The organism is Candidatus Omnitrophota bacterium (assembly GCA_028717245.1).
GTDB lineage: Bacteria > Omnitrophota > Gorgyraeia > Gygaellales > Profunditerraquicolaceae > JAGUYA01.
The window spans coordinates 1-47858 of sequence record JAQUOD010000010.1; the positions used below are offsets into that span (position 1 = coordinate 1).

Below are 47858 nucleotides of genomic sequence, written 5' to 3' on the forward strand. Positions count from 1 at the left end.
AATATTCACAGTATGAACAAAAAGAAAAGTCCGTCCCAAAAGAAAAAGAACTACTATTAACAATAACATGAAAACCGGACATTCTTGCTTTGCTAGAAACAGGACATTTTTGCCTTGCAATAACACTGCTCATTAAAAATAGTTGCAAGTTTTAGAGATTCTGCTATACTAAAAAGTTACTTTAAGTGAGGCTGGCCGCTTTACGACGGATCAGGCCGAACTTACCCGCCAAAGTTCTGTGGCGGGTTTAATTCGCAGATACTAATATATTAGTTAAAGAAGCACTTATAATTTATGTCGCTTTTAGCGACATAAATTGTCTGCTCATTAAAGGAGGGAAATAGTTTGTCTACAGAATTAATCAAACAGTTATTAGAAGCAGGGGTGCATTTCGGGCATAAGACTTCGCGCTGGAATCCCAAGATGAAGAAGTTCATTTTCGGGCAGAGAAGCGGTATCTATATCATTGATCTGGAGAAAACTGCGGAATCCCTGAACAGGGCCAGGGATTTTGTTTTGGATATAGCCTCCAAAGGCGAAGCAGTCCTGTTTGTCGGGACAAAGAGGCAGGCGCAGGAAGCTGTTTATCAGGAGGCGATACGTTGCGGTATGTATTACGTCACTGAGCGTTGGCCCGGAGGCATGCTTACAAATCTAGCGACCATAAAAAAGAGCATAAACCGCCTGAAGGCAATAGAAAATATGAAGACAGACGGCACCTTCGCAAAACTGACTAAGAAAGAAGTAGCGCATTTAGAGAAGGAATTGAATAAGTTAAAAAAGAATTTCGCCGGTATTGTCCAGATGGAGCGGTTGCCCAAAGCGATATTTGTCGTAGATACGAAAAAAGAGGATACGGCGGTTAAAGAGGCAAAGAGGTTATCTATACCCGTAATAGGCCTGATTGATACTAACTCTGACCCGGATTTAGTTATGTATCCTATCCCGGGTAATGATGACGCCACTAAGTCTATCCGCATCATTACCAGCCTTATCGCCGATGGGATAATTGAAGGCCGTAAGAGGTTTTTATCTTATCTTGCTCAAGACGGCGTAGCGATAAAACCGGAAGAAAAAAAGGAAGAAGATATATCCTTAGTGTTTCCTGAAGAAGAAGTGAAGATAAAGGAGATCGAGGAAATCGTAGAGACAACCGAAACACCCGGGGAAGATGTAAAGTCTGCCAAAAAGGTGCGCGCTAAGCCGGTTCAGGAAGGAAAGGGCAGGCCGAGGAGAAAGGTAGAATAGATGAACCCCGCCCTTCCTAAAAATATTAGAACAGAAAACACAGGGAAGAGACGGGCATATATTAAAAGAAAGGAAGGGTGGGGTGAAGGTGTCTTTGGAACTGATTAAGGAATTGAGGAATAAGACCTGCTCGAGCGTAGCGGATTGTAAGCAGGCGCTGGTGGAGGCAAAGGGAGATATTGAAAAGGCAGTCCAGCTTTTGCGTAAACGCGGCCTTGAGATTGCCGCTAAAAAGCAAGAGCGCTTTGCCAAAGAAGGCAGGATTGAGTCATATGTGCATCATGGCAACAAAATCGGCGTATTATTAGAAGTGAACTGCGAGAGTGATTTTGTCGCGCGTAACAGCGAATTTTGCCAGTTTACCAAGGATATCGCCATGCAGATAGCGGCGTGCAGCCCTACCTATATTAAAAAAGAAGATATCCCCGCCCAGGTGGTGAAGAAAGAAAAGGATAAAGAGCGGTTCTATAAGGAGCATTGCCTGCTGGAGCAGGTTTTTATCAAAGACCAGGCTTTGGCCATAAAAGATTATTTAACCAGCCTCATCGCTAAGCTCGGCGAAAATATCGTTATCCGCAGGTTTATCCGCTATAAAATTGGCGAATGATAGCCAAACCCGTATATAAAAGAATAGTTTTGAAGTTAAGCGGCGAAGCGCTTCAGGGCAAAGAGAGCCACGGCATAGACCATTCTGTTTTAGTTTCTATTGCCGGCCAGATAAAAGAGATCAGGGATCTGCATGTAGATGTGGCTATTGTTTTAGGCGCAGGCAATATCTTCAGGGGCCAGGAGAATACTGCTTCGCGGGGCCTGGATATGGACAGGTCTGTAGCTGACTATATGGGGATGCTGGCGACGGTAATAAATGGGCTGGCGCTGCAGGACGTGCTAGAGAAGATGGATATGCCTACGCGCGTGATGACGGCCATAGAAATGCAGAGGATTGCCGAGCCCTATATCAGAAGAAGGGCGATCCGGCATTTAGAGAAAGGGCGCATTGTTATATTTGTTGCCGGCACCGGTAACCCCTATTTTACTACCGATACCACAGCAGCGCTTCGGGCCATGGAGATTAGTGCCGATGCCATATTAAAGGCGACCAAAGTGGACGGCGTTTATTCCGCTGACCCATTGAAAGTAAAAGATGCGAAAAAATTCGTTACTTTGAAATATATTGATGTCTTAAGAAAAAACCTGAAGGTTATGGATGCTACTGCCGTAAGCCTTTGTATGGATAATAAATTGCCTATCGTAGTATTCAACCTCAATAAAGAAGGTAATATCAGGCGCGTCGTCCTGGGCCAGAAGTTAGGCACCATTGTCAGATAATACCGGATTGACGAATCATCCGGCCTTTATTTCCGGGCCTAGAATAACCCAATCTGATTTATAAAAAAGGGGAGGGTAATCATGACCACGAGGGAAATCTTACATAATAGCGAAGAGAAAATGAAAAAGACCTTTGAGTCCGTGACGCGGGAATTTTCTGAAATAAGGACAGGCCGGGCAAGCCCTAGCCTTGTGGAGGGCCTGCACGTTGATTATTACGGGACACCAACCCTGCTTAAACAACTGGCTTCTATTTCCGTGCCGGATGCGCACCTGATTGTAATACAGCCATGGGATGTTACGGCGATAGGCGAGATTGAAAAAACGATATTAAAGTCTAATCTGGGAATTAATCCTTCCAATGACGGTAAGCTCATCCGGCTTTCTATACCTGCTCTTTCCAAAGAAAGGCGCCAGGAGCTGGCCAAGGTGATCAATAAAATGGCCGAAGAAGGGAAGATTTCCTTGCGCACAATAAGGAGAGAGTCTAAAGAAGCATTGGAGAAATTGGAAAAAGACAAGATTATCCCCGAGGATGATAAATTCAGGGGCATTGATGACCTGCAGAAATTAGTGGATAAATACATTGCTAAGGTTGACGAGCTTTTAAAGAATAAGGATAAAGAAATACTTGAGTTCTAAAAATATTAGTAATGTTTGAATGTTGAAATGTTTCAATGTTTTAATATTGAGACCTTAGAAATAAACTTTCTAACATTTTAACATTAAAACTTTTAAACAGAATAAATTTGGGCCTCTAGCTCATCCTCCACAAAACTTGGCGGATTTCGCTAGAGGGCACATAGATAAAAATCTGGGCCTCTAGCTCATCTGGTAGAGCAGCGGCTTTTTAAGCCGCGTGTGCCGAGTTCGAGTCTCGGGAGGCTCACTAAAATTGTTATAGCTTATAGCGTTGTAGCGAAGCGACGCGGACGTGGCGGAACTGGCATACGCGTATGGCTTAGGACCATATGGGGAAACCCTTGGGGGTTCAATTCCCTCCGTCCGCATAAAGTAAATTATCATAAACTTAAAGTGAAAAAATGCGGGAGTGGCTCAGTTGGTAGAGCGTAACCTTGCCAAGGTTAAAGTCGCGGGTTCGAACCCCGTCTCCCGCTCCATTATTTTTCGCTCTGCAACAAGTAGCTGCAGAATATAGTTAAAAGCTAATCTAACGATAGAAGGAGAGCAGTATGAATATTATGGATTTTTTGTCAAAGAAGGCGATATTGACCGATATAAAATCTACAAAAAAAGAAGAGATAATGAAAGAGCTGGTAGATGCCTTGATTAATGCCGGAGAAATTGAAAAGCGCTACCGCAATAAGCTCATCGATGCCCTGATGGCCAGAGAGTCTTTAGGTTCGACTGCCATCGGCCAGGGCGTGGCTATACCGCACGCGAAATCCGACTGCGTAGATAAGCTTGTAGCGGCTTTCGGCCTCTCTAAAAAAGGCGTTAATTTTGATTCCTTAGACGGAGAACCGGCATACATCTTCTTTTTATTAGTAGCCCCGCAGGATTCCGCCGGGCCGCACCTTAAGGCCCTGGCGCGGATATCGCGCCTATTAAAAGATAAGTATTTCCGTGATAGCCTGCGCGCTGCCACAGACGAAAAGGCGGTGATCAAGATAATTACCCAGGAAGATGAAAAAAAGGTTTAGCCTGAAAAATATAAAAGTAACCAAGGTTAAGGCGATATTTATGTGGCTCTATCCGGGTATAGGCATAAAACGCTGGATCGGCGTAAGCGCCTTTGGGATAGCCATGATCATTGTCGGCTCGCTTAGTTTACGCAGCGAAGAATTCTGGTTTGCTCAGATCCTGGATACGGTTGTAGTGCTATCAGGCATCATTATCCTGATTTTAGGCATTAAAAGGATGATGCATTCCTTTATCATGGCGGTTATACCTTCGACAAAGGATACGCAGCTGGTGGATATTTTATACCAGAGGCGGCACCTCGGCCGCGGGCCTAAGGTAGTTACGGTAGGCGGCGGCACAGGATTATCCGTACTCTTATCGGGCCTTAAAGAATACACCTCTAATATTACGGCCATAGTTACTGTTGCCGATTCCGGCGGCTCTTCGGGGCGCTTGAGGGAGCAGTTTGATATATTGCCTCCGGGAGATATACGTAACTGCCTGGTGGCCTTAGCCGATGCCTCGACATTAATGCGCGACTTGTTCCAGTTCCGTTTTGATAAGAGTTCGGAATTCTCCGGCCACAACTTCGGCAATCTTTTTATCACCGTAATGACCAGGCTGACGGGAGATTTTGAGAAGGCGATTAAAGAGACCAGCAAGGTTTTAGCTTTAAGGGGGCAGGTAATACCCTCTACGCTGGAGAATGTTACCCTGGTTGCCCGGCATAAGGACGGTTCGACTACTGAAGGAGAAGATAATATTCCCAAGGCGCACATACCCATAGAAAGGGTTTATCTAAGGCCTGCTTCGCCTTCGGCTACGCCTGAGGCGATAAAGGCTATCGAGGAAGCGCAGGTGATTGTTTTAGGCCCGGGTTCGCTTTATACCAGCATCATCCCTAACCTTTTGATAAAAGAGATTCGCGACGCTATCGTCGCTTCGGAGGCGATTAAAATATATGTCTGCAATGTGATGACCCAGCCCGGAGAGACTGACAGCTACAACATATCCGAACACATAAAGACGCTTATCCGCCACAGCCACCCGCGGATCTTTGATTACTGCATTGTCAATACAGGGGAAATACCCCAGGATGTGCGCAGGCGCTACGAAAATGAAGGGGCCTATCCCGTCGTCAATGATATCAAAACAATCGAAGGCATGGGATATCGTGTGGTTGAGAATGACATCGTTGTCATCAAGGATGTCATCAGGCACGACCCTTTAAAATTAGCCAAGTCTGTTTTAAGTTTTATAGAGGAGGCTTGATTTTAACATACCTAAACACCATGGCTTTGGTAAAAAAGAAGATGACCGTAAAGAATAAACAGGGCCTGCATGCTCGGCCCGCGGCTTTATTCGTGCAGGTAGCCAACAAGTTTGATGCGCGCATAACGGTGGAACGCGATAAAGAAAGGGTAAACGGTAAATCCATTATGGGCATCCTGATGCTCGGGGCGGAAAAGGGGAGCGAGATTACGGTAGAAGCCGAGGGCGAAGATGCAGGACTGGCTATAATAGAATTAGAAAAAACAATTAATAACCAGGAATAGGGATGATAGAACTTAAAGGGATAGCGGCAGCTTCGGGGATAAGTATCGGCCCGGCCCATAAGATAGGCAAGGAAGAATTTAATATCCCCCGGCAGGAAATCAGCCAGGAGGATATCCCTATCCAAATTCAGCTTTTTGAAGAGGCCTTAATCCGCACCCGCCGCGAAATCATAGAATTACAGAAGAGGATTGCCGTGGAGATGGGGCAGGAGCAGGCACAGATCTTTGACGCGCATCTTTTGGTGCTTGAGGACCGCATGCTTATCGAAGAGGTGATCCTGCGCCTGAAACAAGAGCATATTAATGTAGCCTACATCTTTTCTGAAGTCCTGAAAAAATATATTAATGTTTTTTCCAAGATTGAAGACGAATATCTTAAGGAGCGCATCGCGGATATAAATGATGTGGGTAAGAGGGTCCTGCGTAATCTTTTAGGCAAAGAAAAGAGGAGTTTTGAGGACCTTAAGGAAAAGGTAGTGGTGGTGGCGCATGACCTTTCTCCTTCTGATACCGCTGCCATGCATAAACAGAGTGTCTGCGCTTTTGTTACGGATATCGGAGGGAAAACTTCCCATACCGCGATTATGGCCAAATCCCTGGAGATTCCCGCGGTCGTGGGGGTCCAGGAGGCTACCACAAAGATTAAGAGCGGGGATATTTTAATCATTGACGGCGGCATGGGCGTGGTGATCGTAAATCCCGACGAGGATACCCTGCGTTCATATAAACAACAAGGGCGCAAACTCAAAGGCATAACAGACGGGTTTCTGTCGGTTAAGGATTTGCCTGCGGTTACCCGTGACGGCAAGATGATAGAAATAGTTGCCAATATAGAGTTACCTGAGGAACTGCCTTCGGTAAAACTGCATGGCGCTAAGGGGATAGGGCTTTACCGCACCGAGTTTTTTTATATGAACAGAAAAGACTTGCCTTCGGAAGAAGAGCATTACCAGGCCTATAAATATGTAGCTGAACAGATGTCCCCTTATCCGGTGATCATTCGTACCCTGGATTTGGGGGGAGACAAGTTTTTATCTCAGTTCCAGATTCCTCACGAGATGCAGCCTTTTTTAGGCTGGCGCGCGATCAGGTTCTGCCTTGCCCGTCCGGATATATTTAAAGCGCAGCTTCGGGCGATATTACGCGCCTCAGTGCACGGAAAGTTAAAACTTATGTATCCCATGATTTCCGGCATAGAAGAATTGAGGCAGGCGAATAAGATACTGGAAGAGGTAAAACAGGAATTGCAGAATAAAGGCATACCCTTTGATAATGATATAGAAGTAGGCGCAATGATTGAAGTGCCTTCTGCGGCGATGACCGCCGACCTTCTGGCTGAGGCAGCCGATTTTTTCAGTATCGGCACCAATGACTTGATCCAGTATTCCCTGGCAGTCGACCGCACCAATGAAAAAGTCGCTTATCTCTACGAGCCGGCCCACCCGGCGGTCTTACGCCTGATTAAAAATATAATTGATGCGGCGCATCATGCCGGTATCTGGGTGGGGATGTGCGGGGAAATGGCAGGAGAACCTGCTTTGGTGCTCATACTCTTAGGCCTGGGTTTAGATGAGTTTAGCATACCGTCTTCGCTAATACCGGAAATAAAATATATCATCCGTTCGATTACGCTTAAAGAAGTTCAGGTAATCGCAAAAGAGGCCCTGAAATTATCTACTGGAACAGAGGTAGAGGAATACAGCCGGCGGAGATTAGGGCAGATATTGGAGGGATAGTAAAAAATGATTTCGGATTTAAAACAAACTTCGGGTTTGGATTTAAAATTGGATACCGAGAAATGCCAGTTAAGTTTTGGCCAGGGCTTGGGGGCGCCTGTGCCTGCGGCGAGGAACATACGGGAAATGCAGGAAGTCCTTTTAGATACAGGCATCAATGAGCCGCAGGATTTATATTATATGTACCGGGATGTGCATCTGGTCAAGGACGCACCTTTATTGGAGGAGAACAAGCTGCGCTACGACGTCACGGTAATCAAGCCGGACCGTTTAGGCAGGGAATTAATGAAGACTGCCGGGCACTATCATCCGGGAAGCTTTGGGGAGCTATACGAAGTCTTAGCCGGCGAGGCATTGTGCTTATTGCAGAAACCCAATCCCGCTGATTATCATATAATCGAGGATGTTATTTTAATCAGGGCCAACGCCGGAGAAAAGATTGTTATCCCTCCGGGATACGGACATATACTGGTTAATCCCGGCCCGGGGTGCCTGGTTACCTCTAATTGGGTCAGCAGTAGATTCAGCTCAGAGTATCAATTATATAAAACGGCAAAGGGCGCGGCTTATTTTATACTTAACGCCGGCCCTGGCGATAAAATAGAATACATTAAGAATACATTTTTTAAACAACTTCCCTCGGTAAGATTTGCCCGGCCGGCTAAAAAGATAGAGAGATTCGGGCTGCTGGATAAGAGCCCCATATATCCTATTATTACTAAAGAAGCTATTAAGCTTGATTTCCTGAATTATCCCGATAAATACGAATATCGCGATATATTCGATTTTATAATAGAGGTAAAGGGCCCTTAAACGATAATGAAAGCATTGATTTTAGCCGCAGGATACGCAACCAGGCTATATCCTTTGACCAAGGATTATCCTAAGCCGCTCCTTAAGGTGGGTCATAAACCCATAATCGATTATATCGTTGATAAGATAGAGGGCTTGGATGGTATAGACGAAATTATTGTAGTAACAAACAGCAAATTTATGCCCCTGTTTAGGAAGTGGAAGCTCGGCCTTAAGATAAAAAAACGCATCAGCCTGGTAGATGATTTGACCAAAAGCCACGCGGACAGGCGCGGGGCAATCGGGGATATGAATTTTGCCATTAGTAAAAAGCATCTCAAGGAGAGCCTTTTGGTGGTGGGAGGGGATAATCTTTTTGACGCGGACCTGAAAGATTTTTTTTCTTTTGTTAAGAGTAACCCTCACCCGGTTATCGGCGTTTATGATATAAGGCAGAGGCAGCAGGCAAAGAAATACGGCGTGGTTAAGCTGGACGCAGAATCCAGACTCATTGATTTTAAAGAAAAACCCCATAAGCCGCAATCTACCCTGATTGCGATGTGCCTTTATTATTTTCCCAAAGAAAAGATAGGGCTTATAGGTGAGTATTTTAGCAATAAGGCGGATAAGCATGACGCTACCGGTTTCTATATAGATTGGTTAAGAAAGAGAGTGCCGGTCTACGGGTTCGTATTTGACGGCCGCTGGTACGATATAGGAGACCATAAGTTTTATCATGAGGCAAACAAGAAGTTTGCATAACGAGAGGAGGAACAGAATCTATGTCAGCGCGTAAACATTTCTTTACTTCTGAATCAGTAGGTGAGGGCCATCCGGATAAGGTCTGCGACCAGATATCCGATTCGGTTCTAGATGAGGTTTTAAGGTTAGACCCGGATAAGGAGAGAAGCAGGGTGGCTTGCGAGACTTATGTAACTATGGGCCTTTTGATTGTAGGCGGTGAAATCACTACCAGCGCCTACGTTGATATTCAAAAAATTGCGCGCAATGTTATCAAGGAGATTGGTTATACTCATCCTAAATACGGGTTTGACTATGAAACCTGCGCGATTATTAATACCATTCACAGCCAGTCCCCGGATATTGCCCAGGGCGTTAATATAGGCGGGGCGGGGGATCAGGGGATTATGTTCGGATACGCCTGTTCGGAGACCGAAGAATATATGCCTTTGCCTATTACACTCGCCCATAAGCTGGTAAGGCGCATGGCAGATGTGCGCAGGCAGAACATATTGAAGTATTTAGGGCCAGATTGTAAATCCCAGGTAACTGTTGAGTATGAGGATGGAGAGGCTAAGTGCGTAGATTCGGTGGTACTGGCCTGCCAGCATACCGACGATATACTGGATAATACGGGTAAGCACATCACAGTCAAGGCGCGCCATGAGATGATCGAGGCGATTGCCAAGCCGATATTAAAGAACCTGGTAGACAAGGATACCAAGTATTACGTTAACCAGACAGGCAAGTTCGTCGTCGGCGGCCCGCAGTCGGATACGGGTATGACCGGAAGAAAAATTGTCGTGGATACTTACGGCGGAAGCGTAGCGCACGGCGGGGGGGCCTTTTCCGGGAAGGACCCGACTAAAGTTGACCGTTCTGCTGCTTATATGTGCCGTTACATTGCCAAAAATATAGTTGCCGCAGGCCTGGCCGAGAAATTCCTCGTCCAGTTATCTTATGTTATCGGTTACGCCGATCCTTTGTCTGTTTATGTGGATACCTACGGCACGGGTAAATTAAGTAACGAGAAGTTTGAAAAACTTATCCGCGGGAATTTTGAACTTACGCCTAAAGGAATAATCAGTTCCCTGGACCTCTTAAGGCCCATTTACAGAAAGACCGCCTGCTACGGGCATTTTGGCCGGGACGATTCGGACTTTAAGTGGGAGTTAACGGATAAGGTGGCGGCACTAAAGAAACAAGCGGCGAGGTTGTAAAAGTCTTAAGCCATAAGCCATAAGCTAAATGCTTTTACCTTTGGCTTACAGCTTATAACTTACAGCTTAATTATGACTTATGACTTTTTATGTAGCTATCAACGAAGGGAGTTTACATGAAATACGACATCAAAGATATCAAACTAGCAAAGAGGGGGGCATTACGTATCGAGTGGGCCAGGCAGGATATGCCGGTATTGCGTTTGATCGAAGAGCGTTTTGCCAAAGAAAAGCCCTTAAAAGGCGTGCGCCTGGCTGCCTGTTTACATGTTACTACCGAAACGGCAAATTTAGTCAGGGCGCTTAAAGCTGGAGGCGCCGAAGTTTATCTTTGCGCTTCCAATCCGCTCTCAACCCAGGACGATGTTGCCGCGGCAATGGTAACAGATTTAAAGGTCCCTGTATTTGCAATTAAGGGAGAAGATAATAAAACTTATTATAAACACATAAAGGCCGTACTAGAAGCCCGCCCGAATATTACTATGGACGACGGCGCGGACTTGGTATCTATGATTCATAAGGAGTGTCAAAGTGTCAAAGTGTCAAAGTGTCAGGTTATCGGCGGTACGGAAGAGACAACTACCGGGGTAATCAGGTTACGCGCGATGCAAAGAAAAGGCGTGCTCAAATATCCGATTATTGCGGTTAATGATGCGCAAACCAAGCATTTATTTGATAATCGTTATGGTACCGGTCAGTCTACGCTCGACGGAGTTATCCGCGCCACCAACCGTTTAATCGCCGGCTTAAACGTGGTCATCTGCGGGTATGGCTGGTGCGGCAAGGGTGCAGCCATGCGCGCATCGGGCCTGGGCGCTAAAGTAATTGTAGTAGAAGTCGACCCCTTACGGGGCCTGGAAGCAAGCATGGACGGATACCGGGTGATGCCGATCGGCGATGCGGCGAGAATCGGCGATATCTTCATTACCCTTACCGGGGATATCAATGTCATCCGCAAGGAGCATTTTAAAACGATGAAGGACGGCGCTATCGTGGCTAACTCCGGGCATTTCAATGTGGAGATAGATATACCGGCATTGGAAAAGTTAAACAGAAAGAAAAAACGCATCCGCGATTTTGTCGATGAGTATATCATGGCAGACGGCCGCAGGATCTATCTTTTAGGCGAGGGCCGGCTGATCAATCTGGCCGCTGCCGAAGGCCATCCGGCCCAGGTTATGGATATGTCTTTTGCTAACCAGGCCTTGAGTGCCGAGTATATCAGCAGGCACCATAAGAAATTAAAGAGAGAAGTTTACAATGTCCCCGAGGCCATTGACAGGAATATCGCTATGCTCAAACTGAGGTCAATGGGTATTAAAATAGATGTATTGACTGAAGAGCAAAAAAGGTATCTTGCCAGTTGGGAGATGGGAACGTAACCTCTGGGACAGGTACAATCTTAAATCCGCACCAGGTGCCCGATTGAATCCGCACCTGGTGCCAAAAACCAAAAAGCTATGATAAAGAGAATCGCAGTCTTGACTACTGGTGGCGATGCCCCGGGTATGAACGCGGCGATACGCAGCGTCGTGCGTTCCGCTGTAAATAAAAAATTGGAAGTAATGGGGGTATTCCGCGGCTGGTGGGGATTGATTAATGAAGAGATGAAGCTGCTGGATCACCGTTCTGTTTCGGGGATTATCAATCAGGGCGGCACTATCCTCAAGACTGCCCGCTGCCCGGAATTTACCACCGAAGAGGGACAGAAAAGAGCTTTTGATACCATAAAGAATAAGGCTATAGACGGTTTGGTGGTTATCGGCGGTAACGGCAGCTTTGAGGCTGCGCACATCTTCGGTATGAAATACAATGTGCCTTGCATTGGTATTCCCGCTTCCATTGATAATGATATTAACGGCATAGATATGACTATTGGTTGGGACACAGCGATAAATACAGCGCTTAATGCTATTGATAATATTCGCGATACAGCAACTTCCATGGAGAGGATTTTCGTGGTGGAGGTGATGGGCAGGGATAGTGGCTCTATTGCCTTGGCTGTAGCCCTTGCTGGCGGTTGCGAAGACGTAATTATACCGGAGAGAAGGTTTGACACTAATGAGATTTGCCATAATATTGTGAATGGCAATATCAGGGGTAAAATAAGCTGGATTATTGTGGTTGCCGAAGGCGCAGGTTCAGCTGAAGATATCGCCAAAAAAATAACCGAGACAACCAGTTTAGAAACCCGGGCGGTAGTTTTAGGCCATGTGCAGAGGGGTGGCCGGCCCACAGCTATCAGCCGCGATTTGGCATTGCGTTTTGGCGAGGAAGCAGTGAATTGTTTGCTAAAGGGAGAAAAGGATAAGGCAGTGGGTTTTTGTTGCAGTAAGATGACTGCCGTGGATTTTGAATTTGCTATACAAAAGAAAGAACTGAATTTTAATTATTGGTACGATTTAATCAAGATATTAACCTAAGGAGGAATTCTGCTATGGGAAGAAGGCCGCTCGATATTGAAAAGATTGCCCTGGATTTAATCCAAAGTGATGACCCGCTTTTAAAGAAAAAGCTGGCTAAAAAAATACTTGATACCGCTTACAAAAAAGGAATTTATCCTTCCAGTATCCATGAATTCTATATGGCGCGCGGTAAGGGCGAATTCGGCGGCTTTACTGTGCCGGCTATAAATTTAAGGGCCATGACTTATGATTTGGCCAAGGCGATATTCAGGGTGGCCAAAAAGAATAATTCCGGGGCTTTTATCTTTGAAATTGCCAAGTCTGAAATGGGCTATACTGCTCAAACGCCTGTGGAATATACCAGCGTTATCTTAGCGGCAGCCATAAAAGAAAGTTTCACCGGACCGGTTTTTATCCAGGGCGACCACTTTCAGGCCAATGCTAAAAAATATTCAGAGAATCCCGATAAGGAGATGCAGGGATTGCAGGAGTTGATCAGCGCATCCATAGACGCCGGTTTTTATAACATTGATATCGATTCCTCTACGCTGGTCGATTTATCCAGGCCTGATGTCAAAAAGCAGCAGTATTTAAATTATGAAGTCTGCGCCAAACTTACCCAGTTCATCCGGCGCATAGAGCCAAAGGGCATTACGGTCTCCGTCGGCGGAGAGATAGGCGAGGTAGGGCATCAGAATTCTACGCCCGAAGACTTGATGGCATTTATGAGCGGTTATCAGGAGAGGCTGCGTAAAGGGCTCTTGGGTATAAGTAAAATTTCTATCCAGACCGGCACTTCTCACGGCGGAGTGGTTTTGCCGGACGGGACAGTAGCCCAGGTAAAGTTGGATTTTGCTACGCTTAAGGCGCTGTCAGAGATTGCCAAAAAGGAATACGGCCTTGCCGGGGCAGTGCAGCATGGCGCATCCACTCTGCCGGCTGAGGCATTCCATAAATTTGCCGAATGCGATGCCGCGGAAGTGCACCTGGCCACGGAATTCCAGAATATGATTTACGAGAGTAAACATTTTCCGCAGGATTTAAAGATGAGGATCTATGAGTGGCTTAAAACTAACGCTGCCTCCGAGAAAAAAGAAGGCGAAACCGAAGAGCAATTCTTTTATAAGACACGCAAAAAAGCCTTAGGCCCCTTTAAGAAAGAAATTATGTCTTTGCCGCAAGAGAAGCGCGAGGCTATCGCAGGAGAAATCGAAAATAAATTTGAATTCCTCTTTAAGCAGTTAAACGCAATAAATAATAAAGGCCTGGTAGATAAATACGTCACTTTAAAACGCGTGATTTCGCGTAAACGTAAAGACACTCCCGCGCTTGAGCACGACGGGGAAGGGGCGGATTAATAGTAGGGACGTAATAATAGGGACGGTTCTCAATTACGGTTAAAAGTGTCCCCTAAGGGACACTTCTCGGTTGACTTGAGAACCGTCCCTAAAAAGAGAGGTGAAAATATGCGTTCCGATAAAATCAAAAAAGGTTTAGAACGGGTTCCTCACCGGGCGCTTTTGCATGCTACAGGTCTAAGCAGGAAAGATTTAAACAGGCCTTTTATCGGCATAGCCAGTTCTTTTACGGATTTAATCCCCGGCCATATCGGCATGCGGGATTTAGAGCGTTTTATTGAACGCGGCATCTGTTATGGAGGGGGCGCGCCTTTTTTATTCGGCGTGCCCGGAATTTGCGACGGCCTTGCCATGGGCCATTTAGGGATGTGTTACCCTTTGGCCTTAAGAGAAATAGTAGCGGATACTATTGAGGCTGTCTGTAATGCCCATCAATTAGACGGAATTATTTGTTTGACTAATTGCGATAAAATCACCCCCGGTATGCTGATGGGTGTAGCGCGTTTGAATATCCCGGCGATTATTGTGACTGCCGGGCCCATGCTCTCCGGCCGTTATAAACAACGTAAACTCGCTTTTGTGCACGATACTTATGAGGGGTTAGCCAGGGCGAAAAAAGGCGATATTTCAGACGAAGAGTTGGCGTGTTTAGAGATGGAGGCCTGTCCCGGAGCCGGTTCCTGTCAGGGTTTGTATACGGCAAATACCATGGCCTGTATTACCGAGACAATGGGGATGTCTCTGCCCGGATGCGCCACGGGCCTGGCAGTTTCTGCTAAGAAGCGCCGTATTGCCCAAGCCAGCGGCGAGCGTATCGTGGAATTAATCCAGAAAGATATCAAACCGCTGGATATTATTCACAAAAAATCTTTGGAGAATGCCATTGTGGTGGATATGGCTTTGGGCGGCTCAAGTAATACGGTGTTACACTTAATGAGTATTGCCCATGAAGCAGGGATAAAATTAGACCTTAAAACATTTGACAACATCAGTAAAAAAACCCCGCATATTACTAACTTAGAGCCGTCAGGTGAGCATTTTATGGAAGATTTGGAATATGCCGGAGGTATCCCCGCGGTGCTCAAACGCTTAAAGAGTAAATTAAATAATACAATAACCACTAGCGGCAGGAGGATATTTGATATTGCTAATGGCGCCCGGATTTTCGACGAGGAAGTCATCCGGCCTTTAAAGAGCGCCTATCATAAACAGGGCGGGATTGCGGTTTTATACGGGAATCTCGCGCCTGAGGGGGCTGTGGTGAAGCAGTCAGCAGTGAGCCCTAAGATGATGCGGTTCATTGGCCGGGCGAAGGTTTTTAACCGGGAAGAAGAGGCTATGCAGGCCATCCTGGCGCACAAGATAAAAAAAGGCGATTGCATTGTTATCCGTTATGAAGGCCCCTCAGGCGGGCCGGGCATGCGTGAGATGCTTGCCCCTACTTCGGCCATCGTGGGCATGGGTTTAGCGGATTCAGTCGCGTTGATTACTGATGGAAGATTTTCAGGAGGCACAAAAGGCCCCTGCATCGGGCATATTTCACCTGAAGCTTCAGCCGGCGGCCCCATTGCTATTTTAAAAGACAGTGATATAATTACTATAGATATACCGCAGAGGAAATTAGAAGTTAAGCTGGCCAGAGCCGAGATAGAAAAGAGGTTTAAGGGTTGGAAGCCGATTGCGCCAAAAATCAAGACTGGGTATCTGGCGCGGTATTCTAAACTGGTCAGTTCAGCGGATAAGGGAGCGATATTATTGTAGCCCGTAATTGGTAATTAGTAATCGGTAGTGATTTAGATTACGAGTTACGAGTTACGAGTTACGAGTTACGACAATGACTGGTGCGCAGATATTAATTGAGTGCTTAAAGCGCGAAGGCGTAGAAGTAATCTTCGGCTATCCCGGCGGACAGGTCCTGCCTATTTTTGATAAGCTTTATGACGCGGGCCTAAAATTTATTTTAACCCGCCATGAGCAGGGCGCAGCCCATGCCGCAGACGGATACGCCCGGGCAACGGGAAAAACAGGGGTTTGCCTTGCAACTTCCGGCCCCGGCGCAACCAATCTGGCCACGGGCATTGCCAATGCTTATATGGATTCTATTCCCTTGGTGGCAATCACCGGACAGGTCAAATCTTTTCTGATCGGTAATGATGCCTTTCAGGAAGCAGATATTACCGGGATTACCCGTCCCATCACCAAACACAATTATCTGGTCAAAGACGTAAAGGATTTAGCGCGGATTGTACGCGAGGCCTTTTATATTGCCTCAAGCGGCCGGCCCGGCCCGGTAGTGATTGATATTCCTTCGGATATCCAGATGCAGGATACGGAATTCATCTGGCCGGAAACAGTAGACATCCGCAGTTATAAACCTACCTACTACGGCCACCCGGGGCAGATTAAAAAAGCAGCTAAGCTGATTGCGCAGGCAAAAAAACCCATCCTTTACATCGGAGGCGGGATTATTACTAGCGGAGCAAGTTTCGTATTAAGAGAGTTGGCGGAAAAAATTCAGGCGCCGGTTACCTGGACCCTAATGGGCATAGGCGCTTTCCCTGCTACGCATAAACTCTCCTTAGGTATGCTGGGTATGCACGGCACAGGTTATGCTAACCACGCCATCATGGAGGCGGATATAATCATCGCAGTAGGCGCGCGTTTTGATGACCGCGTCACCGGAAGAATTGATACCTTTGCCCCCGGAGCAAAAGTTATCCACATTGATATTGACCCGGCATCGATTAGTAAGAATATTAAGGTTGATGTGCCGATAGTAGGAGATGCCCGGAATATAATCGGTGAATTATTGGAGCAGCTAAAGAAGGCCCCTGATACGAGTGAATGGTTAAAAATAGCAGAGGGCCTAAAGAGAAAATACCCTTTAAAATATAAAGATGACGGAAAAATTAAGCCGCAATATGTGGTAGAGCAGCTTTATGAAGTTACCAAGGGCAACGCCATTATAACCACTGAAGTAGGCCAGAACCAGATGTGGGCGGCGCAGTGGTATAAATACGACCATCCGCGCACATTCATCTCCAGCGGCGGGTTAGGCACGATGGGCTTCGGTTTTCCGGCGGCCATGGGCGCAAAGATAGGATGCCCTGATAAAACCGTGATTGATATTGCCGGAGACGGCTCAATCCAGATGAACATACAGGAACTGGCCACCTGCGTCTGTAATAAAATAAACGTAAAGGTAGCCATTTTAAATAACGGATATTTAGGCATGGTCAGGCAGTGGCAGGAATTATTTTATAAAAAACGCTATTCGCAAGTCTGTATCACTTCGCCTGATTTCGTGAAGTTAGCAGAGAGTTACGGGGCAGAGGGTATACGGGTTGCCAAAAAAGAAGATGTCCGTCCGGCAATCGAAAAGGCGCTTGCCATAGACAATACGGTTTTCATTGATTTTAGCGTCGAGCCGGAAGAGAATGTTTACCCGATGGTTCCGGCAGGCGAGGCCATAAACAGGATGATAGAGGGGTTGGCATAATGAGGCACACAATATCGGTCTTAGTAGAGAACAAGTTCGGTGTTTTAGCGCGCATTGCAGGATTATTCAGCGCGCGCGGATATAATATCGCTTCTTTAGCGGTAAGCGAGACGCTTGAGCCGGGTACTTCTTATATGACTATAGTGGTAGAGGCAGAGGATGAGAAGGTCTTAGAGCAGGTAAAGAAGCAGTTGAATAAACTTATAGACGTAATTACGGTAACTGACTTTACCAAGAAAGAGCATGTTGAACGCGAGCTGATCTTGCTGAAAATCAATTATTCGGCGAAGGATAAGGCTAGGTTAGACAATATTATCAATAAATATGTTTCAAAAATAATCCAGCATAAGGGTGATACCGCTATATTAGAAGCTATAGGCGACCAGCATCAAATCAGGGGGTTGCTTGAAGATTTGAAACCCTTCGGGATTAAAGAATTGGTCAGGACAGGCAGGATTGCAATAGCGTATTGATTAAATTTACGAAAGGGGTAAACAATGGCAAAAATTTACTATGATCAGGATGCGGATTTAAATCTCTTGAAAGATAAGACAATCGCGATTATCGGCTATGGTATTCAGGGCCGGGGCCAGGCCCTATGCCTACGCGATTCCGGATGCAGGGTGATTATTTCCGAATTAGAAGGAACACCCAATTTTGAACAGGCAAAGCAGGATGATTTTACGCCGGTTCCTGCTGCTGAAGCAGCCAGGGCTGCGGATATCATCCAGATTCTCACCCAGGATCATGTCCAAGCCAAGGTTTATAAAGAGAGCATCAAGCCAAACTTAAAAAAAGGCAAGGCGTTATGTTTTTCCCACGGTTTTAATATCCGTTTTAAACAGATAAAGCCCCCGAAAAATGTGGATGTCTTTATGATTGCACCTAAGGGGCCGGGTGCTTTGGTCAGGCGTATGTATGAAGAAGGTAAAGGCGTGCCCTCTCTGGTAGCAATTTTTCAGGATGCAAGCGGCTCAGCAAAGCAGATAGCTTTAGCCTATGCCAAGGCTATCAGGGCCACTAAGGCAGGAGTAATTGAGACCACATTTGATGAGGAGACCGAAACCGATTTATTCGGCGAACAGGCAGTGCTCTGCGGCGGGGTCACGGAACTGATTAAGGCCGGGTTTGATACCCTGGTTGAGGCCGGATATCAACCTGAGATTGCCTATTTTGAGGTCCTGCACGAATTGAAATTAATTACCGACTTGATTCAGGAGACAGGCATATCCGGGATGCGCCGCCGGGTCTCCAATACTGCCTGTTACGGCGATTTAAGCCGCGGGCCGATGATTATTACTGCTAAGACGCGTAAGGTTATGAAGAAACTTTTAAAAGATATCAAATCCGGAAAGTTCGCCCGCGAGTGGATTAAAGAAAATGAGGCAGGCAGGCCGAACTTTAATAGTTTATTAAAAGCAGGCGATGAACACCCCATAGAAAAAGTCGGGCAGCAACTTCGAGAGATGATGCCCTGGATGAAGAAGTAAATTTTGCACCAGGTGCAAATCCAATCGGGCACCTGGTGCGGAATCAAGATTGTACCTGTACCTTATGTTGATAACATGGAAAAGATAATTATTTTTGATACCACATTACGCGACGGGGAGCAGGCGCCGGGGGCGTCAATGAACAGCTTCCAGAAAATGGAAGTGGCTAACCAGCTGGAAAAGCTGGGGGTGGATATTATTGAAGCGGGTTTCCCTGTTGCTTCCCCGGATGATTTCATAGCAGTAAGCGCTATCGCAAAAAAAGCAAAGAGAAGCGCTGTCTGTGCCCTTGCCCGCTGCATTAATAAAGATATTGAATCCGCCGGCAAGTCCGTAAAAAGGGCGAGGCATCCGCGTATACATTTATTTTTGGCAACTTCTAAAATCCACTTAAAGTATAAATTTAAAAAAGCCGAAGATGAGATAGTAGCTATTGCCCGGGATTCTATCAGGCAGGCTAAAAAATTCTGTGCTGATATTGAATTCTCTCCGGAAGACGCCACTCGTACAGATAAAGACTTTCTATTCCGCATGGTTGAAATGGCTATAGGTGAGGGCGCACGCACGATTAATATTCCCGATACGGTCGGCTACAGCTATCCGCAGGAAATTTTTACCCTGATTACAGATATTAAGCAGAATGTCCCGAATATAAATAAGGCGGTGATTGCCATCCATTGTCATAATGATTTAGGCCTGGCAACGGCAAATTCCCTTTCTGCGGTTCTTGCCGGCGCACGCCAGGTGCATTGCACGATTAACGGTATCGGCGAACGCGCAGGGAATGCTTCGTTAGAAGAAATAATTATGGCTATGAAGACCCGCCACGATGTTTTTGGTAATTTTTATACTAATATCTGTACTACGGAAATATACCCGACCTCCCGCCTGGTGAGTAAGGTCACCGGTTTTGCGGTGTCTCCTAATAAAGCTATCGTCGGCAGGAATGCCTTTGCCCATGAAGCTGGCATACATCAGGACGCGATATTAAAGAAGAGGATTACTTATGAAATTATGGATCCCCGCGATGTCGGTATCTCCGAAAGTTCCTTGATTTTAGGAAAACATTCTGGCAGGCATGCCTTCCGTCAAAGGCTGAAGACTTTAGGGTTTCATCTGGACGAAACCAGGCTGAATAAGGCCTTTGTGCGATTTAAAGAACTCGCTGACAAGAAGAAAAATATTTTTGATGACGACTTAATCTCCATAGTAGAAGACGAAACCAAGGCCGTAAAGCCCGTTTGGGCCTTTGAGAGTTTTGAGATTAATTCCGGGACAAGGATTGCCCCTTTGGCTAAAGTAAGCCTAAAATATAAAAATAAGGTTATCTCAGCGAAATCTTCCGGAGATGGCCCGGTGGATGCCTGCTTTAAGGCCATTGATAAAGCTACGGGCATAAAAGGCGAGCTTCAGGACTACCGGATAGAAGCAGTCACTAAAGGTAAGGATGCCCTGGGAGAAGTGAGCCTGAAGTTAAAGGCCAAGGCGCGCGTAGTTACTGCCCGCGGCTCAAGTACCGATATCATCGAGGCATCTATCAGGGCTTATATTAATGCCCTCAATAAAATCGAAAGCCTTTAGTTTTCACTCCCTAAAAAAGGTAATGACTGACAACCCATCCGCTAAAAAAATCTACGGCTTAATCGGGTATCCCGTCAAACACAGCCTCTCACCGGCAATGCACAACGCCGCATTCCAAGCCTTAAATATCAACGCTGAATATAAACTATTCGAATTAAAACCAGAAGAGTTGGAAGGCTTCCTTAGCGGGGTTAAAAAAAATAATATTTTCGGCCTCAATGTAACCGTGCCCTATAAAGAAAAGGTCATGCCTTTTCTGGATAATCTATCCGAAGAAGCAAAATTAATCGGCGCGGTAAATACTATAAAATGTTCAGGTGAAAAACTAGAGGGTTTCAATACTGACGGAGCCGGTTTCTTGGAACATCTGATACAGGATTTAAAATTTGATCCGGCAGGGAAAGATATTGCCATCATAGGAGCTGGAGGAGCAGCAAGGGCAGTTTCCGTATCTTTAAGTAAGAAGGGGCCTAAGGGTATAGCTATTTATGACATAGATAAAAGCAAACTATCGGCACTAATCAGCCATTTGCAAGAAAATTTTAAGGGGATAGATTTTATAGCGGCGCCTTCCGTAGCGCAACTCAACCTGAAAAATGTTGATTTGCTGGTGAACGCCACGCCAATAGGCATGAAAGAAAGCGACCCCTGCCCGATAGAAGATATTCCTTTATCCGGCGGGTTATTAGTTTATGATTTAATCTATAATCCCCAGGAAACCAAATTACTGAAAATCGCTAGAGCAGGAGGCAGCTGCGTAGCTAACGGCTTAGGCATGCTTCTTTATCAAGGGGTTGAATCCTTTGAATTCTGGACGGGACAGAAGGCGCCCGTTGAAGTTATGCGCCAGGCGCTAAGCGAAGCCATAAATAAATGACAGGGAAAATTTTAGTATTTATTTTCGGCTCTATCGTCGGAAGTTTCTTAAATGTCTGTATCCACCGCCTGCCCTTAGGCGAATCCGTGGTCTGGCCGCATTCCCATTGCCCTAAATGCCAGAAGAAGATCCCCGCATATGATAATATCCCTTTTTTAAGTTACCTGCTCTTGAGAGGGAGATGCCGTTTTTGTAAAGAAAGGATATCATTGAGGTATCCCTTGGTTGAGCTATTGACCGCAATAATTTTTCTCGCGCTTTTTAAACACTATGGCCTGAGTTATGATTTTGTGGTCTTTATGGTTTTGGCCTGCGCCTTGGTTATTGCTACCTTTGTGGATATACAGCACCGTATTATCCCCGATGAAGTTTCTATCGGCGGCATGATTTTAGGATTCATTTTGACCTCGGTTAAGGGCTTTGCTTTAAAACCCCTAAGCTATAACCCGCAACCCCTCTATAATTCCCTTTTGGGTATTATTACCGGCGGCGGGATTATTTACCTTACCGGTTTTTTATTTGACTTAATCTATTTTAAGCTTCTTAAAAAGCCGCCTATCCAGGGCGAAACCGAATCTATGGGCTTAGGCGACGTAAAACTATTAGCCATGATCGGCGCCTTTTTGGGTTGGCAGAAGGTAATTTTAGTTTTTTTTCTCGCGTCTTTCTTCGGAGTAGTTATAGGCGTGATAAATCTCATCGTGAAAAAAGACCACACCCTGCCCTATGGTCCGTTCCTGTCCCTGGCAGCCATTTTTTCTATATTCTGGGCAGCCAAGATAATTCATATATTCCTGCCTCTTTATTAAGCATTTTTCTAACTTCTAAGGAGTAAGCCGATGGGTTCACATAAGAAGGATACCTCTATTTCTTCTGCGGCAGCTAAGCGTAGCTGGACAGAAGAGGAATTACAAAAAAAACAAGAAGAGCTGCAGATTATTTTTGATTCCATCCCGGCTATGATTTTTTATAAAGATAAAGATAACAGGATGGTCCATGTCAACAGGGCCTTTATTGAAACTATGGGTTTAAACAAGGAGAAAATAGAAGGCCGGTCCTGCTTTGAGCTTTGGCCTGAACAGGCAGATGGTTATTGGTGCGACGATAAAGAAGTTATGGAATCGGGAGAGCCTAAAACAGGCATTATTGAACCCTTGATTACTGCAAAGGGCAAGATATGGGTTGAAACGGATAAGATACCTTACAGAAATGAAAAAGGAGAGATCGTAGGAGTAATCGGCTTTGCTCTTGATGTTACTTACCGTAAAGAGGCGCAAGAGGCATTGACGCAGAGCGAAGAAGAGTACCGTAGCCTGGTGAACAATGTAAATATCGGCGTATATAGAAACACGCCCGAACTGCATGGCCGTTTCCTCAAGGTGAACCCGGCAATGGCCAAAATGTTTGGTTATGGCTCTCCTGAGGAGCTGATGCAAATAGAAGTTTCGCAGTTATACCAGGACCCGCAAGACAGGGCGAGGTTCATAGAGAAAATTAAAAAAACAAATTTTGCGCAGGAAGAAGAACTCAGGATGAAAAAGAAAGACGGCTCATCTATCTGGGCCGCCGTAACGGCAAAAGTTAATTTTGATAATAACGGCAAGCCTCAATGGATAGACGGAGTTATTGAGGACATCACCGAACGCAAAAAAGCAAGGCAGGAGCTGGAGTTATTGAATAAAGAGCTGGTAAAGTCTAACCAGAAGCTGAAACAGCTGGTGTTACGTGACCCCCACACCGGGCTCTTTAATCATCGTTACCTGGGAGAAGTAATTGAGGCGGAATTCCATCGCGCCAAAAGATACGCCCATCCGCTCTCCGTAATGATGCTGGATATAGATTATTTTAAGTCCGTAAATGATGTTTACGGTCATCTTTTTGGAGACCTGGTGTTGAAGCAGCTGGCCAGGCAGCTGAAGGGGGTAGTGCGCCAATACGATATCGTGATTAGGTTCGGGGGGGAGGAATTTATGATCGTCTCCCCCGGTATAGACAGAATGCAAGCCTTAACATTGGCCCGGAGGATTCTGGATGCCATCAATCTGTATAATTTCGGAGACAAGAACCAGACGGTAAAATTGAAATTAAGCATTGCCGTAGCTTCTTACCCTGAAGATAGGATAAACAAGGGCATGGACCTGGTGGCGATAACCGACGAGATCTTAAGCAAGGTTAAGGAATACGGCGGTAATAATGTATATTCTATTCTGGACATAAATAAAAAAGAACGCCGGGAATCGCAAAACGGCAGGAGTGGTAAAGTCAAACCCAATGTAAAATCTTTGCAGGATAAGATAGAAAAACTGACTAAGCGCACGAATCAGAGCCTTATTGAAGCAGTCTTTGCCTTTGCCAAGACCATTGAATTAAAAGACCATTCTACGGGTGAGCATGTAGAGAAGACCGTGCAGTATGCCACGCAAATTGGCCGGGCATTAGGTTTAACCGAAGAGGAGATAGACCAGATTAAGCAGGGGACTATACTGCATGACCTGGGAAAAATCGGTATCAGCGAAAAGATCCTGGTTAAAAAATTAAAGCTGACCAGGCAGGAATTCGAAGAGATTAAAAAACACCCGCAGATCGGCGTAGATATTATCCGGCCGATTAAATTCCTGCATAATATAATCCCCCTTATCCTCTATCACCATGAAAGATGGGATGGCCGGGGTTATCCTAACGGCTTAAAAGGAGAAGAAATACCCATAGGGGCGCGCGTAATTGCCCTGGCAGATGTCTATCAGGCCTTGACCTCTGACCGTCCTTACCGCAAGGCATATTCCATAGAAGAAGCCCTTAAGATAATCAGTAAGGGCTCTGGTACCCAGTTTGACCCCCGCATGGTTACTAAATTCCTGCAACTCCTGCAGCCCAAAAAATAGTCCCCCCTGCATATTTATATTGACCGCTTCAGCGTAGCCGTATAATATATTAGGGACGGTTCTCAAGCCAAAGCAAGAAGTGTCCCCAAAAAGGGACACTTCTCCGATTAAGTTGAGAACCGTCCCTATAGAAGAGAGGAGAAATGGCAGTATTGCAGGGCCCGGAGTTCTATATCTCTAAGAGAGTGGGCAGGGCGATTATGGATTACCAGATGCTCTCTGAAGGCGATAAAATCGCCGTGGCAGTATCCGGAGGCAAGGATAGCCTGACGCTCCTTCGTCTCTTAGTTGACCGCCAGAAATTCGTGCCCATAAAATATGAAGTATTGGCCGTGCATATAGATTTAGGTTATCCGCGTTCCTGCGCCAGGGCATTAACGGGATATTTTAAAAAAATCGGGGTCAAATACCACATTGAAAAGGTAGATATACTCAGGAAGGCCAGGCGTAAAGATATCAATTGTTTCTGGTGTTCCTGGAACAGAAGGAAGTCCCTTTTTGAGGTAGCAGACAGGTTCGCTTGCAGTAAGGTTGCCCTGGGCCACCACAAAGACGATATTATAGAAACGATTTTGATGAATTTATTTTTTAACGGCGAGATTTCGGCAATGTCGCCCAGGCAGGTATTGTTCAAAGGAAAGATTGTCCTTATCCGGCCCCTTGCCTATGTGGAAGAAGATATGATTAAGCGTTTTGCCGGGCTTGAAAACCTGCCCCATGAAACCTGTGTCTGCCCCAACTCTATTACTTCAAACCGCACCAGGGTCGCCAATATCATCAAAGGCCTAAGGAAGGTCTCCCCCGACGTCAAGACCAATATTTTTAGAAGCATAAAGCGGATAAAAAAGGATTATTTGCTTTGATAAGTGAAAAAGAGAGTGCTATAATAACACTATGCTTTGGCTCATAGGTTTATTATTTCTGGCATTATCCTTCGTCATTATCGCCCTCGTTTTAAAGATTTCCTCCCAGGTTAGCGAACGCCTGAACCAGATGAACCAGTCGTTGATAGAGGCCAATAAGATTATCGGCCAGAACTTAGGTTCAGCCACAACCGTCTTCGGCAATGTAAAAGAGCAGTTGGGCAAACTGGAAAAGACTAACCAGCAGATCGTGGAGATAAGCAAGGATATCTCCAGCCTCCAGGAGTTACTGCGCGCCCCTAAATTCCGCGGCTCAATGGGAGAGGCGCTTCTGGAAAATTTATTAGCCCAGGTCCTGCCGAAGGGGCATTACCAGATGCAGTACCGTTTTAAGTCAGGCGATGCCGTAGATGCGGTGATCCGCTTAGGCGAACGCCTGGTCCCGGTGGACGCCAAATTCAGCTTAGAGAATTTCCAGAAGATGCTGGATACCCAGGATGAGCAGGAGAAGAACGCCTATCGCAGGAAATTTATCCAGGACGTAAAAAACAGGGTCGAGGAAATCAGCGCCAAGTATATCCTGCCGCAGGAGAATACCTATGATTTTGCGCTGATGTATATCCCGGCGGAGAATGTATATTATGAAGTGATTATCAAGGAAGATATTTTTTCTTACAGTATGTCCAAGAAGGTCATCCCCGTATCGCCCAATACCTTTTACGCTTACCTGCAGGTAATCTGCCTGGGGCTTAAAGGCTTAAAGATAGAGGAGAACGCCAAAAATATACTGAAGAATTTAAGTATGCTCTCCATCGAAATCAATAAATTCAAGGAAGATTTTGATATCCTGGGTAAGCATATTTCCGGGGCCAGCGCTAAATACGAAGATACCCAGAAGAAGCTGGATAGGTTTTCCGACCGGCTTAGCAATATCCAGGACAATAAACGGATAGAGGGCAAGTAATTAAAAAATCTAAGGCTTTAAAGCCGCAGCCTTTTCCTACCGGCATACAAAAAAAGAAGTGATTATCAATATCCGCGTTATACCCAAGGCAGGCAGGACGTTAGTCAAACAGGAAAATAATTATTTCAAAGTTTACCTTACTCAATCCCCCCATGAAGGCCTGGCTAATAAACAGTTAATTGAGGTGTTGGCAGAACATTTCCATCTGAAAAAATACCAGGTTAAGATTATCAAGGGTGAGAAATCCAGGGACAAGGCAATAGAAATCAATATCCCTTAAAGATGCCGGAAGAAAATAAGAAATATCGTATATTTGAAAAATTCCCCGATGCAGGGTTGGTATATTCTTTCAGCAGCCGCGCTAGCGGAAATATGTCTTTATGCTACGGCGATACCAAAGATTCTTTAGAAAACCGTAAGCTTTTTTTAAAGGCATTAGGCATTGATTATCAGCGCCTCGTATGTGCTAAACAGGTTCACGGTAAAACAGTCCGATATATGGGAGAGGATGATAAAGGCAGGGGCGCCTTATCTGGTGATACCGCTATCCCTGATACGGATGCTTTGGTAACCGATAAGAAAAATTTACCGTTGGCGATATTGACTGCAGATTGTTTGCCTGTATTTTTATACGATCCTAAAACGCCTGCTATCGGATTAGCACATGCGGGTTGGCGTAGTACCTCCTTTAATATCTCTGGGGAAACCGTGAAATTAATGCGGGAAAGATTCCATACCGATGCCGGAAATTTTTTAGTAGGTTTTGGCCCGGTCATAAGAAGCTGCTGTTATGAAGTGAAAGAAGAATTGAGCGGTTTTTCTCCTTGCGAATTTATCAAGAGGGGACAGCGTTATTATCTGGATTTAGCGGTAATAAACAGAAAACAACTCTTAGGTTCAGGCGTTAAAGAGGAGAATATCTTTGACTGCGGCATTTGCACTGTCTGTCATAACAAGGATTTTTTTTCTTATCGCCTGGAACAAGGTTCTTCCGGCAGGATGATGTCGGTAATGATGCTGAAGGATTAAAAATGCATAAGTACCATCTGGAGTTCATCTTAAATATCTTCCCGGCTATACCTATGGAAACCCTAAGGAATTCTTTAGTAGAATTCGGCGAAAATTTAGAGATTTCGCAAGCCCTACAGGATAACGATATAAAAGGGGAGGACTTTAAGGTATGTATATATACCGATGACCCGACTATCATCTTTGATACCTGCGCGCAGTTCGGTAAGATGAAGTCCATAAAAATCGAGGAAAAACACAGTTAGTGTCAAAGTGTCAGTGTATCAAAGTGTCAGAGAAAAAACTTTGATACTCTGATACCTTGACACAAACGTATCTAAAAGGAGATGATAAAAATGGCCAGGGCATTAGTTATTTACTATTCACGTAGCGGTAACACCAAAAAGATGGCAGAATCCGTCGCAGAAGGCATTGAGAAAGAAGGATTAGAAACAGTTATCAAGGAGATAAAAGATGTAAAGGCGGATGAATTACTGCAGTATGAAGCCATAGCCATAGGTTCGCCTACCTATTATGGGACAATGGCTTATGAAATTAAAAGGCTTTTGGATGAATCGGTCAAATTTCACGGAAAACTTGACGGCAGAGTCGGGGCGGCATTTTCTTCTTCTGCTAATATCGGCGGCGGCAATGAAACCACTGTTTTAGATATCTTGAAGGCCATGCTTATTCATGGTATGATTATTCAAGGTGACCCGCAGGGAGACCACTACGGCGCAGTAGCCATTGACGCACCGGATACGCGCTCCACCAAGCAATGCCTGAGATTAGGCGTAAGAGTAGCAAAATTAGTGAAGAGATTAAAATGAATACAATAATTTTTGTCACCGCTAGCCATAAGAAAGAGGCGGAAAAAATCGCTTCAGCGCTAATTAAGGCAAAGTTGGCTGCCTGCGTCAATATCATCCAGGGTGTGCATTCTTTGTTCCGGTGGCGGGGGAAAATAGATCGGGCCAGAGAAATACTTTTAATAATTAAGACCAGGAAAACGCTCCTGTCTTGGGTGATAAAAAAGGTGAAGTCCCTGCACAGCTATAGCGTGCCGGAAGTTATTGCCTTACCCATTATCGCCGGAAATAAAGAATACCTGAAGTGGCTAAATGATTCTACCAGATAATTCCTTAACTTATATAGGCGCTTTTTTAGGCGGCTTGGGTTTAAGTTTTTCGCCCTGCGTTTACCCTTTGGTGCCGGTGACCCTGGGTTTTATCGGAGTTGAGGCGGGCTCTTCGCGCCTGCGGGGGTTCATCTTTAGCCTGGTCTATGTATCGGGCATTGCGGTCACCTATTCTATATTAGGGCTCGTTGCCTCCCTTAGCGCAGGATTATTCGGCAGGATTTCTACCCATCCTGTTTCGTTCCTGATTATAGGCAATGCCTGTATTATCTCCGGCTTATCTTTTTTTGACGTCATCCATATCAATTTCTCCGGGATTCGCCTGCAGCATAAAATAAAAATGACAGGCGGTATCCTTTCTGTTTTTCTTCTTGGCCTTACTTCTGGGTTGGTGATTAGCCCCTGCACAGCGCCTGCCTTAGGCACAATATTGCTTTATGTGGCCACCAGGCAAAATATATTTTATGGCGCCAGCCTTTTATTCGTCTTTGCTTACGGCATGGGTTTTCTCTTGATCCTAACCGGGACCTTCAGCTCTATTTTTATGAACCTCTCCAAATCCCATGCCTGGCTTAAGGTGGTGAAGAAACTCTCTGGCTTTATCATGCTGGGAATCGGAGAATATTTCCTGATTATGGCCGGGAGGCTGATGTGGTAAAAAAACCGCTTTTGTTTATCTTCTGCCTGATATTAATGCAGAATTTTTCTTATGCCGCAGCAGTCCCCCCTAAACCTAAGACTAGTGAATTGGCGCCTGCGCCTGACTTTATGCTTTTGGATTTAGAGGGTAAAGAGATTTCTCTTGCCGCCTTAAAGGGTAAACCCATAATATTGTTTTTCTGGACGACCTGGTGCCCTTACTGCCGGGGCGAGCTCAAAGAACTAAACGATAAACAGGCAGAGATATCCCGGAATGATACGCAGGTATTGGCGATAAATATAGAGGAGCCCGCCGAGAAGGTAGGGAGGTTCATGAATAACCGGCTGGTATTTTATAAGGTTCTTTTAGATAAAGAGGCCTCCGTTGCCAATAGTTATAGCGTAATAGGAGTGCCTACTTATGTCTACATTAATAAAGCAGGCTACATTGCCTCTTCCAGCAATTATTTCTCGCATAGTAAGTATGAGGATATCGCCTTAAAATGACACCGCAATACCCCAACCCATTATTATTAGATTTATACGAATTGACTATGGCCCAGAGTTATTTTATTTACCGAAGGGCCACCCTGGCTACCTTTGATTTGTTTGTCAGAGAGCTCCCTAAGAACCGCGCGTATCTGGTTGCCTGCGGCCTGGAAGATGTTTTGAATTATATAAGAAATTTAAGGTTCAGCAAAGAGGACCTGGAATATTTAAAGGGCCGTAAGATTTTTTCGAAGGATTTTCTGCGTTATTTAAGCCGTTTTAGATTTAAGGGCGATATCTGGGCAATGCCCGAAGGGAGTATATTTTTTGCCAATGAGCCGGTTATACGCGTTACGGCTTCGATCATCGAAGCCCAGATTATCGAGAGTTTCCTGCTCAATACCATAAACTTACAGACGATGATTGCCAGTAAGGCCTCGCGCGTGGTCTTAGCGGCTAAGGGCAGGGGTGTTTATGATTTTTCTTTAAGAAGGACGCATGGTTCTGACGCCGGGATCAAGGTAGGACGCGCTTCTTTTATCGCCGGCTTCAGCGGGACCTCTTGCGTATTGGCAGGAAAATTATACCGGATACCCCTTATAGGCACTATGGCGCATTCCTACGTGATGTCTTTTAAACATGAGCTGGATAGTTTTCTCGCTTATGCTAATACCTTCCCTGGGAAGACGACCCTGATTGTGGATACTTATAATACAAAGAAGGGTATTGAGAATGCCGTCAGGATAGGCCTCTACCTTAAAGCAATAGGGCATAAAATGCAGGGTATCCGGCTGGATAGCGGAGATATCGTAAGTCTATCTAAATTAGCCAGGAAGATGTTAAATCAGGCGGCTTTAAGTTATGTAAAGATTTTTGCCAGCGGCAATCTGGATGAGTTCAGGATAAAAAACCTGTTGGATGAGGGTGTTTTGGCGGATAGTTTCGGCGTAGGGACGAATATGGGTGTTAGCATTGACGCGCCCTGCCTGGATGTAGTTTATAAAATAAGCGAGGTTACCGGCGAAAATGGTAAATTCTTACCTACGATGAAATTAAGCCGAGGGAAAATTACTTATCCGTCGAGAAAACAGGTTTTTCGGGTCCTGGGCGCAAGAGGCGACTTTATAAAAGACATCCTGGGTTTAGATAAGGAAAAAATAAGAGGCAGGCCATTACTGATAAAGGTGGTGGAGAAGGGTAGGATAATTTATAAGATGCCCTCTTTAGAGAAGGTAAGGGCATTTGTCAGGGATAGCCTTTCTAAGATTACGCGGGACTTGAAGGATATTTATTTTAAGGTAGAATACCCGGTTTTGATCAGCCCGCAGTTAAAAAAAATAAGGCATAGCTTGTCTTCTCAGCTGAGAAGGAGGCAATAGGTGGAGCTAAAAATAGAAAATCTGCTTAAGAATTGGCAGAAAAGGAATATCGCCGGCCTTTATTGCGGGAATAAAGAAGAGGCAACCGAAAAAATCCTGGAAATTATACCTTTAGCCAGCAGCGTCGGTATTTCCGGTTCAGTAACCCTTGACGCATTAGGCATAGTCAAGCGCCTAGAAGGCCGCGGTAATCCGGTATTCAGCCAGTATAAAAACAACATTTCAAAAGAAGAGAGTTTGAATTTAAGGAGGCAGGGCGCGGCTGCTGATTATTACCTGGCCAGCGCTAATGCCATTTCGCAAAAAGGCGAGCTGGTTTTTTTTAGCGGTTTTGGTAATCGTACGGCAGGTATCTCCTATGCCAAGAATGTAATTATCGTTGCCGGCGTGAATAAAATCGCGCCGGATATTCAGGAGGCAATAAAACGGGCGAGGTGCTACGCCACGCCCCTGAATTGCAAGCGGCTTAACTGGAATACGCCTTGTTTTAAAGACGGTATCTGCCGCCAGGAGATCTGTTTATTCCCCGAATATAAAAGGATGTGCTGTCAGGTTTTAATTATTGAAGCAGAAGTCACTCCGGACAGGCTGAAGGTAATATTAGTTAATGAAAATTTAGGATTTTAAATGAATCTGCCGCTTTTCTCGCTTACGAGGTAGCGGGTCCTGCCGCGTGAGCGCCTCTCGCCAAATTTGGCTCGAGGCATCTCCCGCGTCACCCGCAAACACAATATTCTTAGCAGCCAGATGAAAATTCGCCAGATTTATTTGTGAGTAAGTAGTTAGAATAAATTTTAGTGTTTTGCTGGAGCGTGCATTAGAAAATCTTTGGCAGGAGTGCACAAGGGATTACGTCGAGCGAAAGCCGAGTAACCTTACTCTTACCCGGGTAAGGCTCGAGCGACAGCGAGACGTAAACCGCAGTGCACGGCAAAGATTTTCAGCACGCGGAAGCGAAACACTAAAATAATAACCCAAGATAGGACCCGCTGCCTCGTAAGAGGGGAAAATCGAGCGGTGCTGTGGGAAAGTAAGACAAGACAGCCGCTAATAGGAGAGTAAGATGTTTGTGTTTGGTAACTTCTTGATCGCCATAGCGAAAATTTTGGATGTAGTGCTAATAATACTCTATTGGCTGATACTGGTGCGCGCGTTAATCAGCTGGGTAAGCCCGGACCCCTTTAATCCCCTGGTGCAATTTTTATATAAGACTACTGAACCCATACTCTATCCCATCAGGAAAATCCTGCCTGCAGGATTCGGGATAGATATTTCTCCGATAATTGCATTTTTGGCGATATTGTTTTTCAGGTCATTTTTGGTCAGGACATTAATGGATTTAGCCATAAGATTGAGGTAATCCCGCAAAGGGAGGCGTATGCTATCCGTAAAGATAACCAAACTTTTAAAAAACAGGGCGTTTATCAGCGTGGCTACGGCTGATTTTAACGGCCAGCCGAATGCCGCGCCTAAATTTTTCTTAAAATTAGAAAATAATTTTATTTATCTGGCTGATTATACCATCGGCAAGACCTGGGAGAATTTAAAGGTTAACCCTTGTGTCTCGCTGTCATTTATGGAGCCGGATACGCTGATAGGCTATCAGATAAATGGGGCGGTTGAGATAATAGATAAGGGCCCTGAATATGATAAAATGATGAGTGAGTTCAGGGAAAGAGAAGTAGATCTTTCGGCAAAGCGTATTATCGAAGGCCTCTATAGGGGCCGGGGGCATGAGACTTTTGAATTAACGTTTCCTGAGCGTGTCGTTATCTTTAAAATTAAATTAAAAGATATAGCGGAAATCGGGCCGCGCGGGGACTTAAGGAGAGAGAAAGTATAAGGGAGCTGTATATGAAAGGCCTAAGGGGCTTAGCTACGGGAATAGGGAGCCTGCCGTATCGGGATGCCGACGAAGCATTAGAGGTGATATTTAAATATGTGCCGGATATCCCCTTCTGGCCGCAATTACCCAAGCGCGACATCCGTGAAGGGATGGTGGCGCAGTTTAGCGAGAATTTACCTTGTTTAAGAATAGCGCGCGAAGGTTTATTCTTTTCTGCGCTTGAAGATAAAGACAAGGAACTGGAAATTTTTTATGAGCGTATAATTGCCGGCGAAACGGATTATTTTAAAATAAGCAAGGATTTTGCCTTAGGCCTCTATAAATTTTACCAGAGATTAGAGAATTCCGATCTAAAAAATATAGAGTTTATTAAATGCCAGATTACCGGGCCGTTTACTTTTGCCGCCAGCATAAAGGATGAAAAGGGGAAGGCGCTTTTACACGATAGCGTGTTTATGCAGGCAATTTTAAAAGGCCTGCAGATGAAGGCGCTCTGGCAGATAAAACTTTTTAAAAAATTCGGCAAGAAGATAATTATGTTCCTGGATGAGCCGTATCTGGGCTGTTTTGGCTCTGCCTACACGCCTATAAACAGGGAGGATGTGGTTAAGGGGTTATCGGAGCTTACAGGCCCCATAAAGTCCGATAATGTCTTGATAGGAGTCCACTGCTGCGGCAATACGGATTGGTCTATTTTTACGGATATCCAGGCCATAGATATTATCAATTTCGATGCCTTTGGTTTTTTAGATAAACTCGTTCTTTACGCAGGCAATCTCAACGATTTCTTAAAAAGAGGAGGCATCCTCTGTTGGGGCATAGTGCCGACACAGGAATTTACCGGCCAAGAGACCGTCGCATCCTTTGAAAAAAAGATCAAAGAAGGCATAGATATATTAGGTAAAAAGGGCGTGGATAAGGATTTATTGTTAAGCAGGCTCTTAATCAGCCCGGCTTGCGGCCTGGGCACGCTGGATATCCGGAAATCGGAGAATATATTTAGATTACTTTCAGAGTTATCCTCGTCTATCGGAAAAACTCCCTAAAAATAAATTGTTTGACAAGTTAACTTAAAAATTATATTATAGAGAAGTCTTTTTTTAAGGAGGCAAGGGATTAGATGAACCCCGCCCTTCCTAAGAGGGCTGGGATAGAACAGAAAGGAAGGGCGGGGTGAAAGAAATACGCATCCACGCGCGCGCGGGCCAGGGCGCGATTACTACGGCGGCATTATTAGGGTATGCCTATTTTTTAAAAGGTATGTACCCTTATGCCTTTCCGAATTTCGGCGCAGCCAGGATGGGAGCGCCCATGAATGCCTTTGTGCGCGTAGATGCCAAGCCTGTGCGCCTGCGCAGCCAAATATATGAACCCGATTATGTTCTGGTAATGGACTCAACCCTGATGCGCGGCTTTAATTGTTTTTCCGGCCTGCAAGAGAACGGCGTAGCTATTATTAATGATAAAGAGGGCGCGGAAGCGCCCAAGGTAAAGGCAAAACAAAAAATATTTGTGGTCCCTGCTACTGAAATTGCCCTGAAGGCCATAGGCCGGCCATTAGGTAATACTACATTAATCGGGGCTTTTGCCGCTGCCACAGGAGAATTAGATTTAGACACTCTATTGCAGGTGGTGAAAAAGCGGTTTTCCGGCAAGGCGCAGGAAGGGAATATTCAGGCTATCACGCAGGGATATGAATATATTAAGAAAGCTGTTTAAATGTTTGAAAGTTTGAAAGTTTAAACGTTATGTTCGGACCATTAATAGTAAAACCCGCTAAGTCTAAAGGCGATAAGACCGGCTCCTGGAGAGTTAAGGCCAGGCCAAAATTCCTGCAGAAAAATTGTATTGCCTGTAAGATGTGCGCCTTAATTTGCCCGGAAAATTGCATACAGGGTAAAGAAAAAAACACATATATACCTGATTATAATTATTGCAAAGGCTGCGGACTCTGCGTTCAGATATGCCCCAAAGCCGATATCGAGATGGTAGAAGAGGTTACTGAAGGAGAAAAGAAGTGACCCTTTGACTCGCTTTGCTCGCTTGAGGGCCATCCTGAGCAAGCGGCGAACGGAGGGAGGAGATTGTCGAACGGATGAAAGAGTTTTTGGAAGGTTCTCGCGCGGTTGCCGAAATCGTCAGGCTTTGTAAGCCGGGAGTTATTTCCGCTTATCCTATTACTCCCCAGACGCACATAGTAGAAGAGCTGGCCCAGATGGTAGCCGACGGAGAACTGAACTCCCAGTTTGTTAACGTAGAAAGCGAACATTCGGCAGCGTCGGTAGTCTTAGGCGCTGTTGCTACAGGCGTGCGCGCTTTTACTGCCACCAGCTCACAGGGCTTACTTTATATGGCAGAGGTGCTTTTTAATATTTCAGGGATGCGCCTGCCTTTAGTTATGACTTGCGCCAACCGGGCGATATCCGCGCCGATTAATATCTGGAATGACCAGCAGGACTCTGTATCCTTGCGGGATTCGGGCTGGATACAATTATACGCGGAGAATAACCAGGAGGTAATTGACTTTCATCTCTTAGGTTACCGCTTAAGCGAGGATAAATCCATTATGCTTCCGGTAATGGTTTGTATGGACGGCTTTATATTGACGCACGGGATGGAAGCGGTGGATATGCCCCAGCAGGATCAGGTGGATAAATTTCTGCCTCCCTATAAACCTTTGTATAAGTTAGATACTGCCGAGCCGCTAACTATGGGCCCACTGGCAGACCCGGATTGCTATCTGGAGGCGCGTTTTGCCATTCAGGAGACCTTTAAGGATGTCTTGAAAAAGATCCCCGAGATTTGCGCGGAATTCAAGAGCCAGTTCGGCCGGGATTATAAAGACGGGCTGGTTGAGGAGTATTATATTAAGGACGCGGAAAAAGTCATTGTGGCTATGGGTTCGGTATGCGGGACGATTAAGGAAGCCGTGGATGCGCAAAGGGCAAAGGGTAAAAAAGTCGGCCTCTTAAAAATTATTTCTTACCGGCCATTTCCTTATAGCCGCGTGTACGATATGTTAAAAGACGTGCCTAAGGTTGCTGTTTTGGATAAGGCGGTCTCTTTGGGCGCTTATGCGCCTTTGGCTGTGGAGATAAAAGCGGCATTCTTCGGCAAGAAAAAAACGCCTAAAATAATCAGCAGTTTTGTAGCGGGTTTAGGCGGCAGGGATATCACGCTTGAGTCAATAAGAGATATATTCGCTAAATTAAACCAGAAAGAAGTTAATCTGGAGTTCATTGATTTAAAACCCGAATTGCTTAAAGAGGCATATGGAGAATAACCCTTTGTTTAAACCCGGGCATACTGCCTGCGCAGGTTGCGGGCAGTCTTTAGGGGCGCGTTTAGTCATCGAGGCTGCCGGCAGTAATACTGTGGTGGTCAATAACACCGGATGCCTGGAGGTATTTTCTACCAAGTATCCCGAGACAGCTTGGAATGTGCCTTGGATTCATTCCCTTTTTGAGAATGCCGCAGCAGTCGCCTCCGGAGTAGAGGCAGCCCTTATCTATTTAGGCAAAAAAGATACTACTAATGTGATTGCCCAGGCAGGCGACGGCGGCACAGCCGATATCGGCCTGCAGGCGCTATCCGGGATGTTAGAGCGCGGGCATGATATCTTGTATGTCTGTTATGACAACGAGGCCTATATGAATACCGGCGTGCAGCGCAGCGGCCTGACGCCATTTCATACCAATACTACTACCAGCCCCACGGGCAGCAAATCTCAGGGCAATATCCGTCCCAAAAAACCCATGCCGGAGATCGCCAATGCCCACGGCATACCTTATGTGGCTACTGCTTCTGTCGGATTTCCCCAGGACCTGCAGCGTAAGGTAAAAAAAGCCATATCCATCAAAGGCCCTAAATATATCCAGATACACGTGCCCTGTCCTCTGGGCTGGCGCCATGAGACTAACCTGACCTATCAAATCGCTAAGCTTGCGGTAGAGACGGGTTTATATCCTTTGATTGAATACGAAAATGGCCAATTGACAGCGGTGCGTAAGGTTACACAGCCTAAGCCCGTAGAGGAATACCTTAAACCCCAGGGCAGGTTTAAACATATATTAGCTAACCCTGAAGAAATAAGGAAGATTCAGGAGATCGCGGATAATAACATTAAGAAATATAATCTAAAAGCCGAAACTTAATGTGTCAAGGTGTCAATGTATCAGAGTGTCAAAGAAAAACTTTGATACCTTGATACTTTGATACTATGACACCAATTAAAGGAGGTGTAAAAATGGGTAAACAAGCAAGGGCAATAGTGGAATTGAGTTTAAAGGAACTGGTCAAGGACCTGAACAAGGCATATGCGGATGAGTGGTTAGCATTCTATCTTTATACGTATATGGCACTAATGGTTTCAGGCAAGGCCTACGAAGATATACAGGAGTTTTTGAACAAGATCGCTAAAGATGAATTAGAACATGCGCAGGAAGTCGCGGATATGATTATTAAGTTAGGTGGCATACCCATTGCCAATCCTATGGAACTGGAAAAGAACGCCAACAGTCCCTATATGATGCCGCCAAAGAACAGTTCCGATATCAACAGGATTATACGCATAGTCTTAGAAGCTGAAGCAGGCGCGATCGATGTCTACAATAAAATCGCCAAGAAGACTTTAGGCAAAGACAACGTTACTTATCAGTTAGTCACGCATATATTATCCGAAGAAGTAGACCACGAAGAGACGTTTGAAAATCTATTAGAGAGATAATTTAAAAAACAGCTTTAAGCTGTAAGCCGTAAGCTAAAAAAAGAAAGTTAATTTTACATATTGAAAAGCTTATAGCTTAACGCTTATAACTTACAGCTGAATACGGAGGTTGATATAACGATGAGTAAGGTAAGTGTAGATGTTTCCACATGCGTGGGGTGCGGTTTATGCGAACAGTCTTGCCCGGAAGTATTCGAGGTGGGAGGCGATGGTATCGCCCACGTGAAAGCCCAAAGTTGCGCTTTACATAATCTGCAGGAAGTATCCGAGCAGTGCCCGGTTAATTCCATTAAGATAAGTTAAGTTTTTTATGGTGTAGGAAAGTATAAAGCACTTTCCTAACCACTGAAAATCGCACTTTAAGGTTATTACCGAAGGCGATTTTCTTGGAACGCCTGCGTTTTTCTCTTTGATTCCTCAATGAACGCGGTGAAGTATTCTATTTTTTTCTGCAGCAATAATCTTTTAGCAAATTCTTCTTTTTCTTCTTTAAATTTAGCCTCATCAATAGGGGTTTTTGTTTTTAATCTGATGATATAAAAACCCGAAGGCATCTTGATAATCTGGCTGAATTCTTTTCCTTTTAGGCTTAAAGCAGCAGTAAAAAGAGTATCCGATACGCCGACCCCCTCTATATAACCGCCATACTTAAACATACCGGTCGATTTTGATTTTAAACCATAAATATCAGCTGCTTTATTGAAATCCGCAGCCTTGGATTTATCCGGGTATGACTCCCGCAGTTTTTTCAGGCAATTTTCTATTTTTTCTTGCGCGATTTCCTGCGATTTATCTCTGATAAATTCTTCTTCTACTTTGTCTTTTATCGCTAAGAAATCAGGTATATAAGATTCTTTCCTTTCTTTCAGTTTTAATATGTAATAGTATTTATCCATACGTATAGGCGGTGAAAATTCTCCTGTTTTTAATTTCGCAATCAAACTGAAGATTTGCGGCGACCAGCCAATACCGGGGATAGGGTCTGTCTGGCTAAAAAATCCGGTTTCCTTTATTTCCAGGCCAAACGCTTTGGCTACTTTTACGAAATCTTCCCTTTTATTTAAGCGCCAGAAGAGTTTCTTGATTTTATCCTGCGTTGCCTCTTCGTCTGTATCTTTGGCGGGCAAAGAGAGGTATTCTATATTAAAAGAAACAGGCTGCTTGAATTTAAGGGGATTTTTTGTGAAATAACCTTTTAAGCCTTCTTCAGAGGCATTTACCTCTTTTATAAAATCAGCCGGTATAGCGGCAATATAATACAGGTCTATCTGTTCGTTTATTTTTTCGTATTCTTGCCTGGTTATTTCCTCGGATATGCGTATATCGTCGGTAAGTTTTTTGTAAAGTTTTGAGATAGCCAGGTTTTGCCGGGCCTGTTCTTCAAAAACGCGCGGCTGGGTGCGGAAGACATACTGCAGCATCTGGGAGTATACCTGATTATTAAAGCGCCCGTTTTTATCCAGGAAGAAGGGATAGCCCTGGATTAATTCCACAACCTCTTTATCGCTTGCGTTTATTTTTCGTTTTTTTGCCTCGGCCAACAAAATCAATCTTTCCCAGGCCTGAGATTCCAGGTTGAGATTTTTTTCTATTTCTGAGAGATTATCCCCGAATTGGATGATTGCCTGGTTTTTTACCGCATCCAGGGCGTCTTTATATTGCAGGGGCGTTATCTTCTTGCCGTAGATTATTCCGACATAAGTAGCTTCCTGTTTGTTACGCATAAAACTGCCGAAACCCCAGAATACGAATGCCGGCACAATCAGGAGTATGAGGACAATCCAGATTTTTTTCGCTGTTTTCTTATGGCGTAATTTCTTAAGCATTGCTTCACCTCTTTTTAAGGATTTATTATAATTCAAAATCACAATATTGCAACCATTTCTTATAGAAAAGGGACAGGTACAATCTCAACTTCGCACCAGGTGCCCGATTAGCTTCGCACCAGGTGCTAAATTTTGAGCTTTACAAAATAAACTTGGCTCGGTATAATAAAGCCGGTATCTATTCAAATCAAGGAGCCGCAAGTAATGGTCATACCCTTTACACGCCAGCTATATACCCTTATAAAGACAGGTATCCCGCTTTTAAAGGCCCTGCAGATTATCTCTACGCAGCTACAGCCGGGCAGGTTCAAAAAGACTGTGGAAGGGGTAATACAGAATATCCAGGAAGGCAAGAGTTTTTCCGAGGCCTTAGGCAGCGCACCCAGGGTATTTTCCTCCTTATACATCAACATGATCAAGGCAGCGGAGGTAAGCGGCAACCTGACTGAAATACTTAAAGAACTATCCCAGCACCTCGTCGAGAGCCGTAAGATTAACCGCCAGGTCCAGGCTGCCTTTATGTACCCCATCCTTGTTTTAATCATTGCTACCGTTATTCTGGTGGGCCTGCTGATGTTTGTCTTACCGGTCTTTATGCGCATATTTGAAGATATGGGCGGCAGCCTTCCTCCGACCACCCTGTTCCTTATTAACTTAAGCAAATTCCTCCAGCATTGGGGCTGGATTTTTCCGGTTTTATTCGCTATTCTCTCCGTTATAGTTTTTCTGATGTCCCGCCGGCCGGCTGGTAAACAGATTATCAATAATTTTCTCTGGCGTGTGCCTTTATTCGGCAAGCTGACTAAGATTATGGAGATAGGCAGGTTCTGCCGTACCCTGGGCACATTATTATCGTCGGGCGTGACATTGACAAAAGCCATGGAGGTATTGTATGAGACTACCTCCGCAGTCCTGCTGCAGAATGCCTTAGAGGACATCCGTTATCAGGTAGAGCAAGGTAAGAGTCTTTCTGGCGCAATGGAGGAAACAGGATTATTCCCGTTGACCTTGGTCAGGATGATCCAGGTAGGAGAGGAGAGCGGAAAAATCGCCGATTTATTCTTAGAAATAGCGCATGACTATGAAGAAGAGGTATCATTTGCCGTTACCGGCCTATTATCCTTACTTGAGCCGGTTTTGATTGTAGTTATGGGCGCAATCGTAGGTTTTATCGTTGTCTCCTTATTCTTCCCCATCTTTACCTTAAGCGGTATGGTTAAATAATGTATCAAAGTGTCAAAGAAAAAACTTTGATACTTTTGACACCCTGACACTATGACACTAATTATCAGAAAGGGTTTTACTTTAGTTGAAGTCCTACTTGCCATATTTATCCTGGGATTAGGCATGGTTACTTCTTATAACCTTTTCCCCCTTGGCTTGCAATCCTTATCCTATGCCCGCCGGCTTAATGAGGTTTATTTCCTTGCTGAAAAGAAAATGGAAGAACTGAAGTCACAGCCGAACATAGGGCTTGGCGAGACAAGCGGTAAAGAAAAAGATTTGCTCTGGACTATCTATACTAAATCCTTGAAATTACAGGAAGGCGTAGAGTTGATTTATGTTGAATTAGATATAGACCTTATTTTTATGGGTAGGACAGAAAGACAGAGGTTCGTGACTTATCTTCCTTAAGGTATCAGGGTGTCAATGTATCAAAGTGTCAAAGAAAAAACTTTGATACTCTGATACCTGATACTTTGATACAACTTCGGTATTAATTATGAAAGAAAAGGGTCAGGCGCTGATTTTGGTAGTGACTATCCTGGGTATGTTTTTCATGCTCCTTACGGCTTTCTTCGTCCTTTCGCAGGCTGAGAGGACCGCCGCCTTACGCCACCTTGACAGTTTAAGGGCCCAATATATTGCCGAGGCAGGGGTTGCCTACGCCCATAAAGTTATAGCATTAGACGAAACCGCTAATATCATTGATTCCCTTGAAGATTTGAGTTTCGATAATTTTCAGGGTGAGGATGCGGATTTAGACGGCGATGGTAAGAATGAAAGTAAGGCCTTTAACGTAGCAAACAGGGAGGGTAATGCCTTCGGGCTTTTTAGCGTCAGGGTTTCTGACGAGGCTGCGCGCCTTAACCTTAATAGCGTTGCCGCAGAGAATTTAAGCCGGCTTTTTTCCGACTTAGGCATAAATTCTTCTAAAGCAAGCGCCCTTATATCCCGAAGGCCTTTTAATGCCAAAGAAGGGGCAGGTTCAATCCTGGGGGCAAAGGATTTTGCCGTAGCAAAAGATTATCTAACTATCTATTCCAAGGACCTGGAGATAGACTTGAGTGATAATAGGAGGGTGTATTTGAATAGTTCCCAGCCGCGCATTATTCTAGAGGCATTTTTAAACGCCGGTATAAAGGATGCTTATCAGAAGGCGGCAAACCTAAAAGATGCCTCTGATATTGATTTTGCCCAGACCCTTCTGGATAGATTCAGCCAGGCCTTCGTCCCTTCCGGGCTTTCGGAAGCCGGCAGTTGGCGTAAGAAGGATGGTTACTACGAAGCGAACGGTGATAGTGACAACCCGGGTAAATTTATCTGGTCTAACCTGCCTGTTGGAGATGGGAAGTATTTCTGTTTTTTTTATGGCACCCGGAGCGCGGATATGGTGGCGGCAGAGCCCCTGACGATGTCAGGAGAAGGATTAAATGAAATGGTCGAGGTAGAGGGAGGCAGCCTTGAGCTTTCCCTGAAGCCCATAAAAAACCAAATCTGTAAATTTTCCCATATTGAGTTAGTCAGTCCGGATTCTAAACAGGGGTTGAGTAGGAGGGTGGTTACGGGCACTGAAGCTTTAGTGATCAATGAGTTGATGATTCAGCCTGCGAAGGAAGTATTGGCCAGTAATCCGGGTTCTATCGGAATTGGGCAGATCCAGAAATGGGTTTTAAGCGGCATTGAGCCAGGGTATTATTATGTGGCCGTCCAGGCACAGGTAAAGGGCGGCTTGGTAGGCGATGTCTATATCTTAGGGGGAATAGGCGATAGCTTGCGCGATGGCGATTATTTTCCTGACACCGTAGAAGTAGGAGGTAACGGCACGATTACTATCGAAATCAGGAATAACTCGCTGGAAGGAGCCAGCTTCAAAGGAATAAGAATCCTGCAGGAACCGGACGGAGAATTTATTGAGGTGCTGAATCTTTCGCCCCGGGTAATTAGTTTGGATGATTTTTCAGTGGAGGCCTACACGCTAGGAGGCGAATTAGTCCCGGGTTGGCCGGCCCGTATACCTAAAAATACGGATATTGAGCCTTATCAACACTTAGTTTTAGCGGTGGATAATAATGATGTTGCGCCCACCCCTAAGAATTTGCGGTCAAACAAAATTTCTTTCCAGGGCATCTATAAAGTTAATGCCGTGGGGCTTCTTTTTGATGAAACCGCTAAAAACATAGATAAGGGATCAGACCTCCTGCCTGATGCGGGAGGCAGGGTTATTTTGAAAGACAGCCGCGGTGAAAGGATAGATGCAATAGAATACCAGAGTACGCAGCTTAAGGCATTTACAAGTTTAGAACGGCCTGACCCCAGCGCCAAGAGCGATACGGATGGCAACGGATTTTTTGACGGCTGGTATCTTAGTGAAAGCCAAACCTTATCCACGCCCGGCGCGGCTAATGAAAATTCCGGGATGTATACGCGCGATGAAAAAACCGGCAAGCTGATCAAAAATAATATTAGCCAGGTTAAAGTGCTCAATCAGCCTTTTTCCGGATTGGCCGAGGCAGAGGAATTGTCTTCCGGAGAAAACTGGAAAAAATTTTCCGTTGAGGATATTGCCCGTATGGCCGACCACTTTAGTTATGAAGCTATTCCCTTGGATATGTACAGCTATGAAAAACCGGGGGGCTCAGATACCGTTGGGACATGGGAATTTTCGGCAGTCCCCAAAGGCAGTTACTCATTAAGCGTATTGACCGATGATGCGGATTTAGAGGGTAAGGAAATCCGGGTAGCAGTAAAGACTGTTGCTACGGAAGAATTCAATGACCCTGAATCGCTCTTGTTTATTTCAGGAAGCGCTTTTTACGGCGAAATAGAAATTCCGGGGGATCCCGGGATTTTGCAAATACAAATTACAGCCGGTTCTGAAAAAATAAAATCCGGTTTAAAACAAATACGGCTTGAGCCTGTTTTCTCTGTGGCAGGCCGGGTGAATATCAATACGGCGAAGAAAGAGGTTTTACGCAGCATACTTACTTCCGAGGCTCTCACGGATGTTATTTTGAGCAACCGGCCACTGGGTATTAAAGATAGCCGTAAATTGGGAGTGGGGGATTTATTTCTTTTAAACCCCGGCTTTATCCCTTTCTGCAATTACTTCACGGTTAAATCTGATGTCTACGAAATATCCTCCCGCGGGGATTTTTCTCCGCAAGGTAAAACCCTTGCCTACCAGACTATCCGCACTGTTATAGAGCGGGGAGATTAAAACGATTAAATTCTAAATAAAACATAACTTATTGATAATAAAAGACTTTTGTTTCTACATAAGATTGCCTAAAACTGCTTTCTGCCATATCTCTGCACTTATACGTTCGCGGCCACAATCCTTCGGCATGCTCAGGACACTTCGCCGAAGGACACTGAGCAATGGCGAAGTGAACTGCGCTATTCATGGCGCGGATGCAATAAATTAATCATAAAATATAGTTAATAGCCCGTTTAGTCCTCTAAAATTAGCTTTTTGCTGAGGATCAGCGGTTATTAGATATGGGGGGCTCTGATTGTAGAAGATAGGCCTTTGGGCTAGCAGAGTAAGATAGATATAAAAAAAGCTTGACAAAAATAAAAAAAGTATCTATGATAGTGTCAACTTATCTCAAATATATACAAAGCATATCAGGGGGTTTTAAGATGATAAATCAAATGGGGATGCAAATGTCGGGAAAGGAGGATCAAATGCAAAGGATGTATCATGGCACGCAGGAGGTAGCGGCGATACTGGGGATCTCCAAGCAGACTCTCATGCGTTATGAGAAGAAAAAGATTTTTCCCAAGCCCAGGAGGAACCCGATCAATAAACGCAGGGAATATTCGTTGGATGATATCAATAAGTTTAAGAAAATCTTAGGGAGATTGTGACAATGGGCAAGAGAATTGTCGGCTTAGACATTGATGAAAATTCTATTGTAGCTACTGAGTTATTTTTTAAAGAGAAGGGTAAGGTCTCTTTAGGCGGCTACAAAGTCTTTGCTGATTTAAAAAGCTTAAGCCAGGATCCTTTCCTGAAAAAATCCGCTGTAGTGATGAGCCTGCCTACACAAGCCGTGCTTTTTCGGACCTTCCGCCTTGCTCCTTCTTTGGCAAAGGGCAAGGGCCAGGCCAGGGCAAAGGACCACACTGCATTTCTCCTGCATCAGAACCTTCCTTTCAAACTGGAGGAGTGTTTCTGGGATACATTTACGTTGAGTACTGAACTTAATCTTATAGCAGTGAAAAAAGAAGTGATGCACAGGTATGTCACGCAGGTTGAAGAATTAGGCCTGAAATGTTTAGGTGTGGCCCCTGCCTTCGTAGCGCTTTATAACGTCCTTATCTATAATTATCCCGAAAAAGAAAAAGAGAAATGGGCAATTTTAAATATTAGAAGCTCCGCCAGCGACTTGCTTATTTACGAAGATAAACGTTTATGGCTTTATCCTTTGTCTATGGGCAGCCTTTATCTTGAGGAAGACCCCCAGGCCCCATCCAGATTCTCCTTAGAGATCCAGCAGATATTCAATACGCATTATTTACAGAACCCTTCCGCTACGCAAAAGAGGGCTACCAGCCTTAATCTTTGCGGACGGATGAATAACTTTGGTGATATCATTTCTCCCCTCAGAGATGCCATGGGGGATTTTGAGATTAAGGCCCTGGAGCCCTTAAGAAAGATCGATTCTTCAGAAAAACCATCACCGGAAAATCAGCAGCCGATGGCTTTAAGCCTGGGCGTGGGGCTTACCTATCTTAAACCGGACCCCTGTTTCACGATAAACCTCATCAAAGAAAAAATAAAAGCAGAGGTCATCCTGAAGTGGCGCGCTACCGCCAGAAAGGCCGCTATATCATTAGGCGGTTTAGTTTTAGCCATACTATTATTACTGGATATAAGCCTCTTTAATAGTTTTCAGAAAAAAATGGCCGTTTATAAAAATATTAATTACTTAAGTTCTTCTGTTTCGCCGCAGGTGCGGGTCTTAAAAGACGAGAAAGAAAAACTACAGAAGATGCAGGATTATCTGGGGAAAAAATTAGGGCAGCAGGAGCTATTATTAAAGGCGCTGGCAGAGATCTCCCGCGGTAAGCCCAAAGACGTAGAGATCCAGGAAGTAGAGGCAAAGAATAAGGAAGGCAGGCTTTTGGTTGACCTTTCGGGCAGTGCCTCTGATTATGAAGATGTGAATATTTTTTTGGTTAACCTTAAGAAAAACGAAGATATAAAGGATGCCAAAATATTTTCTTCTACTTTTCCTTCTGGCGCGGCCAAGGCGATTACTTTTAAATTACATTTTGAAGCAGAATGATGATAAAAAATTTTAACGTAGCCAGGCAGTCCGTTTTTTTAGTCTTACTCGTAAGCGGGGCGCTTTTGGCAATTCCGGCAGCTGTCTTAAGCGGCAGGATTGCCTTGATTACTAAGGATACTTTTAAAAACCAGGCCATTCTGAATCAGGTGATGCCCGGCCTGAATAATCAGACCCTGGCGTTACTTAAAGAGGATAAAGACCAATTGTTAGAAACACAGCTTCTGCCTTTGGTTTATCTCTTTGACCCGCCGCAGAAAGAGATAAAAAAAGATTATGACCCGGCCATCTATTTTGTGGACCAGTTGGATAATATTAACCAGGCCTTGAAAAACAAGGCCATAGGCAAAAAGGTTAATTATAAAGATTTAGGCTTTAAAGAAAAATTACCGGAAGAAAAAGAGGCAAGGCATCTTTTAAAACAACTTTATGTCTTACAGGAAGTGGTGAATACGGGCATAGACTGCGGCATAAATTTCGTTTCTATCACTCCGCAACCTCCGGAGGACTTAAGCGGTTTATCCGGCGTAAAAGCGGCAAATGCCCGTTTAGAATTAGCCGCGCCGGCATCGGCTTTTTTGGAGTTTGTTATTCAGGCTAGCCAGATTGTGCCTTTGGTTTCTATTGATTCAATGCTTTTACAGTCGCAAGGTTCTGATTTTAAAATAGAGATGGTGATTAGCCAAACCCTGATTGAGGCGGACTGGAAAGACAAGGGTTTGCCTTTTAGCCCTTTGAATTTAGAGGATGTTTTTTTAGGGCAGGAAAGATTTATCAATATCTTAAGAGGGAATAATGCTTTTTCCGTGCCCAAGCCCCAGGAACCTGCGCCGGCGCAGGTCTCGGCGGCAGGCGCTGAGCAGCCCAAACAAGCGCCCCGGTTTTTATACCGCGGGAAAGCAACATTAAAGTCAGCAGAAGTAGCGGTGGTAGAAGATACCCTGAATAAAAAAACCGTCTTTTTAGCCCCGCAGGGAAAAATAGGCGATTTTATGCTCAAAGAATTAAAAGCGCAGGAAATTATTTTAAAAAATACAACTAATGGCCAGGAGATAACTATTAAACGAGAGGCGAAATGAAAGATAAAAATCGCGTGAGCCTGGTTTTGTTTTTTATATTGCTGCTCTTATTTTCTTTTTCTCGTCTTGAAGGAGAAGATAAGGGTCCCGGTAATATAAATACTCAGGTTCAAGAAAGCGCAGGCTGCGAGGCCCAAGAGGTCCGGGCGCAAAAAGAAGAGCGGGTGAGGTTAGCGCAAGAGGCTAAGGCTATGAAACAACAACAGGATTTAGCCCTCAAGCAGGCTAAGCTTAAAGCCCGCCAGGAAGAGCAGGATAGGTTAAAAGCCGAACAAGAGAGGCAGCGCCAGGTAAAAGAAGCAGAGCTTAGAGCAGAAAAAGCCCGCCTCGCCCAGGAGAAAGAAATCAAGGCCAAACAGGCTGCCGAGGAGAGGGCCAGGAAAGAATATCAGGCAAGGATAGAAAAAGAAGCTAAAGCCAAACAATTAGAGCAGGAAAAGAGAAAACGCGAAGAAGAACTGGTCGCGAAAAAGAGAATCCAGCAAGAACAGGCTAGAGCTAAAGAACAAGAGAGGCTAAGAAAACTCGCCGTAGAAAAAGCGCAGAAAGAGCGGGCAGAGAGGATTCAGGCAGAAGAAAGAGCCAGGTTAAAAGCCGAACAAGAGAGGCAGCGCCAGGTAAAAGAAGCAGAGCTTAGAGCAGAAAAAGCCCGCCTCGCCCAGGAGAAAGAAGCTAAAGCCAGGCAGCTGGCGCAGGATAAGGCGCAGAAAGAAGAGCAGAGAAAATTAGAGGCAGCGGCAGCTGCCCAGCAAAAAGCCCGCCTCGCCCAGGAAAAAGAAATCAAGGCCAGACAGGCTGCCGAAGAGCGGGCCAGGAAAGAATATCAGGCAAGGATAGAAAAAGAAGCTAAAGCCAAACAATTAGAGCAGGAAAAGAGAAAACGCGAAGAAGAACTGGTCGCGAAAAAGAGAATCCAGCAAGAACAGGCTAGAGCTAAAGAACAAGAGAGGCTAAGAAAACTCGCCGTAGAAAAAGCGCAGAAAGAGCGGGCAGAGAGGATTCAGGCAGAAGAAAGAGCCAGGTTA

50 protein-coding genes and 3 tRNA genes are annotated in these 47858 nt (G+C 45.0%); 52 read left to right on the forward strand and 1 reads right to left on the reverse strand.

All coding sequences use genetic code 11. The features are described from left to right. The first annotated feature begins 345 nt into the window (after positions 1-345). From rpsB to PHV44_06535, 45 genes are all read left to right on the forward strand, one after another. The gene (gene rpsB, locus PHV44_06315; GenBank protein MDD5592885.1) at positions 346-1248 is read left to right on the forward strand and encodes a 30S ribosomal protein S2; all 903 of its coding nucleotides are present in this window, start codon (positions 346-348) and stop codon (positions 1246-1248) included. A gap of 82 nt (positions 1249-1330) precedes the next feature. After that, positions 1331-1855, forward strand: a complete 525-nt coding sequence (tsf, locus tag PHV44_06320; GenBank protein ID MDD5592886.1) for a translation elongation factor Ts — start codon at positions 1331-1333, stop codon at positions 1853-1855. Next, entirely contained in the window at positions 1852-2577 is a 726-nt protein-coding gene (gene pyrH, locus PHV44_06325) for a UMP kinase (GenBank protein ID MDD5592887.1), read from the forward strand. Before tsf ends, pyrH begins: the two co-directional genes overlap by 4 nt. A gap of 81 nt (positions 2578-2658) precedes the next feature. Then, complete coding sequence (gene frr, locus PHV44_06330) at positions 2659-3219, forward strand: ribosome recycling factor (protein MDD5592888.1); 561 nt, start codon at positions 2659-2661, stop codon at positions 3217-3219. Positions 3220-3393: 174 nt separating this feature from the next. Next, positions 3394-3466: transfer RNA gene (locus tag PHV44_06335), tRNA-Lys, on the forward strand. Between the two features lie 39 nt (positions 3467-3505). Beyond that, positions 3506-3587 (forward strand) — tRNA-Leu (locus PHV44_06340). A gap of 35 nt (positions 3588-3622) precedes the next feature. Then, positions 3623-3698 (forward strand) — tRNA-Gly (locus PHV44_06345). A gap of 72 nt (positions 3699-3770) precedes the next feature. Next, positions 3771-4241, forward strand: a complete 471-nt coding sequence (locus PHV44_06350) for a PTS sugar transporter subunit IIA (GenBank protein ID MDD5592889.1) — start codon at positions 3771-3773, stop codon at positions 4239-4241. Continuing rightward, positions 4225-5493, forward strand: a complete 1269-nt coding sequence (locus PHV44_06355) for a YvcK family protein (protein MDD5592890.1) — start codon at positions 4225-4227, stop codon at positions 5491-5493. Before PHV44_06350 ends, PHV44_06355 begins: the two co-directional genes overlap by 17 nt. 26 nt (positions 5494-5519) lie before the next feature. Beyond that, positions 5520-5777: an HPr family phosphocarrier protein gene (locus PHV44_06360; GenBank protein MDD5592891.1), complete on the forward strand. Its 258-nt coding sequence runs from the start codon at positions 5520-5522 to the stop codon at positions 5775-5777. 2 nt (positions 5778-5779) lie between these two features. Further along, the gene (ptsP, locus tag PHV44_06365) at positions 5780-7513 is read left to right on the forward strand and encodes a phosphoenolpyruvate--protein phosphotransferase (protein ID MDD5592892.1); all 1734 of its coding nucleotides are present in this window, start codon (positions 5780-5782) and stop codon (positions 7511-7513) included. A gap of 6 nt (positions 7514-7519) precedes the next feature. After that, a complete protein-coding gene (locus tag PHV44_06370; protein MDD5592893.1) occupies positions 7520-8326 on the forward strand; it encodes a glucose-6-phosphate isomerase family protein in 807 nt (268 codons plus the stop codon). A 6-nt stretch (positions 8327-8332) separates the two neighbouring features. Then, positions 8333-9067 carry a nucleotidyltransferase family protein gene (locus PHV44_06375; protein MDD5592894.1) on the forward strand — a complete coding sequence of 245 codons (735 nt, stop codon included), beginning with the start codon at positions 8333-8335 and terminating at the stop codon, positions 9065-9067. A gap of 20 nt (positions 9068-9087) precedes the next feature. After that, entirely contained in the window at positions 9088-10266 is a 1179-nt protein-coding gene (metK, locus tag PHV44_06380) for a methionine adenosyltransferase (protein ID MDD5592895.1), read from the forward strand. Between the two features lie 116 nt (positions 10267-10382). After that, positions 10383-11648 carry an adenosylhomocysteinase gene (gene ahcY / locus PHV44_06385; GenBank protein MDD5592896.1) on the forward strand — a complete coding sequence of 422 codons (1266 nt, stop codon included), beginning with the start codon at positions 10383-10385 and terminating at the stop codon, positions 11646-11648. Positions 11649-11726: 78 nt separating this feature from the next. Continuing rightward, complete coding sequence (gene pfkA / locus PHV44_06390) at positions 11727-12689, forward strand: 6-phosphofructokinase (GenBank protein ID MDD5592897.1); 963 nt, start codon at positions 11727-11729, stop codon at positions 12687-12689. Positions 12690-12703: 14 nt separating this feature from the next. After that, entirely contained in the window at positions 12704-14029 is a 1326-nt protein-coding gene (locus tag PHV44_06395) for a class II fructose-bisphosphate aldolase (protein MDD5592898.1), read from the forward strand. A 108-nt stretch (positions 14030-14137) separates the two neighbouring features. After that, on the forward strand, positions 14138-15790 hold the full coding sequence (gene ilvD, locus PHV44_06400) for a dihydroxy-acid dehydratase (protein ID MDD5592899.1): 1653 nt from the start codon (positions 14138-14140) through the stop codon (positions 15788-15790). A gap of 73 nt (positions 15791-15863) precedes the next feature. Beyond that, entirely contained in the window at positions 15864-17528 is a 1665-nt protein-coding gene (ilvB, locus tag PHV44_06405) for a biosynthetic-type acetolactate synthase large subunit (protein ID MDD5592900.1), read from the forward strand. After that, positions 17528-18001 (forward strand): acetolactate synthase small subunit, encoded by a 474-nt coding sequence (gene ilvN, locus PHV44_06410; protein MDD5592901.1) that lies wholly within the window; start codon positions 17528-17530, stop codon positions 17999-18001. Before ilvB ends, ilvN begins: the two co-directional genes overlap by 1 nt. A 24-nt stretch (positions 18002-18025) precedes the next feature. Beyond that, entirely contained in the window at positions 18026-19018 is a 993-nt protein-coding gene (gene ilvC, locus PHV44_06415) for a ketol-acid reductoisomerase (protein ID MDD5592902.1), read from the forward strand. 75 nt (positions 19019-19093) lie between these two features. Next, entirely contained in the window at positions 19094-20599 is a 1506-nt protein-coding gene (locus PHV44_06420; protein ID MDD5592903.1) for a 2-isopropylmalate synthase, read from the forward strand. Between the two features lie 22 nt (positions 20600-20621). After that, positions 20622-21476: a shikimate dehydrogenase gene (locus tag PHV44_06425; GenBank protein MDD5592904.1), complete on the forward strand. Its 855-nt coding sequence runs from the start codon at positions 20622-20624 to the stop codon at positions 21474-21476. After that, on the forward strand, positions 21473-22285 hold the full coding sequence (locus tag PHV44_06430; GenBank protein ID MDD5592905.1) for a prepilin peptidase: 813 nt from the start codon (positions 21473-21475) through the stop codon (positions 22283-22285). The genes PHV44_06425 and PHV44_06430 overlap by 4 nt, the downstream gene beginning before the upstream one ends. A gap of 30 nt (positions 22286-22315) precedes the next feature. Continuing rightward, on the forward strand, positions 22316-24358 hold the full coding sequence (locus tag PHV44_06435; GenBank protein ID MDD5592906.1) for a diguanylate cyclase: 2043 nt from the start codon (positions 22316-22318) through the stop codon (positions 24356-24358). A gap of 143 nt (positions 24359-24501) precedes the next feature. Next, positions 24502-25221, forward strand: a complete 720-nt coding sequence (locus tag PHV44_06440; protein ID MDD5592907.1) for an ATP-binding protein — start codon at positions 24502-24504, stop codon at positions 25219-25221. Between the two features lie 31 nt (positions 25222-25252). After that, on the forward strand, positions 25253-26185 hold the full coding sequence (locus tag PHV44_06445; GenBank protein MDD5592908.1) for a DNA recombination protein RmuC: 933 nt from the start codon (positions 25253-25255) through the stop codon (positions 26183-26185). Positions 26186-26243: 58 nt separating this feature from the next. Next, positions 26244-26465 carry a DUF167 domain-containing protein gene (locus tag PHV44_06450; protein MDD5592909.1) on the forward strand — a complete coding sequence of 74 codons (222 nt, stop codon included), beginning with the start codon at positions 26244-26246 and terminating at the stop codon, positions 26463-26465. A 2-nt stretch (positions 26466-26467) separates the two neighbouring features. Beyond that, entirely contained in the window at positions 26468-27214 is a 747-nt protein-coding gene (gene pgeF, locus PHV44_06455) for a peptidoglycan editing factor PgeF (protein MDD5592910.1), read from the forward strand. Between the two features lie 2 nt (positions 27215-27216). After that, positions 27217-27459 carry a hypothetical protein gene (locus PHV44_06460; GenBank protein MDD5592911.1) on the forward strand — a complete coding sequence of 81 codons (243 nt, stop codon included), beginning with the start codon at positions 27217-27219 and terminating at the stop codon, positions 27457-27459. A gap of 90 nt (positions 27460-27549) precedes the next feature. Continuing rightward, positions 27550-28023 carry a flavodoxin domain-containing protein gene (locus PHV44_06465; protein MDD5592912.1) on the forward strand — a complete coding sequence of 158 codons (474 nt, stop codon included), beginning with the start codon at positions 27550-27552 and terminating at the stop codon, positions 28021-28023. Further along, positions 28020-28331: a divalent-cation tolerance protein CutA gene (locus PHV44_06470; protein MDD5592913.1), complete on the forward strand. Its 312-nt coding sequence runs from the start codon at positions 28020-28022 to the stop codon at positions 28329-28331. The genes PHV44_06465 and PHV44_06470 overlap by 4 nt, the downstream gene beginning before the upstream one ends. Then, positions 28315-28989, forward strand: coding sequence for a cytochrome c biogenesis protein CcdA (locus tag PHV44_06475; GenBank protein MDD5592914.1), 675 nt, complete (start codon positions 28315-28317; stop codon positions 28987-28989). The genes PHV44_06470 and PHV44_06475 overlap by 17 nt, the downstream gene beginning before the upstream one ends. After that, positions 28983-29477, forward strand: coding sequence for a TlpA disulfide reductase family protein (locus tag PHV44_06480; protein ID MDD5592915.1), 495 nt, complete (start codon positions 28983-28985; stop codon positions 29475-29477). The genes PHV44_06475 and PHV44_06480 overlap by 7 nt, the downstream gene beginning before the upstream one ends. After that, positions 29474-30838, forward strand: coding sequence for a nicotinate phosphoribosyltransferase (locus PHV44_06485; protein MDD5592916.1), 1365 nt, complete (start codon positions 29474-29476; stop codon positions 30836-30838). The genes PHV44_06480 and PHV44_06485 overlap by 4 nt, the downstream gene beginning before the upstream one ends. Next, positions 30839-31465: a lactate utilization protein gene (locus PHV44_06490; GenBank protein ID MDD5592917.1), complete on the forward strand. Its 627-nt coding sequence runs from the start codon at positions 30839-30841 to the stop codon at positions 31463-31465. It abuts the gene before it with no gap. A gap of 436 nt (positions 31466-31901) precedes the next feature. Beyond that, on the forward strand, positions 31902-32198 hold the full coding sequence (locus tag PHV44_06495; GenBank protein ID MDD5592918.1) for a YggT family protein: 297 nt from the start codon (positions 31902-31904) through the stop codon (positions 32196-32198). An 18-nt stretch (positions 32199-32216) separates the two neighbouring features. Continuing rightward, positions 32217-32681: a pyridoxamine 5'-phosphate oxidase family protein gene (locus PHV44_06500; GenBank protein MDD5592919.1), complete on the forward strand. Its 465-nt coding sequence runs from the start codon at positions 32217-32219 to the stop codon at positions 32679-32681. Between the two features lie 11 nt (positions 32682-32692). Continuing rightward, positions 32693-33730: a methionine synthase gene (locus PHV44_06505; protein MDD5592920.1), complete on the forward strand. Its 1038-nt coding sequence runs from the start codon at positions 32693-32695 to the stop codon at positions 33728-33730. A gap of 127 nt (positions 33731-33857) precedes the next feature. Next, positions 33858-34403, forward strand: coding sequence for a 2-oxoacid:acceptor oxidoreductase family protein (locus PHV44_06510; GenBank protein MDD5592921.1), 546 nt, complete (start codon positions 33858-33860; stop codon positions 34401-34403). Positions 34404-34432: 29 nt separating this feature from the next. Continuing rightward, a complete protein-coding gene (locus PHV44_06515; protein ID MDD5592922.1) occupies positions 34433-34705 on the forward strand; it encodes a 4Fe-4S binding protein in 273 nt (90 codons plus the stop codon). A 74-nt stretch (positions 34706-34779) separates the two neighbouring features. Continuing rightward, complete coding sequence (gene porA, locus PHV44_06520) at positions 34780-35967, forward strand: pyruvate ferredoxin oxidoreductase (protein ID MDD5592923.1); 1188 nt, start codon at positions 34780-34782, stop codon at positions 35965-35967. Then, positions 35957-36838, forward strand: a complete 882-nt coding sequence (gene porB / locus PHV44_06525; protein ID MDD5592924.1) for a pyruvate synthase subunit PorB — start codon at positions 35957-35959, stop codon at positions 36836-36838. The genes porA and porB overlap by 11 nt, the downstream gene beginning before the upstream one ends. A gap of 92 nt (positions 36839-36930) precedes the next feature. Next, positions 36931-37410, forward strand: a complete 480-nt coding sequence (locus tag PHV44_06530) for a ferritin-like domain-containing protein (GenBank protein MDD5592925.1) — start codon at positions 36931-36933, stop codon at positions 37408-37410. A 120-nt stretch (positions 37411-37530) separates the two neighbouring features. Continuing rightward, entirely contained in the window at positions 37531-37713 is a 183-nt protein-coding gene (locus PHV44_06535) for a ferredoxin (protein ID MDD5592926.1), read from the forward strand. 65 nt (positions 37714-37778) lie between these two features. Here the strand turns inward: PHV44_06535 and PHV44_06540 are convergent, their stop codons facing one another. After that, positions 37779-39236: a peptidylprolyl isomerase gene (locus tag PHV44_06540; GenBank protein MDD5592927.1), complete on the reverse strand. Its 1458-nt coding sequence runs from the start codon at positions 39234-39236 to the stop codon at positions 37779-37781. A gap of 204 nt (positions 39237-39440) precedes the next feature. Between PHV44_06540 and PHV44_06545 the strand changes: the two genes are divergently transcribed. From PHV44_06545 to PHV44_06575, 7 genes are all read left to right on the forward strand, one after another. Then, positions 39441-40460, forward strand: coding sequence for a type II secretion system F family protein (locus tag PHV44_06545; protein ID MDD5592928.1), 1020 nt, complete (start codon positions 39441-39443; stop codon positions 40458-40460). Positions 40461-40511: 51 nt separating this feature from the next. Continuing rightward, positions 40512-40871: a prepilin-type N-terminal cleavage/methylation domain-containing protein gene (locus PHV44_06550; GenBank protein ID MDD5592929.1), complete on the forward strand. Its 360-nt coding sequence runs from the start codon at positions 40512-40514 to the stop codon at positions 40869-40871. Positions 40872-40959: 88 nt separating this feature from the next. Beyond that, complete coding sequence (locus PHV44_06555) at positions 40960-43677, forward strand: type II secretion system protein GspK (GenBank protein ID MDD5592930.1); 2718 nt, start codon at positions 40960-40962, stop codon at positions 43675-43677. Positions 43678-44147: 470 nt separating this feature from the next. After that, the gene (locus PHV44_06560; protein MDD5592931.1) at positions 44148-44330 is read left to right on the forward strand and encodes a MerR family transcriptional regulator; all 183 of its coding nucleotides are present in this window, start codon (positions 44148-44150) and stop codon (positions 44328-44330) included. Between the two features lie 2 nt (positions 44331-44332). Next, on the forward strand, positions 44333-45754 hold the full coding sequence (locus PHV44_06565; GenBank protein MDD5592932.1) for a PilN domain-containing protein: 1422 nt from the start codon (positions 44333-44335) through the stop codon (positions 45752-45754). Beyond that, positions 45751-46833: a hypothetical protein gene (locus tag PHV44_06570; GenBank protein ID MDD5592933.1), complete on the forward strand. Its 1083-nt coding sequence runs from the start codon at positions 45751-45753 to the stop codon at positions 46831-46833. The genes PHV44_06565 and PHV44_06570 overlap by 4 nt, the downstream gene beginning before the upstream one ends. After that, on the forward strand, positions 46830-47858 hold a 1029-nt coding region (locus PHV44_06575; GenBank protein ID MDD5592934.1), incomplete at its 3' end, for a hypothetical protein. The genes PHV44_06570 and PHV44_06575, both read left to right, overlap by 4 nt.

Excerpts from the sequence above, each read along its gene's own strand:
- porA (MDD5592923.1), top strand. The coding sequence starts at position 34,780 with ATGAAAGAGTTTTTGGAAGGTTCTCGCGCGGTTGCCGAAATCGTCAGG.
- PHV44_06440 (MDD5592907.1), top strand. The coding sequence starts at position 24,502 with ATGGCAGTATTGCAGGGCCCGGAGTTCTATATCTCTAAGAGAGTGGGC.
- PHV44_06465 (MDD5592912.1), top strand. The coding sequence starts at position 27,550 with ATGGCCAGGGCATTAGTTATTTACTATTCACGTAGCGGTAACACCAAA.
- ahcY (MDD5592896.1), top strand. The coding sequence starts at position 10,383 with ATGAAATACGACATCAAAGATATCAAACTAGCAAAGAGGGGGGCATTA.
- PHV44_06540 (MDD5592927.1), bottom strand. The coding sequence starts at position 39,236 with ATGCTTAAGAAATTACGCCATAAGAAAACAGCGAAAAAAATCTGGATT.
- PHV44_06435 (MDD5592906.1), top strand. The coding sequence starts at position 22,316 with ATGGGTTCACATAAGAAGGATACCTCTATTTCTTCTGCGGCAGCTAAG.
- PHV44_06355 (MDD5592890.1), top strand. The coding sequence starts at position 4,225 with ATGAAAAAAAGGTTTAGCCTGAAAAATATAAAAGTAACCAAGGTTAAG.
- PHV44_06495 (MDD5592918.1), top strand. The coding sequence starts at position 31,902 with ATGTTTGTGTTTGGTAACTTCTTGATCGCCATAGCGAAAATTTTGGAT.
- PHV44_06505 (MDD5592920.1), top strand. The coding sequence starts at position 32,693 with ATGAAAGGCCTAAGGGGCTTAGCTACGGGAATAGGGAGCCTGCCGTAT.
- ilvB (MDD5592900.1), top strand. The coding sequence starts at position 15,864 with ATGACTGGTGCGCAGATATTAATTGAGTGCTTAAAGCGCGAAGGCGTA.
- PHV44_06530 (MDD5592925.1), top strand. The coding sequence starts at position 36,931 with ATGGGTAAACAAGCAAGGGCAATAGTGGAATTGAGTTTAAAGGAACTG.
- ilvC (MDD5592902.1), top strand. The coding sequence starts at position 18,026 with ATGGCAAAAATTTACTATGATCAGGATGCGGATTTAAATCTCTTGAAA.
- ptsP (MDD5592892.1), top strand. The coding sequence starts at position 5,780 with ATGATAGAACTTAAAGGGATAGCGGCAGCTTCGGGGATAAGTATCGGC.
- PHV44_06460 (MDD5592911.1), top strand. The coding sequence starts at position 27,217 with ATGCATAAGTACCATCTGGAGTTCATCTTAAATATCTTCCCGGCTATA.
- PHV44_06550 (MDD5592929.1), top strand. The coding sequence starts at position 40,512 with ATGACACTAATTATCAGAAAGGGTTTTACTTTAGTTGAAGTCCTACTT.
- PHV44_06500 (MDD5592919.1), top strand. The coding sequence starts at position 32,217 with ATGCTATCCGTAAAGATAACCAAACTTTTAAAAAACAGGGCGTTTATC.
- frr (MDD5592888.1), top strand. The coding sequence starts at position 2,659 with ATGACCACGAGGGAAATCTTACATAATAGCGAAGAGAAAATGAAAAAG.
- PHV44_06430 (MDD5592905.1), top strand. The coding sequence starts at position 21,473 with ATGACAGGGAAAATTTTAGTATTTATTTTCGGCTCTATCGTCGGAAGT.
- PHV44_06375 (MDD5592894.1), top strand. The coding sequence starts at position 8,333 with ATGAAAGCATTGATTTTAGCCGCAGGATACGCAACCAGGCTATATCCT.
- PHV44_06370 (MDD5592893.1), top strand. The coding sequence starts at position 7,520 with ATGATTTCGGATTTAAAACAAACTTCGGGTTTGGATTTAAAATTGGAT.
- PHV44_06470 (MDD5592913.1), top strand. The coding sequence starts at position 28,020 with ATGAATACAATAATTTTTGTCACCGCTAGCCATAAGAAAGAGGCGGAA.
- PHV44_06535 (MDD5592926.1), top strand. The coding sequence starts at position 37,531 with ATGAGTAAGGTAAGTGTAGATGTTTCCACATGCGTGGGGTGCGGTTTA.
- PHV44_06570 (MDD5592933.1), top strand. The coding sequence starts at position 45,751 with ATGATGATAAAAAATTTTAACGTAGCCAGGCAGTCCGTTTTTTTAGTC.
- PHV44_06475 (MDD5592914.1), top strand. The coding sequence starts at position 28,315 with ATGATTCTACCAGATAATTCCTTAACTTATATAGGCGCTTTTTTAGGC.
- ilvD (MDD5592899.1), top strand. The coding sequence starts at position 14,138 with ATGCGTTCCGATAAAATCAAAAAAGGTTTAGAACGGGTTCCTCACCGG.
- PHV44_06420 (MDD5592903.1), top strand. The coding sequence starts at position 19,094 with ATGGAAAAGATAATTATTTTTGATACCACATTACGCGACGGGGAGCAG.
- metK (MDD5592895.1), top strand. The coding sequence starts at position 9,088 with ATGTCAGCGCGTAAACATTTCTTTACTTCTGAATCAGTAGGTGAGGGC.
- PHV44_06555 (MDD5592930.1), top strand. The coding sequence starts at position 40,960 with ATGAAAGAAAAGGGTCAGGCGCTGATTTTGGTAGTGACTATCCTGGGT.
- PHV44_06485 (MDD5592916.1), top strand. The coding sequence starts at position 29,474 with ATGACACCGCAATACCCCAACCCATTATTATTAGATTTATACGAATTG.
- porB (MDD5592924.1), top strand. The coding sequence starts at position 35,957 with ATGGAGAATAACCCTTTGTTTAAACCCGGGCATACTGCCTGCGCAGGT.
- PHV44_06565 (MDD5592932.1), top strand. The coding sequence starts at position 44,333 with ATGGGCAAGAGAATTGTCGGCTTAGACATTGATGAAAATTCTATTGTA.
- PHV44_06445 (MDD5592908.1), top strand. The coding sequence starts at position 25,253 with ATGCTTTGGCTCATAGGTTTATTATTTCTGGCATTATCCTTCGTCATT.
- PHV44_06350 (MDD5592889.1), top strand. The coding sequence starts at position 3,771 with ATGAATATTATGGATTTTTTGTCAAAGAAGGCGATATTGACCGATATA.
- PHV44_06560 (MDD5592931.1), top strand. The coding sequence starts at position 44,148 with ATGCAAAGGATGTATCATGGCACGCAGGAGGTAGCGGCGATACTGGGG.
- PHV44_06395 (MDD5592898.1), top strand. The coding sequence starts at position 12,704 with ATGGGAAGAAGGCCGCTCGATATTGAAAAGATTGCCCTGGATTTAATC.
- ilvN (MDD5592901.1), top strand. The coding sequence starts at position 17,528 with ATGAGGCACACAATATCGGTCTTAGTAGAGAACAAGTTCGGTGTTTTA.
- PHV44_06515 (MDD5592922.1), top strand. The coding sequence starts at position 34,433 with ATGTTCGGACCATTAATAGTAAAACCCGCTAAGTCTAAAGGCGATAAG.
- PHV44_06545 (MDD5592928.1), top strand. The coding sequence starts at position 39,441 with ATGGTCATACCCTTTACACGCCAGCTATATACCCTTATAAAGACAGGT.
- PHV44_06425 (MDD5592904.1), top strand. The coding sequence starts at position 20,622 with ATGACTGACAACCCATCCGCTAAAAAAATCTACGGCTTAATCGGGTAT.
- pfkA (MDD5592897.1), top strand. The coding sequence starts at position 11,727 with ATGATAAAGAGAATCGCAGTCTTGACTACTGGTGGCGATGCCCCGGGT.
- pyrH (MDD5592887.1), top strand. The coding sequence starts at position 1,852 with ATGATAGCCAAACCCGTATATAAAAGAATAGTTTTGAAGTTAAGCGGC.
- pgeF (MDD5592910.1), top strand. The coding sequence starts at position 26,468 with ATGCCGGAAGAAAATAAGAAATATCGTATATTTGAAAAATTCCCCGAT.